The following is a 41,506-nucleotide window of genomic DNA, read 5'->3' on the forward strand; positions in this document are numbered from 1 at the left end:
ATGCCATAGTCCATTTTCACCTGGTCATGTTCGATGAGCAAAGCATCGAGTTCCGATTGCAGGTCGGAACGGATTTGTTCTTTTTCGGCAACCAGTGCATTAATTTCTGATTTCTTTCCAAAATAGAGCACGCCAACGATAATGAGTAACAACAAAAGGATGATTACAGCAATCAGATAGACGAGTTTTTGTTGGTCCCTGCTTTTTCTTTCTTCGGTCATAAAACGGTTGATTTAATCAGTGTATTTATTCTAAAATGCTTAAAAACAATAGTTTATTGTATTAAGCAGCAAAATTAGTTACTATTCGATGATTTGATGGTCGTAATGATAAAAAATTGCCGGAAACACCTTCAGGAGGGATTTCCGGCTAAATGTTTTAGTTTTAAAAGCTAATTAATGTCCCGAGCCGATCACCTTAAATTGATCACCGGTTTCCTTCACAATTCTTTCAAGCCATTCCACGGGATATCCGGGTTGTTCCACTTTAGGATTTAACTGGCCTGGAACCGGGGTTTTGATGTTCCCATCCATGTACCTCATAAACAGGTAGCGGTAAAAATGTTTCCATTCATCAGTCACCTGGTCGCCAAGACGTGTTGAGTAATCAGTCAGAAAACTTACTGCTTGTTCCGGGCTGGATTTATATAATTCGAGGGCTTTGGCATCTATTGCAGGTGTTTGCTTAACAAACTCCTGCTCGTAAGTATGAATTTTGTTGATCACTTCAGGATAAATCGTGTTCCAGCGTGTATAAGCAAAATTGGTTACCTGGTTGAAGACCCAGAATGCAGCGTCATCCGACCAGCGCATCATGGCGCCATGTCCACGCTCCATCGAATAAGGCGCATGTTTGATGCTACAATACATTGGCATGTAAACACTGCAGGTAGCGTCATCAACACCAAACCAGATGATACCACCAATTGGGTTTGGCAGCCAGCTGCGCATCTGGGCGATAAAAGAAAACCCTGTCTGCTGGGTTGCAGTAACTCTTTCGTGGCAATAAGTTACATCGCCAACCTTCCATGTCAGCGGTCGCCATCTGATTGGAACGCCATAAGGACCTGCACCGAGGTCTTTGCTCATATCAAGTTCTGTTCCCTGCAGATGGTCTCGCATGAACTCAAACATATCCTGCACGCCAACTTTTTTCTCCGGTTTAATCCAGAGAGGCATCCTGTTGGTTGCGTATTGATCCACATTGTCATCGCCATTTGGGAGGGATCTGCCATGCTCGATGTTCCCTTTTACATAATCAAAATATTGATCCATTCCGGCAGTTACCCGGTTGAACATTGTCCAAACCCTCATTTCGCAGAAACGTGCGCCGCCAAATTCAACCGGGGCATAGGTATCAGAAAAACTGAAGTTTTTATCTTGTCCTTTAAAATACCCTTTTTCACGGGCGAAAGAGATGACGTCATCAGCATAAATAGTTTCTATTTTGTTGTCTTTGAGGAATTTGTCAAAGTTCTTGCTGGTAACAGAAACTTTATTATCGGCGAGAGGGAAGGTAGTGATACGTGCCTGGTTGGCGTGTCCGGAGACGTAGCCATCAGGGATCATTCGGGCAACCCAAACGGCGCCTTTGTTTCCATTGCCTTTACCGATCATTTCGAGAATCCACACTTCATTGGGGTCGGCAATAGAAAAGGATTCGCCGGAACTGTAATAGCCATAGGTTGAAGTAAGCTCATGAAAAATCTTAATGGCTTCACGGGCAGTTCTAGCACGTTGAAGGGTGATATAAATCAGGCTGCCATAGTCAACGATGGCGCCTTCCTGGCTTCCTAGTTCTTCGCGGCCACCATAGGTAGTTTCACCAATGGCTACCTGGTGTTCATTAATATTTCCCACAACATTGTAAGTTTGGATAGCCTGAAGAATCTGTCCAAGAAATTTACCCGTATCCCATTCATAAACATCCATCATCGTGCCTTCGGGCCAGGTGCCTGCAGACCAGTGATACAACTCACCGTAAAGTACATGAGAGTCGGCTGAGTAGGAGATCATCGTGGAGCCGTCAATGGAGGCTCCTTTGGTTATCAGATAGTTGGTACATGCGCTGGCTGTATGATTGGCTGCCAACACAAAGATCACGAGTGTGAAAACCGATAAAAAAAGTTTTTTCATTGTAAAAGTTTTTGTTGTTATTAGTTGATTATCAAATGTGTTTAACCTGTTTTTCGGGTAAAATAAAACCGGGATTTCTCTCGGTTTTTGTCAAAAAACTCCTTTTTTCAAATCGTATCTTCAAGAAAACCACAAAAATACAAAAAGAATTGAAAATGAAAATACATCACACTTTGCAAAGAAGCGGATACCGCATGCAAACATAAAATTACTTTTGCGCCATGAATGCGGAAAACACCTATAAAGCACACTTTTCGCTTGCACTGGCCACGATGATCTTTGGCGCCAATTACTGGATTGCCAAAGGATTAATGCCCGATTTTGTCAGCCCTCAACAACTGGTATTGCTGAGGGTAGTCGGCGCCTGTTTTCTCTATTGGGCTCTGGGCTTAGCGGGCCCCGGGGAGCGTGTAAAGAAAAATGATCTGATCCGGATGGCTCTGGCTGCGCTTTTTGGTATCACCCTGAATCAGTTATTGTTTTTTATCGGGCTCAATCTTTCAACACCTGTGGATGTGGCTATTATCCATGTTTCCAACCCAATATTTGTCCTGATCATTGCCGCTCTGATGATCAAAGAGCGAATTTCGACATTCAAAGTTGCAGGAATACTGCTTGGTGCAGGCGGTGCAGTAGTATTGATCACTTATCGCGGAGACTTGTCATTTAATTCAGACACCTTTACCGGGAACCTTATGGCGGTACTTAACACGCTGGCATACGCTATTTACCTTGTAATTATTAAGCCTTTGATGAACAAGTACAAATCGGTGACCATAATGAAATGGGTTTTTGTTTTTGGTAGTTTGTTCACAATTCCAGTCACAATCAATTCGGCAATCGGAATAAGTTTCGACGGATTCACTTCATACACCTGGTTTTCGTTGCTTTTTGTCATCGTGGCTACCACATTTTTTGCCTATCTGTTCACGATTTATGCTTTAAAATTTGTCGAGGCCAGTGTGGTGAGTTATTATATTTACCTGCAACCGATCATCGCCACCCTGATTTCGTTTTGGCTCGGTATCCAATTGCTTACCTGGCAGCATGGGCTGGCTGCTGCGATGATTTTTACCGGAGTTTATCTGGTTTCAAAAAAAATCAGGATTAAACCCAATATTGAATCAAATTTTCACTAATGGTCAAAGTGTTTAGGATTTTTTGCACTTTTGCCTGTGCATATTAATTGGAATATGGATGATGATTTACAAAAAATGGTTGTTGCTGCTGTGTCTCGCAATGATTACCAGAGCAGGGTTTTCTCAAACTGAAGTGGATGAACGGGCGATGATCCGCTTTGATAAAGGATTGGGTTTTAATGCTCCCGATTCAGTTTTCGGGTTGAATCTTCGGTTTAGGATGCAGAACAGGGCAGGATTTCAAACAGTATCAACCGATGATCTGTCAGTTGATCTTGTCGAAGCACGCGTGCGGCGTTTGCGATTAAGGCTGGATGGTTACATTAAAAACCAAAAACTGAATTACTATATTCAGCTTTCATTCTCACGCTCTGATCAGGACTGGGATGGGTCGCATGTGCCAAATGTGATCCGTGACGCCATGGTGTATTACCATTTTACGCCGAAATTCTACATCGGATTTGGCCAGGGGAAACTACCGGGAAACCGACAAAGAATTAACTCTTCAGGGCAACTTCAATTTGCTGATCGCTCGATGGTCAATGCAGAGTTCAATATCGACCGCGATTTTGGAATGATGTTCTATTACTCTGATCTTTTCGCAGGGGTGGACTATAACCTTAAAGCCGCAATTTCAAGTGGTGAAGGACGAAATGCTCTGGCTTCTGACGACGGACTTGCCTACACCGGGCGCGTTGAACTGATGCCCTTAGGCAGATTTCTCAATGATGGCGATTTTTCAGAAGGTGACCTGGAATTTGAACCCACTCCAAAACTGTCCGTAGCGGCCGGTTACAGTTACAACGACAAAGCGATCCGGCGTGCAGGTCAGCGGGGAAGTAATCTTTATGAACAACGTGATTTGAAAAATTTCTATGGCGATATTCTCTTTAAATATTCAGGTTGGGCGTGGTATGGAGAATACATGCAGCGAACGGTTGACGACCCCTTTACCTATAGTGGCGAGGACATGATTTATGTTTATTCAGGTAATGGGGTAAACACGCAACTTAGCTTTTGTTTTCAGAATTTTTGGGAAATCGCCGGTAGATATTCAATCGTTAATCCTTCTGAAGAAATTTCCCAACACAACTCTACCATCAGCGATTACACCATTGGTGTGACAAAATATCTTTATCGACACAAAGTTAAACTACAGGCCAACTCGAGCCTTATCAAACAAAATGCTATCAGTGGTATTAGCGGTGAAAAAAAATATTTCAATGTGCTATTCCAGGTGGAGCTGGGGATTTAAAGGCGAAGGACAGAGCGTATGAGAGGTTGGACGTTGGGCGTTAGACGTTGGGACTCACATCCTGGCAGGGTTTTTTAGGCCCGGTGGTGTTTAAAACTATTAGAATATCGTCCGGGGAGCTCGAGCAAAGGAGAAAAACACAGTAAATTTAAACCTTGATAAATTTCATAAGACTTGTCAGGGCTGTAAAAATAATTCAACCTGCAAAATCATCGGTGCTGTTGCAAATGTTTCAGCGAGCACTGAACAAAGGGTAAGTTTCTTGAACAATTAATTGAAAAAGGGTGTTTTAAATTCGTCATACAAAAAAAATGGAACTGTTCATTCCTATCATCGTAATCTTTGGAGCAGCGCTTTTAGCCCCATTTCTTGAAAAATGGCTGAAAGGAACCGTTGGCTGGGTGCTGGCCATTTTCCCACTTGCTTCTTTTTTTCATTATCTCACTTTGTCGCTCATCATAGGCGGTGGCGAAACTATAACGACTCAAGCCTCCTGGATCCCGGCACTTGGCATTCACTTCACTTTTTATCTTGACGGGTTGAGCCTGTTGTTCATTTTGCTGATTACCGGGATTGGCTCTCTGGTGTTGGTCTATTCAGGTTATTACATGAAACATTACGGGCTATCCGACAGGTTTTACATGTATCTGATGGTTTTCATGGGGGCAATGATGGGGCTTGTTCTGACAGGTAACTTAGTAACGATGTTCTTGTTTTGGGAACTTACAAGTGTTAGTTCATTCATGCTTATCGGGTTTTTCCATGAAAAAGATGAGTCGCGGTTTGCATCACAGCAAGCCCTGCTGATTACTACTCTCGGGGGTCTGGCTCTCCTTTCCGGAATTGTTTTGATCAACCAGGTTACCGGAACTTTCGAGATTACAAATTTGTTGAATAATCCCGAAATCATCAGGGATAATCCTTTATATCTGGCCATTTTGCTGCTGATCGCTGCGGGAGCTTTCACCAAATCGGCTCAGTTTCCGTTTCATTTCTGGCTGCCCGGTGCAATGGCCGGTCCGTCGCCGGTGAGCGCGTTCCTGCATTCAGCAACAATGGTCAAAGCGGGTGTATATCTGCTCATGCGACTTAGTCCGGTACTTGGAGGTACACCTGAGTGGAAGTTATTGCTTACAGTTGCCGGAGTTACCACGATGTTCGTTGGCGCCTATCTTGCCCTCACCCAAACCGACCTGAAACGAATACTCGCTTACACTACCATTAGCGCTCTTGGAACTTTAATCCTTCTAACCGGGATAAACACAGTGGAATCAATTAAAGCTGCCATTATCTTTCTTGTTGTCCACTCACTTTACAAAGGGTCTCTTTTCATGGTGGCCGGTTCGATTGATAAAAAAGCTGGAACCCGGGATTTAAATCAGCTTGGCGGGTTAAGCAAAACAATGCCTTTCACCACAGCCGTTGCTTTGGTTGCCCTTTTTTCGATGGCAGGACTTCCTCCGTTTATTGGTTTCATTGGTAAAGAACTGATTTATGAAGCCAAGGATGCTATCCCGGATGCAGCCAACTTCCTGCTTATCATGGGAATTTTATCCAATGCGCTGTTAGTTGCCATTTCAGGAATTTTTGCCTGGAGAGTGTTTTTTGGTAAAGCTGGTTCAATGCCATTGCAACCTAAAGAAACGCCTGTCAATCTCTGGCTTGGTCCTGCAGTCCTGGCAGTTTTCAGTCTGGTGTTGGCTATTTTTCCAAACTTTTTTGCAAACAATATTGCCGGGCCTGCCGTACGGGCTATTATGGCCGAAGACGTTGACCTGAAACTTTCGCTTTGGCATGGATTCAATATGGTATTGCTTTACAGTTTGATTACTGTGATCGCCGGAGTTTTGTTGTTCATTTTTAGCGCCAGGATTGTTCCTGTACTCATCCGGTTAAATTCAATTATCATCCGGTTTCGGTTCACTGAAGTTTACGGGAGTTTTATCTATTCTTTTCTCAGTTTTACAAAGAAAAAAACACGAATAGTGCAGAGCGGTAAACAAAGGTTATATCTGATAGTCATTTTCCTGGCCTCCTCCTTGCTGGTTTGGTTCATGATCCTTAAGTCAGAATTCTGGCTGCTCGATTATGATTTCGAGCCACTCTCCTACTATGGGGTTGGGGTTTTTGCAATAATGGTTGCTGCAACTATTATTACAGTGTTTACCAGATCAAGGATAACAGCCATTATTTCTATGGGAGTGGTGGGTTTTGGTGTTGCCCTTGTTTTCCTGTTTTACAGCGCTCCCGACCTTGCAATCACTCAAATTCTTGTGGATACGCTGATCGTGATTCTTTTTGTGATGGTAATTTATCATCTGCCAAAATTCAAAGTTTTCAGCAATAAATCTGCCCGTATCAGGGATGGCGTTATTGCTTTAGTTTTTGGCGGGTTTATGACAGGCCTTGCGCTTATGTCAAACCAAATGAATCTTTTTCCCACCATTTCCTCCTATTTTAACGAAAATAGCCTGACAATAGCAAAAGGCCGAAATGTAGTGAATGTGATCCTTGTTGATTTTCGGGCATTTGATACCCTTGGTGAAATCACTGTGCTTGCCATTGCTGCAATTGCTGTTTATTCTTTAATTTCGATGAAGTTTAAAGATAAGAAAGGAGTCAGCCAGAAATGAGTTCACAAATTTTACAAATGGCAGCCCGCTACCTGAAGCCCATGCTTCTGATCCTGTCATTGTATGTTTTATACCGGGGGCACAATGTTCCGGGAGGAGGTTTTATTGGTGGCCTGATGGCTGCTTCGGGTTATATCCTTTACATGATGGCATTTGGTGCAAAAGCAACCGTTGAACAGATGTGGATTAAACCCTTTGCCCTGATGGCATTGGGATTAACGGTAGCATTGACAAGTGGTTTTTTTGGCCCATTGATCGGTGAATTGTTCATGGCAGGACAATGGATTTCGGTATTGGGTGTAAAACTTGGAACACCAACACTTTTTGATGTTGGAGTTTATCTCACTGTCATTGCTGTAATACTGGTAATTATGATAGCTATTTTTGAAAATCTTGAAACATGGAACTGATATTTTCGATCGTCATTGGAATAATGTATGCAGCAGGCGTTTACCTGCTGTTGCGGCGAAGTATCGTGAAACTGATACTTGGGATTATTTTCCTTGGAAACGCAACAAATCTGCTGATTCTGCTGGCTGGAGGTCTTACTTCCGGCGCCCCGGCGTTTATCGAAAAGGGATCAGGCATGGTTTCCGGCAGGGTAGCCGATCCCCTTCCGCAAGCGCTAATTCTTACTGCTATTGTGATCGGATTTGGGATCACTGCTTTTGCATTGGCGTTGATGTACCGATTTTATCAAATAAGCGGCACCGATGATATTGACCAAGTAACTGAGGATTAACATATGATTTCATTGATTCTGTTACCTGTACTTATCCCTTTTGCAACGTTCATTTTGTTGCTGTTCTTCCGTCGTGCGGTGGCGATCAATCAGTTTTTTGCCATTTTGGGCGCTTTGGTGCAACTGGTGGTCAGCCTCCTTATTCTGTTCAGGGTCTCTGATCAAGGTATCCTTGTAACACAACTGGGCAACTGGCCTGCCCCCTACGGGATCACTGTGGTGGCCGATCTTTTCAGCGCCATAATGCTGGTCATGTCAGGGTTGATTGGGCTAAGCATCAGTATTTATTCTGTTTCAGGGTTGAATAAAAATTATCATAAGGGAAGTTTTTATCCTTTGATGTCTGTGCTGTTAATGGGAGTCAATGGCGCCTTCCTCACGGGGGACGTCTTTAATCTTTATGTCTGGTTCGAGGTATTGATTATTGCTTCCTTTGCCCTGCTTACCCTCGGAGGGTCCAAGGCTCAGATGTACGGCGGATTGAAATACATGACCATCAACCTGATCTCTTCTATGATTTTCCTTGCTGCAATAGGATTGCTTTACGGAAAGACGGGAACGCTGAATATTGCAGACCTGGCTTTAAGAATGCGTGAAACCGAATCATCCGGAATGATTGCAACAACAGGCATGTTGTTTTTCATTGCTTTCGGGATCAAAGCTGCACTTTTCCCCTTCTTTTTCTGGCTTCCGGCATCCTACCACACACCTCCGGTCACCATTACAGCGCTATTTTCGGGTTTGATGACCAAAGTTGGAATTTACGCCATGATCAGATTTTTCACCATGATATTTGTGCAGGATCAGCAACTGTGGCAGCATCTTTTACTTACTATCGGCGGGTTGACTATGGTAATCGGTGTACTGACTGCTGCCTCTCAGTACGACATCAGGAGGATATTGTCATTTCACATCATCAGTCAGATTGGATACATGGTAGTTGGGCTTGGACTGTTCACAGTTTCCGGCGTGGCCGGAGCTATTTATTTCCTTGCTCATAATATCATCACAAAAACAAATACATTCCTGGTGGCCGGAATTGTGAACCACATCAAAGGGAGTTTTGATCTGAAAGCCATTGGCGGGCTGTATCGAAGCCACCCCTTCATCGCTTTATTTATGTTTATTCCCATGGCCGGATTGGCTGGTGTGCCGCCTTTATCAGGGTTTTTTGGAAAATTACTCCTCATCATTGCCGGATTTGAAGCACATCAATGGCTCATCACGGGAGTAGCTGTGTTAGTTAGTCTTTTTACGATGTTTTCGATGATTAAAATCTGGAATGAAGGCTTTTGGAAAAAACAACCGGTAACCGCTGCTGTCAACAATAAAGAAAAGGTTCCCTATACCATGCTTCTTCCGGTTATTGTGCTTGCTCTGCTGACCATCATTCTGGGTGTGGCTGCCGAACCGTTCATTAATCTAAGTACCAGGGCTGCTGATCAGTTGATCAATCCCGCCGAATATATACAGGCTGTTTTAAGGAGATCATCATGAAATACTTAATCAAAATATTGTTAAAAAGTTATCTGGTCATCAGATTTGTTGCTTACTACATTATTGAGATGATCAAAGCTAACTTGCTGATTGCTGCCGATATTCTTTCTGTGAATCCAAAAATGACACCGGGCATTGTCAGGATAAAACTTGACGTGACCTCTGACCAGGAAATTCTGAGTCTTTTCAATCTGCTGTCGATGACTCCCGGCTCGCTAAGTATTGATGTTTCAGATGACAAAAAGTGCATTTATGTTCATGGTTGGAACATTGATGATGTGGAAAAGTTCAAACAAGAAATAAAGACCAACCTTGAAAAAAGGGTATTGGAGATTTTCAGATGAAAACTATGGAATTTAGCATAATTGATTTTGCTGCATTGGTGGCATTTGGGATGCTCATCCTTTCGATGGCTATCACTTTCTGGCGATTGGTAAAAGGCCCTACATTACCCGACAGGGTTGTAGCACTTGATCTGTTTGCCAATCTTACGATCGGTATGATTTTTACCCTTGTTTTTTACACCAGACAAACAATCTATCTTGATGTGGCTGTTTTTATTGCCCTTATTGTTTTTATGGGCAATGTGGCCGTTTCACGATTTTTAAAGCGGAGGTTTCATGATAAGTGAATGGATTGCGGGAATATTGCTTGTTTCAGGCGCCTTTTTTATGCTGATCGCCTCCATTGGTATGGTTAGGCTTAATGATCTTTATATGCGCATGCATGCCTCCACCAAAGCACCGTCATTAGGGATTTTTCTGATGGTCATGTCTATCATCGTTTATTTTTTCAAATTCTGGACTTCGTTTGAAGGGTTGATAATCCTGTTTTTTGTTTTTCTTACCACACCAGTTGGTTCACATATGATCTCAAGTGTTGCACATTCGATGGGTGTGAAAAAGGATGAAAATACAATTGTTGATGAAATGGAAGAAGAATCTTCTTTAAAAAAAGAAATCGGTTCGTTTGGAAAGAAATCGGGAAAATTTTGATTCCCGGACTAAAGGTTTGAAACCAGCTTAAATCCTATTCCATGAACGTTGATGAGTTCAACGTTTTTGTCATCTTTCAGAAACTTGCGAAGCTTGGTAATATAAACATCCATACTCCTCGCATTGAAATAACTGTCGTCGCTCCAAATCTCCTTAAGGGCATAACTTCTGTCGAGCACCTGGTTTAGGTTCAGGGATAGTAATCTGAGTAATGCCGATTCCTTAGAGGTGAGTTTTTGATCTTTATCCTTATAGCTGAGCATCTGCCTGTTGAAATCGAAAATATATTCGCCGACTTTGAAAATATTATTCCCAATCTCCCCGCCCCTGCGTTCACGTGCCCGGCGCAAAATGGCCTGCATCCTGACAAGTAATTCCTCCATGCTGAATGGTTTGGTGAGATAATCATCGGCGCCCAGGGAAAAACCCTTGAGCTTGTCTTCCTGCATTGATTTGGCAGTTAAAAAGAGTACAGGAATGGTTTTGTCTTTTTCTCTGATCTCTTTCACCAGAGTAAAGCCATCTTTGATGGGCATCATCACATCCACAATACAAAAACTGAAATAGCCTTTATCAAATGCATTGATTGCTTCCTGACCATTAACTGAAAGTGTTGTTTCATAACCTTTTACATCCAGATAGGATTTCAATACACTTCCGAGATTCTTGTCATCTTCGGCAAGTAGTACTTTAACTTTTTGAATTCCTTTATCCATGGAGATGATCTTTTTAATTAATTTTCAGAGCGTAAAATTAACAGATTTTTAGACAAAGAAAATAAATTTTTAAATTTCAGTCTTTTTTGTCTTCCCCGTAAACGGTAAAAACAGGCTGAATGTGGATCCTGATTTCAACTCGCTCACAACTGTTACTTTTCCTCCGTGGCGCTCAACAATATTTTTCACATAACTAAGCCCAAGGCCAAAACCTTTAACGTCATGGATATTGCCGGTAGGAACCCGGTAAAGTTTATCAAATATTTTTTTCTGGTTTTCCTTGCTGATTCCGATCCCGTTATCACTTATAGATACTATAACCCCTTCTGGATAGTTGCTTGTTGAAACCTTGATGAGCGGCTTACGGGGAGTGTATTTCGCGGCATTGTCAATAAGGTTTGAAAGGACATTTGAAAGATGCCATTTATCAACAAAAACGAACGGACGCTCGGCCTTGAAGTTTTTGGTAATTTTCCCGTCTTTCACTTCTACCTGAATGCCAATGATATGAATCACGTGATCAATGATATCATGAATATTAACCTTTTCGCGCTTCAATCTGAAATCCTCTTTTTCGATGATGGCATTTTGTAAAATTTTTTCGGCAATCCCCCCAAGTCGCTGATTTTCATCACTGATCACTTTGATGTAACTATCGGCGAGCGGTTCATTTTTCTTCACGTCCACATCATTTAATGCTTCACATGCCAGCGAAATGGTGGAGATTGGGGTTTTGATTTCGTGCGTCATGTTGTTGATGAAGTCGGTTTTCATCTCCGACAGGCGGTTTTGCCAGACAATGATTTTGATTACATAAACAAAGAGCATCATGATGATGATAATAAGGATAAGTGAAATCAGTATCATACTGGCTGTTTGTTTAATTAAAAAACGAGTTTTGTAAGGAAAGTAAATCATCAGGTAATCGGGATTCTCGTGCAATTCGCCCGGGTAAAGGGTGTAAACAAGTGCATTATCCATCAACTGTTCTTTGAATTGTCCGGTGCGTTCAAATATTAACTTTTGCCTGGAGGCACTGAATACCCCAAACTCATACAATGTTTCAATCCCCTTATTCAACAATTCTTTTTGTAAAAGCGAGTCAAGGATAGATTTATTCAACGCAAGCTCAATGTCAAATTTCATCTTATCATCAAGCATTTCGCCAAGAACTTCTCTTGCCAGGTAAGTCTTGCGAATGATCTTTTTGATCTCCTCAGCATCTGAAGCTAAAAAAAGGCTATCAGTGAGCAGCATGTTAATGGTATCAATCGAACTGATAAACCGGTTCACATTGGCTTTTTGAATGAGTGTAGTCTGCAACTGATCGTAAGTTTCAATTTTTTCAAGTTTGGTAATAACGTTTGACACCGCTTCATTCACTTTGTTTTCAAAATCCATTCGTTCGACTGTAATGGTATTTTTTACCCAATAGACCTGAACTGCTATTAAGCTTAGCAGCACAAATGAGATGATAAGAATGATAAGATTGATCAGGTTCTTGTTCATAACGCTTTATTGGGCTAAAAATTCAGGGAGCTATCGATGTCCCAATTTCCAGACAAAAGTAATCGATCAAAAATCCTCAAAGTCAATGATTAACGTAATTTAACGTTAATTAAAGTCCTTTAACTTTCGCGGTTTTTGGCTGATGAGCAACACCTTCTCTTTTTACATCTCCGGGAAAACTTTCGCCCTATTATGGAGGGGGTGCTTTTGGGCACATATTTACTGGATCAAAAATATGGAATTGAAAGCGCTTTCTTTATGGGTCAGTTCAATTATGGTGTTTGCTTTTAAGGCTGGCGTTTTGTTCGAAGTCCGGAGATATGAATAAACTTGCGCATAAATCATCCCGGCAAACTGATTTGGGCAATGAGACAGGAAAGGTTAGTAAATTATTTGCCTGGCAGCAGAGATTTAAATAGCAGGCTCTTCTTCAACCGGAAGTAATGCAAAAGCTTTTTCGGAAGCAATCTTTTCGGCGCCTTTTATCGAAAAATCACACCCGGTTGCATAAACCTTTTCATCTATTACAATTTCGACCACGTATTGCTTTTTGCTACCTGTTCCAACTTCCGACACCACATTGAATTTTACCTCTTTGCGCTCTTTTTGCGACCATTCGATCAGCTTGCTTTTAAAATTGTTCTCAAACTTTTCCAGCTCGTCAATGTCAAAATGAACATTGATTATCCGGTTGACAACAACTTTTCTGGTGAAATTATATCCTTTATCCAGATAAATAGCTCCGATCAAAGCCTCAAATGCATCGCCGGTCATCGATCGGAAAAAAGACTTTGAATCCTGGCTGGATTGAATAAACTGATGAATCCCCATCTTATTGGACAGCTTGTTCAGTTGTTCGCGACTGACCAGTTTTGAGCGCATTTCGGTGAGAAAACCTTCTTCTTTATAGGGGAATTTTTTGAATAAGTAGTCAGCAACGATGGAACTTAACACCGCATCGCCTAAATATTCGAGTCGTTCGTTGGAAAGTTTGTGGCCATTTTGCTCCGTTGCGGCCGAGCGATGAAGTAAGGCCAACTTATAAATCATGACATTTCCCGGGTAAAATCCAAAAATGTTCTTCAGGGAAATGATCAGGTTTTTATCGGACGATAAACAAGCTTTTATTCTACTGAGCAAGATCAACGGAAAACCAGATTAGGCCTTAAATTTTTTAATAGCGATACAGGTGTTGTGACCTCCGAAACCAAAAGCATTAGAGAGTGCAAAATCAACCTGGCGTTTCACCGCTTGATGAAAAGTGAAGTTGAGATTATTATCAATTTCCGGATCATCGGTAAAGTGATTGATCGTCGGGGGAATGATATTGTTTTTCACAGTGAGAATTGTTGCAATCACTTCAACCACTGCAGCAGCACCCAGCAAATGACCATGCATTGATTTGGTAGCGTTCAGGTTGATTTTATAGGCATGTTCTCCGAAAAGACTTACAACTGCTTTGGGTTCGGCAATATCCCCAACCGGTGTGGAAGTTCCGTGGGTATTGATGTGGTCAACATCGGTGAGTTTCATTCCGGCATCCCGGATAGCAAGCCTCATTGCCATCATTGCCCCAAGTCCGTCGGGATGAGGTGAGGTGATATGATAAGCGTCAGCAGAGCTGCCTTCACCAGCAATTTCGGCATAGATCGTGGCGCCTCTTTTTAAAGCATGTTCGTACTCTTCAAGGATCAAAGCGCCACCGCCTTCACCCAGAACAAATCCGTCCCTGTCCTTATCAAACGGGCGGGATGCGGTTTTTGGATCATCATTTCGTGTTGATATGGCGTGCATTGCGTTGAAGCCTCCGATGCCTGCCGGATTAACACCAGCTTCGGCGCCACCTGTTACAAAAACGTCGGCTTTGCCAAGCCTGATATGGTTGAAAGCATCCAAAATGGCATGTCCTGCCGATGCACAAGCAGAAGTAGTTGCATAATTCGGGCCCCTGAATCCATATTTGATCGAAATATGGCCGGGAGCAATATCGCCAATAATTTTTGGAATAAAAAAAGGATTGAACCGCGGCGTACCATCTCCTTTGGCAAATTCGACCACCTCATTCAAAAATGAGGTGAACCCGCCGATGCCTGTTCCAAAGATCACTCCAACCCTGTCTTTATCCAGTTTGTCGAGATCAAACTTTGCGTCTTCGATGGCCTGATCGGCAGCTATCATTGCAAATTGTGCATACGGGTCTATCTTCCTGACCTCTTTTCGGTCGAAATAGTCGGTAGGCTCGTAGTTTTTTATTTCACATGCAAATTGTGTTTTGTACCTGGAAGCATCAAAGCGCGTAATAGCGGCAGCGCCGCTTACCCCATTGAGCAAGCTGTTCCATAATTCGTCAACAGTATTGCCTAATGGGGTAATTGCACCTAATCCTGTAACAACGACCCGTTTTAGATTCATTGCAGCTGGATTGTTTTATTTTACATTAGTCTCGATATAGGAGATGGCATCGCCTACAGTCGAGATCTTTTCTGCCTGATCGTCCGGAATAGCAATATTGAATTCTTTTTCGAACTCCATAATAAGTTCTACGGTGTCAAGCGAATCAGCGCCAAGATCATTTGTGAAACTTGCTTGTGGTGTAACTTCGTTTTCGTCAACGCCAAGCTTGTCAACGATGATCGTTTTAACTCTAGTTGAAATGTCAGACATATTCTTTATTTTTTTAGTTAAACTGGCGGCAAAGGAAATACTTTTACCCCTTATGACCAAAATATTTTTGCTAATAATTCAAAAAACTTTTGTTTAATCAAAAGAGAAACAAATATTTAAGCGTAATTCGCTCATTACCAAAATTGGTTGTTTATTGAAAAAAACCAAAATTTCCAATACTTTTAGCGATGAATAAATTAAAGTTGCTTTACTTTGATCGCTGAAATAAAGTTTGAACACCAATGAAACGAATTGCCATTTTTGCTTCGGGAAACGGGTCAAATGCCCAGCGAATTGCTGAATATTTCACCGGAAACAATGCTGTTGAGGTGGCAATGATATTATCGAACCGGCAGGATGCTTTTGTGTTGAAACGGGCGAATAGACTCGGAATTCCGGCAAGGGTGTTTGATCGAAGTTCTTTTTATAAGACTGATGAGGTGTTGGAGTGGTTGGTGGAAGCAAAAATTGACCTGATCGTCCTGGCAGGTTTTCTTTGGCTGGTTCCATCAAACCTGGTTGCTGCGTATCCGAATCGAATCCTCAATATTCATCCTGCTTTACTTCCGGGTTATGGAGGTAAAGGCATGTATGGAGATATTGTACACAAAGCTGTGATTGATGCAGGTGAAACTGAAAGTGGGATTACAATCCATTTTGTTGATGAAAAATACGATCATGGAAACATTATCTTTCAAGCCACCTGCAAAATTGAAGCCGGAGATACACCGGAAAAGCTGGCACACAAGGTGCATCAGCTTGAGCATAAGCATTATCCCAAAGTAATTGAGCATGTATTATATGACAGGATAAGTTTCTTAAAGCATCACCATGATTAGTATTTCATTCACCTGCAGTAATAATATTTCTTCTTGTTTTTCGTCATTTAATGAAATCTGAGTTGATCAATTGAGTGGTTTGCTTAATTTTGTCAATAAATTTACTGAACAATTCTTAAAACTCTTCTATTGTAAAATAATGGGTAAAAAACCAAAAGACCCTCTGGAAATCAAAGTCAACTGGCGTTACAGGACGATCCTGATCGTTGACAACGTTCAGGACAATTTCGAGATATTGAAAGCGGCACTCGCGCCAACTCACGCAAAGATTGAATATGCACGCTCAGGACTTGAGGGTATGCGAAAATGCATCGAAAGCAAAAGGATAGACGTTGTGCTTCTGGACGTTGACCTGCCCGACATCAAAGCGCTTGATGCAGCACGTAATTTGAAACTAATCAGGGAAGATGTAGTAATCATCGGACAGTCAGTGTTTTTAGCAACTGCTTCACGAAGTGAATGCCTGGCATCGGGAATGGATGAATTTTTTATTAAACCAATAAATCCAAACGAGTTAATCGCCCTGATCAGAGCTGCCCTAATTAAAAGAGATAAAAGAGTTTAATCAGGTGAATATAAACTAAAATTGTAATGGATGGTCTGAAGAAATTTCCAAGTTTTTATGGGTTTCGGATCTATTTTACATCAACCCTGCTCTATTTGCTGTTGGTTTTGCCATTTGCAGGCTTCCTGCTCCTGCAGAGCCTGCCAACACTGATAGAAAAAAGCGGCGTGCTGATGAATCAGGCCAAAGCGTCCACTGGCATTTCTCCACTTGATTCCATTCCCGTGGCTAAGTCTGATCGTGGTGATGATGGATTATTTAAAGTAAAATATGAAGGAGAGCAAATTACCGACGCCCAAAACCAATTGCTTAACAAATCTTTCAGCTTTCTTTTTAATGCATTATTGGTCAGCTTTCTTGCCGGTTTCATTTTTAATTATCCATTCAAAAGATATTTCCGGCGGAAACGCCGAAACAAGAAAATTTCTGACCGGTTGTTTTCATTCTGTAAAAAGTACATTTTGGTCTCGCCATGGTTTAACGCAGGAATTCTTGGGAGTGCACTGGCTGCGACTTTAATTTATATGATCATAATAACACCATCCATACAGGATGGTTCCGAAAGCGGATATCCGCTGTTTAACCGTTTTTTCCTTATCTCATTCTTTGCGGCACTGCTTACTGTTCTTTTCGTTTATTTCTGGGAAAAACACCGTGTTCATATCAAGTACCTCGATTATCTCTTTTCAAAAGAAGAGCTAAGGCGAAGGGTATTCAAATTTGCAAAAGGAAGAATCAAAAGTCGTTTCTGGATTTCAAGCGCCATGACTACCCTGCTCCCGCTTTCTATCGTGATTGTTTACCTGATCATGAGCCTGACCAAAATCAGTGAATTGAATCTGAAATCGTTCACTGAAGATCAAATCGCGATTCTGTTTGGCCGTTACAGCGGAATGATGAAAATGATTATTGAAAACCCGGACCCGGCAGGAAATATGGGAGGATTGGTTTTTGTTAACGTGCTGGACGGCCTCATCATGTTCTTTGGTATCGGACTGGGTATTTTAGTTTCGTTCATTTACCTGACCCTGTTTGTAAAGTGGACAACCATGGATATTGTTTACCCGGTGAAAGAGCTGATTTACAATATGCAAAGGACCGGTGAACGTAAAAATGTAAATTACACCGTTGTCCGCAACAATGATGAGATAGGCGAGCTTGCGGAGGGATATAACGATATGGCAGGGCGGATTGAGAATTATATCGCCAACATTTCGAAGATGAACGAGGCTTACTTTCGCTTTGTGCCAAAACAGTTCCTTGATATTCTGGGAAAAGAAAGCATCACCGAAATACAACTCGGCGACCAGGTGCAAAAGGAAATGTCGGTATTATTTACAGACATCCGCGATTTTACAGCATTATCGGAAGAGATGACCCCAAAAGAGACCTTCGATTTTCTGAATGACTACCTCAGCCAGATGGAACCGGTGATTTCGCGGAATCACGGATTCATTGACAAGTACATCGGCGACTCCATCATGGCGCTTTTCATGGGAAATGTGGAAAACGCCGTTGATGCTGCCATCGAAATGCGCGCAGCCTTGTCGGATTTCAACCTGAAGCGTAAGCTTGAAGGGAAAACAACAACCAACAGCGGAATTGGTATTCATACCGGTAACCTGATGCTCGGGATTGTTGGCGGGCACGGCAGAATGGACGGCACAGTGGTGTCGGATGCAGTGAATCTCGCTTCACGGATTGAAGGCCTTACAAAAATGTACGGAACCTCCATCATCATTAGCCAGGACACACTCATCAAACTGGAAGATCCTTCAAGGTACAACTATCGCTTTCTGGATGTGGTAAAGGTGAAAGGAAAAAAAGAGGCCGTTTATATTTTTGAAATACTTGATGGCGAACCATCTGAGATTAAAAATCTGAAAATAAAAACAAAACAGGAGTTTGGGCGGGGTTTGCAATTGTACAAAACCAAAGCGTTCGATGCTGCTTTAGAGATTTTTAAAAGAATTCATGAAATGAATCCAACGGATAAAGCAACGCAGCTTTATATAGCCCGATGTAAAAATATCATTGATTTTGGACTTCCGGAAGACTGGGATGGCGTGGCCACCCTCAAAGACAAATACTGATCCTCATGCCTTACCCACAAATCGAAAATCTTAAATCTTTCTTACTAAAAGCCAGTCTTTCTGGTCTTCTATCCGGAGCATTCATTTACCTGCTTTTCAATGGCGATTGGAAAGTTTATCTTCTTGGAATCATGATCGGTTTTCAGGTTTATTCCTGGATCTTTTTGTATGAATATTTCCTGGAAAGAAAATTAAAACAATTCAATTTTTTCCTCTCTTTACTCACCAGTACCATTTTTTATGTTTTAATCATCATCTTTTCAGTCATCACTTCGATGATTATCTTCAATGGGTTTAATTTCAGGATTTTGCAACAGGAAGTGTTACAACAGATTTTTTTTAGTGATGCCATGCTCTATGGAGTTGTTTTTGGCCTTTTCATGAGCTTTCTGTTCAGCTCTTACTCAATGTTCGATACTTTGCTTGGGAAAAACTTCCTCATAAAACTTTTTACCGGCAAATACCACAAGCCCTTTGAAGAGGAAAGGATCTTTATGTTTCTCGACATGAAGTCCTCCACCTCGATTGCCGAGCAGATCGGCCATAAAAAGTTTCTTTCACTGCTTAACGATTTTTTTTACGATCTGTCAATCCCTGTTCTGGAAACTGGTGGTGAAATTTACAAATACGTTGGTGATGAAGCGATAATAAGTTGGAAAATGAAGCGTGCCATCAAAAACGCCAACCCCTTAAAGTGCTTTTTTATGCTACAGGAGCTCATCGCTCAAAATAGTGATAAGTATCTGAAATTGTATAACATAGTTCCACAGTTTAAAGCCGGCATTCATGGTGGTATTGTTGTAACTGGTGAAATGGGTTTTATCAAGAAGGAAATTACTTTCCTGGGTGATGTGATGAATACTACAGCCCGCATTGAGGAAGCTTGCAATGAGTTTAACAGGCAGTTGATCATCTCTGATGTTATGCTCAGAAAAATGTTACCTGCTGATGAATACCTGTTTCAAACCCTGGGAGAAATTAAATTCAGGGGAAAAGCGGTTCCGGTTGCGATTTCGTCGGTTGATAAAAAAATAAATCTTTTAAAGTAATTGCTTGTTTAACAATCTATTAATACATGTAACTCAAATGAAAATGCGCAGTAATCTTTTAATCACTTTTTTGCTGATAACCAACTGTTTTTTATTAGCTGCCCAAAACCCGCTCTGGATGCGATATCCCGCCCTTTCTCCCGATGGGCAAACTATCGTTTTTTCCTACCAGGGTGATTTGTACAAGGCGCCTGCATCGGGCGGACCAGCAGTTTCGTTGACCGTGCATAGTGCGTATGATTTTAATCCGGTCTGGTCGCCAGATGGAACAAAAATCGCTTTTGCCTCAACCCGTTATGGAAACTTTGATCTTTTCGTCATTCCGGCCGAAGGAGGAAAAGCTATCCGGGTTACTGATTTTTCAGGAAATGAATTTCCAAATACCTTCACTCCCAACAGCAAAGAGATCATTTATTCAGCATCCATTCAGGATGTGCCGGAAAATGTCATGTTTCCCTCAGGATTACTGAGTGAGTTATATGCTGTTACGGTTGAAGGAGGGCGTCCCCGGCAAATTTTATCTGTCCCTGCCGAAAAGTCAAGGATCAGCAGCGATGGCAACCGGATCATTTTCCAGGACAGGAAAGGTTATGAAAACACCTGGCGAAAGCACCACACTTCATCCGTTGCAAGAGATATCTGGGTTTATGACCAGCAGGCAAAATCCTATCAGATGCTCACAACATTTGAAGGCGAAGACCAAAATCCGGTATTCAGTGTTGATGAGCGGGAGGTTTATTTCCTGAGTGAAAAATCCGGTTCTCTCAATGTTTGGAAAATGCCGGTTGACAATCCTGCAAACCTTACTCAGCTTACAACTTTTGAACATCACCCGGTTAGGTTTTTATCCATCGGCGCCAACGACAGAATTTGTTTCGGATATGATGGCGAAATTTACATCAAAGATAAAAACAGCGCTCCACGTAAAGTTCAGATCACCCTCAGCTCAGATGATAAGCAAAACCCGGTAGCGTATAAAAAAGAAAAAAACGGCGCCGGTGAAATGGCTGTATCGCCCGACGGGAAAGAGATTGCTTTCGTCTTAAGGGGCGAGATATTTGTAACATCCACTGATTTTGCCACTACCAGACGTATTACCAAGACACCGGAACAGGAACGCTCGGTGAGTTTCAGCCCTGATGGCCGAAAGTTACTCTATGCCGGTGAGCGCGACGGAAGTTGGAACGTATATCAAACCTCTATAGCCCGTGAAGAAGACCCGTCATTTTCACGCGCAACCATCCTGAAAGAAGAAGTCATCATTGCCACTGATGCCGAAGAGTTTCAACCGCTCTACTCACCCGACGGCAAAGAGGTGGCTTACCTGCACGACCGTGAAACGCTGAACGTCATAAACCTTGAAAGCAAAGTTGTTCGAACGGTTCTTGACGGCAAGTACAATTATTCCTATGCCGATGGCGACCAATGGTTTCAATGGTCGCCCGACGGAAAATGGTTTCTGGTTAATTTTTCTCCAAACTCAGCATTTATGGATGATGTCGGACTGGTATCCGCAGATGGAACGGGGGAGGTAAACAACCTCACCATGAGTGGCTACAGCGACAACCGGGCAAAGTGGATGATGAAAGGCGAAATGATGATTTGGTTTTCTGACCGCCAGGGGTTGCGCAGCCACGGAAGCTGGGGGGCACAATATGATGTCTACGCCATGTTTTTCGATCCGGTAGCCTGGGATAAATTTAATCTGAGCGAAGAAGAAAAAAAAATACTGAAGGATAAAGAAGAAGAAGAAAAGAAAAAAGAAGGGGAAAACAAGACAGGAAAACCCGATAAGAAAAAAGAGGATGCCGATAAAAAAGAGGAAATTAAACCGGTAAACATTATACTTGATGGTCTCGAAGATCGCAGGACAAAACTGACCATTAACTCGTCGTCACTTGCCGACGCCGTTTTAACTCCTGATGGTGAGAAACTTTACTATCTCAGCCGCTTCGAAAAAGGATTCGACCTATGGGTGAACGACCTGGTAAAAAAGGAGACCAAATTGCTGCTTAAACTTGAGGGTGGCGGTGGAGCAATGCAACTGGATAAAAAGGGTGAAAACCTGTACATGATTTCCGGCAGGGATTTTATCAAGGTCAACACAAAGGACAACAAAAAGGATGTGATCAACTACGATGCTGAGATGGTGCTTGATTTGCCCGGCGAGCGTGCCTACATGTTTGAACATGCCTGGCGACAGGTACGGGAGAAGTTTTATGACCCCACGTTGCATGGTATTGACTGGAATTTTTACAAAAAAGAGTACGAAAAGTTCCTGCCACACATCAACAACAACTTCGACTATGCCGAGATGCTCAGCGAGTTGCTTGGCGAGCTGAATGCTTCACACACAGGTTCAGGATACAGGCATTCGGATGAAAGCGGAGATATGACAGCCAGCCTTGGTGTTTTGTTGGATTGGAGTTACCGGGGAGATGGATTGAAAATAGCTGAAGTGTTGGAAAAAGGACCGCTGGACAATGCAGAATCAAAAGCGAAACCAGGCACAATCATCGAACAAATCAACGGCGATACAATATCCGCCGGTGAGAGTTTCTTCGGTATGGTCAATCGGCTTGAAGGAAAACCGACACGACTTTCATTTTACAATCTTGAATCGGGTGAACGCTGGGAAGAGTTGATGAAACCCATCAGCTTCGGGCAGCAAAATGCGCTTCTTTACGACCGTTGGGTAAAAACCATGCGCCAGAAAACCGAGGTACTTTCAGGTGGAAGACTTGGCTACGTGCATGTGCGTGGGATGGACAGCGAAAGTTTCAGGGTGGCCTACTCCGAAATTTTAGGTCGCAATCACACCAAAGAAGCCGTAATCATCGACACAAGATTCAATGGTGGCGGCTGGCTGCACAATGATTTGGCAGTGCTGCTCAGCGGGCAAAAATATGTGGAATTATGGCCAAACGGCAGATATTACGGCCTTGAGCCAATGAACCAGTGGACAAAGCCTTCGGTAGTGATTATGGGTGAGAGTAATTATTCCGATGCACACTTCTTTCCATTCACTTACTCTGCATTAAATATCGGGAAAACAGTCGGAATGCCGGTCCCGGGCACGGCTACCGCAGTGTGGTGGGAAACATTACTCGATCCAACACTATATTTTGGAATTCCGCAAGTGGGTGTTAAAGACCTTAATGGCAATTACCTCGAAAATCAGCAACTCGAGCCGGACATCAAACAGCAAAACGACTACGATAAAGTCGTAACGGGCATTGACCAGCAACTCGAAAAAGCAGTGGAGTATTTACTTGAACTGGTTGATGAAAAATAGAATTATGGTATTTTTTCCAATGTTTGCTTTCAAAATATAAAATTCTCAACACCGTTAAATTGCCGTGTAATCATCATCTTATGTTTAAACCGATAATATCATTACTCGTCCTGATTTGCATTTTGTTTTTCATCCCGGCCGTTTACGGACAAAATCCGATTGACCCGAACGGGTACAATATTTTTTACTACCCCAATGGTGTGAAATCGAGTGAAGGGAACATGCGCAACGGACAACCTGATGGTTATTGGAAAACTTACCATGAGAACGGTATCCTAAAATCTGAAGGCAACCGTGAGGAATTCCTTCTCGACAGTACCTGGAAATTTTATGATGAATCAGGAAAAATCGTTTTACTGATCAACTATAAAGCCGGCCAGAAGGAGGGCAAACGAATTACCTACCGCGAAGGGGAGACCATCGAAGAGGTTTTCGCAAAAGATATCAAGCAGGGAATGACTACCTATTATTACCCAGATGGTTCTGTTTTCCGAACAATCAATTTTGTTGACGGGCTGGAAGATGGCCTGGCAAAAGAGTTTGGGGAAGATGGCCGCGTAGCGTTACTGACAACTTACCGGAAAGGATTCCTGGTTAGCCGTGAGCGGATTAACCGGCTGGATGGTGAAAACCGTAAACAGGGAAACTGGAAGTTTTTTCATGGCAATGGCCTTGTCCAACTCGAAGGTCGTTACCTCAACGATCAAAAGAATGGTTACTTCAAGGAATATGATCAAAATGGTAAACTGATCACAGCCTCCAAATGGCTGGATGGCGAAAAGCAGGAAGATGTGGAAGAACTGGCCAAGTTAGAGGTAATCCGTGATTATTATCCCGACGGAAAAGTGATGATCTTCCAGACCTTTAAAAACGGTGTGCCGCATGGGATCAGACGAGAGTTTTCGCAGGATGGTGAGATCACGGCAGGATCTATTTATGAAAACGGGAAGCGCGTAGCTGAGGGGATTACCGGCCAGGATGGAGTGAGAAACGGACCATGGAAAGACTTTTATACTACAGGACAACTTCGTGCTGAAGGAGTTTACCTGGATGGTCAAAGAGTGGGTAAATGGACTTTCTATCATTTAAACGGCGCCAAAGAACAAACCGGTGAGTTTGACCCCCAGGGCAGGCCGGTGGGTAAATGGGTTTGGTATTATCCTTCAGGAAATCTGCTGCGCGAGGAAAACTACATTAAAGGCAAAGCAGACGGCATGATGTCCGAATATACCGAGGAGGGGGACATCCTTGCCGAAGGGGATTTTATTGATGGTGAAGAGGAAGGTCCATGGATTTACGATCTGGGGAATTTCAGAGAAGAGGGAGGCTACTCCTACGGGTTACGCCATGGTGTTTGGAGGCACTATTATGATGATGGAAAACTGAAGTTCGAAGGGGAATTTATTGACGGGAAACCTGTAGGAAAGCATGTTTATTACTGGGATAACGGAAACATTAAAGACGAAGTCACCTATGAAATGGGTATCCGGCAGGGTGATGCACGCAGTTACAATTACGACGGTACTTTGTTGATCATTATTACTTATGAAAACGGTGTCGAAGTAAAATATGACGGCCTTAAAATTGAACCGATCGTAATGGACGAGAATGAATAATCCCTCTCAAAGCGCTTTTTAATCTTTCAAATATCAAGCTTATAGATTTTTCCGGGTAGTGCCCTCACAACACCCTGGAATTCGAGATTTAGCAACACGGAGGCTACTTTGCTGGTCGGTAAGTCACTTTTTATGGTGATTTCATCGATTCCCATATTTCCGTTTACCCGCATAATTCCAACGATTTTCTCTTCATCCGGCGATAACTCAGTGAACAACGCTGGCTGCCTCCCCTGCTTTTTATCTTTATTGTTTTCCCATCCCATCAGCATAGCCAGGTCGCTGGCGTCCTGAATTAGCGCAGCTTTGTTGTCCCTGATCAGCAGGTTACATCCCTCCGACCAGGTGTCGCCAATGCGCCCGGGAATGGCAAAAACATCACGGCTGTAAGAGTTGGCAATTGCAGCAGTGATCAATGCTCCTCCGGATTTGGCAGCCTCCACCACTACGGTGGCGTCGGCCATACCAGCGATGATGCGATTGCGTTGGGGGAAGTTTTCGCGATCGGGAAGCGTTTTACTCATAAACTCAGTAAGTAAACCGCCGTGTTCGAGCATTTTGGTTGCAAGTCCCCGGTTCATGAAGGGATAAATCCTGTCGAGACCGTGGCCCAGCACGGCCACTGTATTCAACTTGTTTTCGAGGGCGCTGCGGTGCGCACAGGTATCGATGCCGTATGCAAGTCCGCTTAGTACCAACACATTGTATTCTGCCAGTCCTCTGATCAGCTTTTCGCAAACCTCTTTCCCGTAATCGGTCGCTTTTCGGGTGCCAACAATGCTGATGATCTTTGTGACATTAAGCGAGGCGTTGCCTTTGTAATAAAGCATTACAGGGCTGTCAGCACAGTGTTTGAGTAAGTCTGGATAATTCTTGTCAAGATAAAAAAGCGGAGTAATGTTGTGCTTTTCGATAAATGCGATTTCCTCTTCAGCACGCTGTAGCACGTTTTGACTAAGGATGCTGCTGACTAACTTCTCGCCTATGCCGGGTATTTTTTCCAGCGCTTCTCTTTTTTGCTTAAATACGGCATCAACCCCGCCGCAGTAGGCAACCAGTTTTTTACCGAGCACATCACCAACCCCCGGAAGCAGCGTTAATCCTATTTGATAGAGAAGCATGGACATTTAATTACATTTAAAAACAGGGGTTAAAAGTAGAAAAATATTCTCTCATTAATGTCCGCAAAAAACTCCTGCTGTAGAAAATCAGATTTAATGAGTTTCCTTGCGGACGCTCATTAAAAATGAAGTAACTTTTCAGTTTAAAAAGTGCTTTTTACTTTGTCAAAATGATTGCCCCCGAAAAACATCCATCCATTTTCCCTGTTTCCCGTATCTTCGCCCCATGCAAATCCGTGAGATTGAAGACCTGATTTTCAAGTATTTTCCCTACGAACCGACCGAGGGTCAACGGATACTTATCCTGGCGCTGGCCGAATTTATTGCAAACGGCGCTCCGGACGAGGTTTTTCTTTTTAAAGGCTATGCAGGAACAGGAAAAACAACCTTGCTCAGTGCCCTGGTAAAAGCGGCGCCCATCATCAGGAAGGAGACCGTGCTGCTCGCCCCAACAGGCCGGGCTGCCAAAGTGCTCGCTTCTTATTCAGGAAAACAGGCATTTACCATCCATAAAAAAATTTACCAACCCCGGAGCCAACGTGATGGCACGATCAGTTTTGTTCGAATGATCAACTATCACAAGCATACACTTTTCATTGTGGACGAAGCTTCGATGATCCAGGGAGGTGCTTCCGGAAGCGGTGGATATTTGTTTTCGGATGCTGACCTGCTCACCGACCTGATTGAATATGTTCAAACAGGCTACAACTGCCGGCTGATCCTGATTGGCGATACTGCGCAATTGCCTCCCGTGGGGCTTTCTGTTTCACCTGCGATGGATGCTGCTTTTCTTAAAAATACGTACCGGCTCAGAACACGGGTGCTCGAATTGAAAGAAGTGATGCGGCAATCGCTCGATTCGGGAATTTTGGCCAATGCCACGTTGATTAGGGAAAAACTCATGGCCAACGATTTTCAATTTCCCCTCTTTCGCCTTTCTGCGTTTAAAGATGTCAGAAAAATTGACGCTGCTATGCTTGAAGATGCCCTGAACGACACCTTTGGCTCGCGCAACGACCTCAATGCCGTCGTGATTACCTCCTCAAACAAGCGGGCAAACATATACAACCGCGAAATCCGCAGGCGTGTTCTTTACCGCGAGGAAGAAATTTCAGCCGGCGATCTGCTGATGGTGGTAAAAAATAACTACTTCTGGCTTCCTGCTGAATCGCCTGCAGGGTTCATTGCCAACGGCGATATCATTGAGGTGATGAAAGTCAGGAAGATCAGTGAATTGTATGGATTCCGGTTTGCGACTGCTATCATCAGGATGGTGGATTATCCTGAACAACCGGAGATGGAGATGAACCTGCTGATTGACACGCTAACATCGGAAAGTCCGTCGCTAACCATGACGCAGAATCAGCAGCTTTTTGATGAAGTGATGAAGGATTATGAGGATATTTCCAGTCGCCGGGGAAGAGTGGAAAAGGTGAAAAACAATCCGTGGTTCAATGCCCTTCAGGTGAAGTTTGCCTATGCCCTCACCTGTCATAAAACGCAGGGTGGCCAATGGGAAACCATCTTCATCGACCAGCCCTGGCTGAAAGATAATAGGTTGGATGTGGAGTTCCTGCGATGGCTGTACACTGCGGTTACACGCGCCACCAGCAGGGTTTACCTGATCAATTTCAGGGATGAGTTTTTTGGACAATGATCAAAAATGAATATCTGGATACAAATTCGGCTTCTTGATGAATTTGAATGATTTACATGTTGTGTATGGTTAAAAAGATTGGGTAGGATGTAACTTTGCGGCTCTCTGCGCAAAAACTCTGCGGTGCTCTGCGGTTAAAGCGATTCTTTTTTACCGCAGAGTAACGCAAAGAAGTCGCAATGTAAGAATACGTTTGGAATGCAGTCGGAAAGTCTTATTTTCAAACACACTCTATTGTTTAACTCTAAACAATTTCTACAGATGGATCACCTCATCATAAGCTGCTGCTGCAGCCTCCATAATGGCTTCCGACATCGTCGGGTGCGGATGGATGGATTTAATGATCTCCTCACCGGTTGTTTCGAGTTTGCGTGCAACGACTACTTCGGCTATCATCTCAGTTACATTGTCGCCGATCAGGTGCGCACCAAGCCACTCGCCGTATTTGGCGTCAAAGATCACTTTTACAAAACCATCCTTACTCCCTGCTGCACTTGCCTTTCCTGATGCAGAAAAGGGGAACTTCCCTACTTTGATTTCATAACCGGCCTCTTTGGCCTGCTTCTCGGTCATTCCAACTGAAGCCACTTCAGGGTTTGTATAGGTACATGCGGGAACATTGCCGTAATCAATCGGATGAACATCCTTTCCCGCAATCTTTTCAACACAGGTGATCGCTTCATGCGAAGCTAAATGTGCAAGTGCCGGTCCGCTGACAATATCGCCAATGGCATAATACCCTTCAACATTGGTTTTATAAAAACCATCCACCAAAACTTTTCCTTTATCGGTTTTGATACCGACTTCCTCAAGACCAATACCTTCGAGATTGGTGGAAATTCCCACTGCAGAGAGCACGACATCAACCTCCACAATCTCTTCCCCTTTTTTGGTTTTTATGGTCACTTTGCATTTTTTACCTGATGTATCTACCGCTTCAACCGTAGAGTCGGTCATCACCTTAATACCAGCTTTCTTAAACGAACGGGCAAGCTGTTTTGAAACTTCTTCATCTTCGAGCGGGATGATATTTGGCATAAATTCAACCAGGGTCACATCTGTACCTATAGAATTGTAGAAATAGGCAAACTCCGATCCGATTGCGCCGGAGCCTACAACGACCATACTTCCGGGTTGCTTCTCAAGCGTCATGGCCTGGCGGTACCCGATCACCCTTTTGCCATCCTGTTTCAGATTGGGCAATTCCCTCGAACGGGCGCCAGTAGCAATGATGATTTGATTGGCGCTGTATTCCTGCGTTTTTCCTTTCTCGTCTGTCACTTCCACTTTCTTTCCGGGTTTCACTTTCCCGGTGCCGGCAATGACTTCAATTTTATTTTTCTTAAACAAATACGTTACACCGGCGCTCATCCCTGCAGCCACATCGCGGCTGCGTTTGATCATGGCTTCAAAATCGGGTTTGGGTTCCTGTTCCAGCTTGATACCATAGTCGCCTGCATGTTTCATATAGTTGAACACCTGGGCGCTTTTCAGAAGTGCTTTTGTGGGGATGCAACCCCAGTTGAGGCAAACTCCGCCAAGCGATTCCTTTTCAACCACAGCCACCTTCATCCCAAGCTGTGAAGCCCTGATGGCAGCTACATATCCTCCGGGGCCACTCCCGATAACGATTAAGTCGTAATTCATGCTATACTGTTATTTAATGTTTTTTGCAAAAGTACGTATTAATAACCAAGCTACTTTCCTGCAGTTTTCATTGGGCTGTTAAAAGTTGTTAAGTGATATAAAATCAGCCACATAAAATACCTTTCGAAAAGTTGGATTTTGGTAGTTGGTTGTGTCAGAATACAAAAACCCCGGACTTGTTTATAAATCCGGGGCAATTCAACCTTGTAAGGCTGAAAAAAATCTTGTACGGCTTTTATGATAAATGCGATAATTTTCGAGCGCTGTGTTTTAGTTAGTCTCAGCAAGAAAACACCCTGAATTTGATTTTCAACGATTTCTTTTCCCCACCCTTCCCAAGGGGATCCCTACGGGAAAAGGGAGTAAATCGTTGAAAATCAATGCTCCCTTTAGGGTTGGGGTAATCATTGATTTTCAACATTAGGAGTTTTCTTGCAGAGACTAGTTATCGAAACAGGCTGAGGAATTTCAGGAAATCAATTCTCCTCCCCACAACTTCTGGAGAAAAATATTCCAGGGTAACACCAAAACATCTTCCAGCTGCCTGGGGTAGGTATCGTTGGTAACCAGGATTTTATGCTTTACCGTGTATTCTTCAGCAAAGCTTTTCAACCCGGAAATGTGTCGTTTGTGAGCCATTGTGGTTGCTTTAACCTCCACAGCCACTTCATGGTCGCCAAGCACAAGATCAACTTCGATCCCCGAAGCAGTTCTCCAGTAATGAATCGGGTAACGAATATCGCTGTAGCTGCTGTGGGCAAAAATTTCCTGGTAAATCAGATGTTCAAACGCTTTACCGAAAGCTTCACTACCCATCTCTATTTTCCCTCTTTTGCTAAGGAAATTAGCAATACCCACATCAAAAAAATAAAACTTTGGCGACAATACGATCCGTCGTTTTGGCTTCTTTTGAAACGAAGGTAAAAATCGCCCGGTTAGCGTGTCCTCTAAAATCTGAAAATATGATTTTACAGTGGGAGAACTTACTCCGCAATCTGATGCAATATTAGTAAAAACAACAATTTCACCGTTTGAAAATGCTGCTGCGTCCAAAAACCTTGAAAACGATTCAATGTCTCTGACTCTGGCCTCATTGAGAATTTCATCTTTCAGGTAACTCCCGATGTAAGCTTCATGCAGTTTTTTTGGATTTGATGAATTATAATGACGCGGGAGTAAACCATTGTTAATTGCTTTCAGAAGGTCAAAATCGGGAATTTCTTTAAAAATCAAAGGGTACAATTCGTATCTCAATGCACGGCCTCCAAGAAGATTGCCTCCGGATTGAAGAATTTTCCTCGGACTTGAACCACTCAAAATGAACTGCAAGTTCCGGTTTACCATAAGCCAATGAATATCATTCAATAAGATCGGTATTCGCTGAATTTCATCAATAATCACCGGCTGAGTTGGCCGCGACGCTTCCAAAATGTTCCTCAATAGCGAAGGATCACGTTGAAACCGACTGAACTCTTCATTCAACAGCAGATCAAAATAAGCTGAGTCAGGATAAAGCATTTTGAGCAGTGTGCTCTTTCCGGTTTGACGAGCCCCCCATAAAAAAGCGCTTTCGTTACCTAATCCTTCAAATATCTGTTTACGATTATACATGCCAGAATAAATTTGAATTTTAATATTACATGCATTTTTAAAATTGTGTTTTAATATTACATGCAAAACTAAACTACAAACATTTTATTTCATTCAATGTAAGATATTTAAGAAATAATAATTATTAATGTAAATTCATCGATATCATAACTAAATTTTATTTGAAAAGCTCTTCAGCGTCTCCATCATTCCCTCACTTGATGAAACAGGCATGTTTTCAATTTTCAAAACCGATTTGATCTTTTCATTCGAAACCACGTACGACTCCGTAAGTTTTTTCAGCCGTTCCGAATTCAATGGCAGCCTCAAAACATCACCTAATCTGGCCAGAGTGCTGATGAATCCTTTCGGCAGGTTCCAGATTCCTGCCTTTCTGTCCAGCGATTTAGCAGTAAGCCTGATCAGCTCATTGGTTGACAGCGGTTCATCATCGGCAATTTGGTAAATTCCTGACGGGATAGGTTCTTCAATCAGTCGGCGGACAATATAACCAACATTGCTGATCGAAGCAAACGATCGTTGATTATCAAAAGCTCCAAGCGGCCAGGGAATCCCTTTTTGAACCACTTTGTACAGTAAATTCAGGTTCCCCTTATTTCCCGGACCATGAATCATACACGGACGCAGGATGTAAACGGACTTCCCATTCTTCTCCATCCTTCCATCCTTCCATTCCTCCATATTTTCCCGCAGATACTCCTCAGCCGCCAGTTTCGATTTTCCATAAGCAGTTTTTGGCTCGGATGCGGCCTCTTCCGTAAGCACACCTTCAACGCTGTCAGCCACAGCTTTTACTGAACTGAAAAAGATGATTTTTTCTGCTTTTGATCGAAGGAAATGATCAACTATTTTTTGTGTCAGTCCCAGGTTCACTTCAAAGTATTCCGCTTCTTCAGTAGTATCCGAAGTGTCATGTGCTTTGCCGGCCAGATGAATGATGGCATCCACTTCCGGAAGCCGGTCAAGGTTTTCCCAACTGAAGATCCGCTCTTGAGGAAATCTGCCATTTGTTGAAATGTCCAGCCCATACAATTCGAAATCCTGATGAAATAAATCATATACGTTCGAACCAACGAAGCCGGAAGAGCCGGTGATGAGGAGTTTTGTCATTGCCTGGGGTTCTGTCTGGTTTTAGTCATTTGTTGCTTTTCCCCTTTTTGGAGCACGTTTTTTCACCAGTAATCCTGCATCCTGGAGCTTTTTCCCCAGCACGTCATCTTTGGCCACCGATAATAAGTCTTTTTCCAATCCCAAAATATGCAGCACCCGGGCATAAATTCCCAACGAAACACCAGGCTGCCCTTTTTCCACCGCATTGAGCGTTGAGCGCGAAATACCGGCGCGCTCACTCACCTGCATGGTTGAGAGCCTCCGGCGTAATCTTGCCAGTTTTATGTTCTCGCCAAGTGTTGCAAGGATTCGTTCAGTTTTAGGCAACAAAACCATTTGATCTAAAATTATAATGTCTGCTATTCCGGACAAAAGTAGATTATTTGTACGAGATAACAGACATTGTGTTTTTTTAAAACTGGTAGGGAAACTTACCTCGATTTATTTGTTATTTCCAAAAAATAAAACCTGTATATGCTCAATGGTTTTCAAAGCTTCTTCTCCTCCCCCTTTTCCTCGTTTTTGCAGCCTTTGCCTTTACCACCTCTTCGATACTGTTGAAATGCCGGTTTGCGAATAATTCGGCAAATTCGGCTGTGCATTCCAGCGCTACTGCCAGCAGTAACAAGTTCTTCAGCGAAATCTCATAATGCTGTTCAAAGCGCTTTAAACTTCCCAGGCTCACACCCGACCTGTCGGCCAGAGCAGCCTGCGTCAGGTTGTGTTCGAGCCGCCGCTGCTTCAACCGCGAAGCGACACCCTGTGCAATGGCAAAAGGATTAAAAGCATCAAGTTGGTAATCGTTATCTGATAAAATATTAGTCATTAACAAAATAACTAAGGATAAAAGATAATATTTTATCTTTTATATTTTTGAATTACTTCAAACACAATGTCTTCAAGTTTCGATGTGACATCCTTCCATTTAAGATCAGGAGTTCCAAAGTGGCCGGGTCAACTGTGCCTTTGTGTAGCATTTGAATTGTTCTAATGGGGTTTTAAACAGTTTTGAGACAAAATTCATTGTTTTTGGGTCGAGGTAATTCACCTTGCAAAGGGTGTCAACAATTTGTTTTTCACCATAAAAATCAATCAACATCCAAATCTCTTCAAGATTTCCAAGACTGAACACCCGTTCGATGATCAGCCTTTTTGATTTTTGTGCGTCCAGGTTGCCGGCATTCACATCCCAGAAATAATTGGGATTGAGGGATTTAACTATGTCGGGTTGGGTTTTCATTTTGTGCCGGAATAGAGAAATCTGTTTTCAGCATATTTTTTAAGGCTCAGCCAAATTCCTGATAAAACCAGACTTTGCAGGCAAAGCTCATTAAGTCCATTAACAAGTTCTTCGGTGTTATATGGATACTCATGTGAAATTTGATTTCGTAATTCCCTCAGATTAAGCCACTGATCCTTACTTTTAATCAATTGCAGTTTTTCCAATTTATTCAGCAAATCAATGAAAGGAACATTTGCCACTTCTTCGCCTAATCCAATCAAAATGAGCCTGAACAACTTACTTCCTAATAAATCCTGCAATTTTGAAAAACGATAGATCAACTGGTCGGTGAAGCTAATTTCTTCCTGGGTGAGCTCGCCAAAACTTTGTAAAGTGATTGGTAACAAATGTTGCATTTTTTCATGTGCAAAGTTCATACGTTGATAATGAATATCACCGGAAGAAATAGTCTCAATTATTCGGAGTTGTAAATCTTTTTCTCTCATAGAGGTATGCTTTGGTCGGTTATCTGTTGGAGAAAATATTCCTGATTTTCATTCCTTTTATCGAAAACCACATCAATTTTTTGATCTCCTATTTCAAGTTTTAAATCAACCAGGAACAACAGTCTGGCTTTGTAAGTCATTACCGCCTCATCTGCTTTGATCAAAAGATCAATATCTCCTCCTTTTCGCCGATCATCGGTTCTGGAACCAAATAGAGACACCTGAACCTTTTCGCCGAAATGTTTCTTTGCTGCACGGAGTATTGCATTATGTTCTGTTTCTGTGAGGCGCATGATGATAATTAACTTGGGTTATCTAATTTTAAATCACAAAGATAAGTCTTTTGGTTGATACTTATTATCACATGCTTTAAAGCCATCAGTATAAATATTCACTGGTATGATTTGACGTACAAACATCAATTCTCCCTCAGTTCAGCTATTTTTTTCCCAAACAACAATTCTTGTGCTTTTTGCCGCTGCCGCAAGGACATGGATCATTGCGGCGGACATATCTGCTGGGATCTGGGGGTATTTCTTCACCGGCGATCTGATAAACATAATCACCATTTTTTTTACTCTTCTTTCTACTCTCTGTTCTTATTTCGCTTACAATCCGATCTTTCCCTTCAACATTCGGCAGCAAGCTTTTAATCTGCATCATCGCTTTTTGTGCGTCTTCTCTGTCAATACTTTCAAAAAAGTTTTCAGGTAGTTTTACCAGGTTGGAATCCGTATCCGGCCAGTTAAGAACAAACTTCAGTTTCCAGGCCTCCCGGCCGGCAACGGTGAGGAAATCCAATTTCTGCCATGCAAGATTTTCCAGCATCATTTTGTAATAAACGGTTGAGATGAGCTGATGTTCATGAAGAAACTCATACACATAATGTAACCCCCACAACTTCCCGCCTACCGCGATGAGATTGCTTCCTAAAAAAGTATCAAAGCTGTTCGTAATATGCTGGTCAAGTTTGGGATATGGAATATAAAACCAGGCATCCTCCTCTTTGATTGATCCGAACAATGATTTATCCATCATCAAATAGAACAACAAATTGGAATGCATAAACGGAATACCATATCTGTGTTTCATAAATTTAAAGAAGTGATAAAGCAGTCCGATGAAGCCATAACCTGGATTTTCCTTAATTTGGTGCAAAATCTTTTCTTTTTCCAAATCAGAACTGAGCGCTTGAAAAATCCTGCTAATTCGTTCTTCCTCATTGTCAAATCCATATGCCTCCATTCGCAAATTAAAATCCTTCCATCCGGAGGTGTTGCCCTGGCAAAAAAGTTCATACTGCTCTTCAGCGCCATTCAGATAAAGAACCATCAGAAAATGCATTTCCGGATTTCCCCAAATCTCCTCGCTGTTGCTGATCGGTTCCCACACCTTTTCACAGTAATCAACCGCCTCCCGGTACATTCCAAAATAGATGAGCCGGTACAATGTTCGCATGGTCACCGTATCTATTCCTTTTGCAGGATTTTGCTCAATCACTTCAATACAGCGGCTCACTAATGCTTTATCCATGGTATCAAAAGCATGATCGGTGAGTTCTAGCTCCAAAAATTCATACTCCTGCCTGTATTTGTCAGGATGAATTTTCCGGTAATGATCGGCAAACTCAAGGATGGCTTTGTAGTCATTTTGATCGAACACCGCAGTGCTCTCAAACAACTCAACCACATTAATGGATGTATCGGGCAGCTCTTCGATCAGATGATAAATAAACGCAAGACAGTCTGTCTCGGCTATTTTCTCATATAACTGATAAATCTCATCATCAGTCATGTTTTTCAGACTGGGGAAAGATGGGGGTTTCATTGAATTTTATTTTTGATTACAATTCCAACTCTATCTTGTCCAGGGGATACCAAAACGCCTTTTTGATCACCTCAGCTTCATCTTCCTCAAAAAGGTTCATGAAATCAATGATTCTGGCTTTCCGGGTAGAAACAAGCTCTGATTGTGCATATTTAAGGAATATCATTGTGCATTAATCAGGTTTTTTGCTGTGCATAAATTAAACTGTTACGGGTTCTGGGTTACTGCTGACTGCCAACTTTTTCCTTGTTCGGCGTTCATGACTGCTTTCTATGGACTGTTTTCAAACACTGCCTCCAAAAAATCTGCTGCCAGCTTCTTGTAATCCCTGTTTTTGATGATCCACTCCCGGCCTTTGGCGCCCATTTGTGCTCTTTCTTCCGGAGTTAATGCTTTCATTTTCATGATTGCTCCGGATAATTCTCCGGGTGATTCAGCAGCGCAACTGATGCCGGCGCCGCTCTCTTCAACTATGTTGCCGGGCGCTTCGATGGCATAAATAATGGGCTTGCCGGCCAGCATAAAGTCGTTGAGCTTGATTAAATTATTCCTTTTTTGATAGCGGACATTTTTAAGCGCCCGGGCTTACGCAAGATCAATGTGATCAAAAGTAGCGGTTTGTAATAAGCCCTATAAAGCAAGCCTTTCTTTGAAATCCCTGCATAATTTCAGGTGTTTGTCTGGGTTTTGGGATTTGAGGTTTTGTATGTTTAACAATTTCCATTGTACAGCTGGAAAAATGCTGAAATCATAAAGGCGCCAGTCGGGGGTTCCTTGCTCAAACATTAATAAGAAATGTTGTCTTCAGATGTGAGCGACGCATGTATTTTTTCAATCAAAAGAAGTCTGGTGCTTTCGTAGTCTTCATAAGTAAAGGATTGCCGGGTCATGCCTGAAAAATGATTCGTAAAGGCCTGTTTCTGATCTGCCAGGTTTGGAAACAGCATTTCGGCAAGTGGCCTTCCAGAACTTACCAGATAAAAAATGAATCCCTTTTTTAAGACGCTGTCAAAGGTTTGCGTTTTATACATTTGCTGGATATCGAATAAATCTCTGGGATGCTGCCTGTCGAGTGCAGCACACATCTTGCCACCAAACAAGTGGGGTTTGTCAACTACCTGTATTTCACAAAAGGCATCAAATTCTTTTTGCGCTTTATCGCATAATACCTTAATTTCCGGCGGACTATAACATCCCCGCTTTATGGTATTCACCTCAACTTTAATGCTGGCTTCCCTGTTTGAAATGATGAGCCTGGCATCCGCTTGCCTGAGTTCAACAGAGGTTTCGGGCAAAGTAGCCTCAACTTGATAAGCAATTCGCTGCAAAGCATCTTTAATGCCAGCCAATGAATTAACCCTGGTGTCAACCGGAAGATACGTAAGGTCAATCTCAACCGAAAGGCGGGGCATGTTGCTGTGGAACATGTTGATGGCAGTACCACCGTGCAGGGCAAAGTTACTTTCCCTGGCTACCAGGGGCAGTACTGAAAGCAATAGGTTTGCCTGCTTGTTATAATCCGGGGTTTTCATCAGCTTCCAACTCTTTTGGGACTGTAATCTTGTAACCTGCAACGTAAACACCATTGGAAACCACTCTGCGGTTGCCTTTTCCCAGGTCTATGTTACTTTTGATAAGATGTTTAAACCACGCGTGCCCAGCCTTTTCTGCCATGTAAAGAAACAGCCTTTTTACCTTAACCGAAGTACAATGCTCTAATAGTTTCTGTAAATTTGCCGGGTTCAGGTTGTTTAGCCCCTGCATTATTTCAAAGCACTCGGTTAGCTCTTGTTTTTGAGGCGCCAGGTACAAACACTCCATTAAAGCCCTTGCAGGCGATGAAATTTTTACCGCGAAGTTTTTATGCTCTATTTCAACAAGACCCATACCGGCAGGCAGGATACCAGATGTAGAATATTGTATTTCAACGCCCCAATGATGGTTTTTAAACCATGATGGCAGACGCTCCCCGGTGCTGCCAAACAAATAAACCACATTGCTGCCCATGCCCAGATAATGGCTTTTGCCCAAAAGAGTCAATGCTGTTTTGGCAGCAGGATGTACGCTCAGATTCAATTGCTGTTGCAAGGCATATATAGCCCCTGAATAATCAACCGAATCGCCAGCCCTTACCATTGCCCCGTTGCCTATTGCCTCCAACCAATGGCTGTTACGGTAGGTTCGCAAAAGCCCGGGGCTATACCCCTGCCTGCTCAACCAGTTGCTTGTAAGCACAACACCAGGCGGCTGAATATGCATCAACTTGTTTATTTTAGAACCGTTTTCTGTAGCCATAATACATTTATTGGTACAAAAATAAACAAAAACTTCTTTTTAGTTTAAAATGACCATGAAAAATGTAGGGGAACAACATTTTTTCGAACAAAAATAAACCTGGCGGTAGAAGGTGTTCGGGTTTCGGCGTTTGAGGTTCAGGCTTGCTTGCTATGGGCTGTTATCAAACACTGCCTCCAAAAAATCCGCTGCTAACTTCTTGTAATCCTTGTTTTTGATGATCCGCTCAAGGCCTCGTTTTTCATGGCTTCGTGTTCAGCCGGGCTCATTTTTTTCATGGTTTGTATAGCCTGGCTGAGGGCTTCGGGGTCTTCGGCTGCTTATCCAGATGTTGAATAATTTGAATTTGGAGCTTGGAAAAGATTACTTGACTTTATTAAAACGCAAGGCTGCTGAGGTTATATTTTGAAAGAATATGAAACGTTTACGCCTCTAACTGTTTATCCTTTCCGATAGAGTGGTATGTATTTCTTCAAGCCATAAAATGCATACACGATTAGGTACCACAAACTTCTGGCAAACGGAATTTTTTCAACATCCCGGTAAACTTTCCAGATGTAATACATCGTCTTCATTTTGTTTTTTGAAATGGAATGAGGGCGAAGCCTGTAATAACCAAGCGGTTCGGGATAGCTGTAAGCATATTGAATTTTGCGGAGGATTTCGAGCCAGAGGGTGTAATCATGCCTTTTCTTGATGTTGGCCATGTACATATTGCCCAGATGGTGGCGGTCGTAAACGGCTGTAAGGCAGCCAATATCGCATGTGCGCAGGATGTCGCGGTAGTTTACTTTTGAGCGGGTGGTGCTCAGACCAAGTTCTTTTCCATCTTCATCAATGATATGATAGGGTGCAAAAGTAAACACATAGTTGTTGACAAGCATAAAGCCGATTTGTTTTTCCAGTTTATCGGGTGTCCATAGGTCATCGCTATCGCAGAAGGCAATAAAGCGGCCGGTGGCCTGATCAATGGAATGTCTCCTGGCCGTTGCAGCCCCCATGTTTTCATTCAATTGAAATAATTTAATTCTTTGATCAATACCAGCAAATTTCTTTACAATGTTTACAGTGTGATCCGCCGATGCATCATCAGTGATCAACAACTCCCAGTCATGATAGGTCTGCACAAGAATTGACCTGATGGTCTCCTCAATAAACCTCTCTGAATTGAAAGTGGGGGTGATGATGGAAACTTTCATGGATATTTATATCCTTAAACTAAGATGGAAATCAAAGATTTTTTAATCTTCGTTTACAAGGAATTGAAGCGTTTTGTTTCTATTAGAATGCTGTTAGCAGCATCAAATCTTATCTTCAATAAATTAATTGGATTGATTTTTCGCTTTATGATTTCAGGAAAATAAATTACTGTTTCTAATAATGAAATTACAAATGATTTCCTGCCAAACATTCTCGCATGCACCGCCGCGCGAGTTTTAATGCGTTGTTTATCAAATTTATCAGTTTTTCTTACTGTACTCTCGTATGGGTGGTTGACAATATAAAATGGAAAGAATTCAACATTCAGTCCTGATTTTATGCAATCATTTATAAAGATAGCTTCCTCGCCAAAATGAAACTCTTTACTCCCAATCCCAAATCGCTCATCGAATTGGATTCCCCTATTCTTTATTGATTTTATCCTTATTGCAATTTCAATAGAAGAAATCGGGTGGTGCCAAAAATTCTTTAAGCCCTTTTGTTTAGCTGGATAATTTTTGTATTCAGGCTCACCCTCATTTGTTCTAATTTTAAAACAAGCAACATCCAAATGCGGATTAGCTTTAAACGCTTCACTGATCAAATTAAAAGTATTTGAAAAGTATTTAATGTCATCATCAGCAAGAAGGGCAATATCTCCATCAGCAAATTGTAATGCATTGTTCCTTGACTTCGCAAGACCTGCACCCAAAACCTGTGAAACAAATACATCTTCCCTATGGAGATTTTCCGGTACATACTTAAATTCTAAAGATCTATACTGATGTGAAATAATGTATTTGACCAACATATTTGCAGGTTGCAAAATGTCTTTTACCTTATCGATACCCTGATCAATAGTAGAAATGAGTATGTTGATGGTCATCAGTCAACTAATCGCAAGTGTGGTTGTTAAATGTTAGCTATTTTGAATAAAGAAAAAAAAACACGCCTGTAAGCCTGTTAGTCAAATATCTAAATGGATTACTCCCATTGGTTAAAAGTTTTCGGGTAAGGAAAATAGTCGATACGAAAACTTTTAAAACTGCTATAAAACCAAATTTTTTTGCATCTATTGCTCCTTGAATAGCAACCTTAGATTTATCAAACTCATTTGTGGTTTTTGTTGAACTTTCGTAAGGATGACTCACAATGTAAAAGGGGAAATACTGAATACTTAAACCAGCCTTCTGACAATCAATTATAAACATCTCTTCCTCTCCTCTTTTGTATTTTTCTGCCCCTAATCCAAACCTTTCATCAAAAAAAATTCCTTTTTCTTTAATGGCTTGTATACGAAAAGAAACTTCAATAGATGAAACATAGTGACGTTTTTTCTTCTTAAAGGTGTAGGCTTCAGTTGAATAGTTTTTGTATTCAGGTTCGCCATCATATGTTTTAATTTTAAAACAGGCCACATTCAGCGAGGGATCATCTGAATAAACTTTTTTAATGATTCGGAATGTATCTGGCAAATAGGTGATATCGTCATCTGCAATTATAGCAATATCACCATCTGCAATCATCAAAGCATTGTTACGACTTTTTGAAAGACCTTTCCCGGGTATTTGTGATATCTGAACATCTTCTCTTCTCAGTGCATCAGGAATTTCTAAAAATTTTTCATCTGTATATTGATGAGAAATAATGTATTTGATATCAGGCATTTTGTCCTGAAGTACCAATCCAACTTTATTAATACCATTATCAATAGTTGAAATTAAAACGTTTATGATCATATTAGGAATCAATTTAGTACCTCAAACTTTTTCAAAACCTCTATTGATTTCGACGAGAAAAGTATTTCATGAACAATTTTGGTAAATAACTCAAACTTTGCAAATTAAAAAACCACAATGATTTTAGTAATAATCCTAATCCATTAAGAAAATAACAAGTCGGTAACAAGGACAATCCAACAATTATCATCCCCCCGTTTAATTGAGCTTTGGAATGAGGCATTATTTTTAAGGTCAATTTTCTTTCTTTTGCCCGAAGTACGATCATTGCTTTAATTGTAAGATGAAATTGATAAGCTAAAGAAGCGTTTTTATTTAATGAAATACTATGTGAATGATGACGATAATAATACAATGGTTCATTAATAAATAAAACAGGGCCTGTTTCCTCTAACTTATAATAAAGATCCTTATCCACAGCTTTTTGCAGCCAGGCTGTTATCCCGCTGGTTTGTAAATACTTTGCTCTCTTAAACGTCGCAAAATGAGAAATCATTGGGTGTTGGTTCATCCATGAATATTTTGTGGGTTCAATCTGACCAACTTGATCCGAAACTGTAATTGGTTTAAGTAATTGATCACAATTATAGTAAGTAGAATAAATAATACTGTGGTCTAGATTGATATTATGTTGAAATATCATTTTCTCTAATGCTGACGAGCTAATTATATCATCAGCATCAACAAAACCACAAATGTCTCCCTTCGCGTTTTCTACACACTTTCTTTTTGTGTAACCACAGCCTCTGTTCTTATCATTCTTCAGAATTCTGATTCTGGAGTCGCTTTTGTGTTTTTCATAAACTGCATGGCTACTGTCAGTAGAAGC

The 41,506-nt window shown here is 42.0% G+C and carries 40 protein-coding genes and 1 pseudogene; 16 read left to right on the top strand and 25 right to left on the bottom strand.

All coding sequences use genetic code 11. The features are described 5' to 3' along the window. Both IH598_05570 and IH598_05575 read right to left on the bottom strand, forming a co-directional pair. Nucleotides 1–221: hypothetical protein (locus tag IH598_05570; GenBank protein ID MBE0637967.1), on the bottom strand; the 221-nt coding region annotated here is incomplete at its 3' end. Between the two features lie 174 nt (nucleotides 222–395). After that, nucleotides 396–2,135, bottom strand: a complete 1,740-nt coding sequence (locus tag IH598_05575; GenBank protein MBE0637968.1) for a C69 family dipeptidase — start codon at nucleotides 2,133–2,135, stop codon at nucleotides 396–398. A gap of 221 nt (nucleotides 2,136–2,356) precedes the next feature. Between IH598_05575 and IH598_05580 the strand changes: the two genes are divergently transcribed. From IH598_05580 to IH598_05620, 9 genes are all read left to right on the top strand, one after another. Continuing rightward, nucleotides 2,357–3,274: an EamA family transporter gene (locus IH598_05580; protein MBE0637969.1), complete on the top strand. Its 918-nt coding sequence runs from the start codon at nucleotides 2,357–2,359 to the stop codon at nucleotides 3,272–3,274. A 58-nt stretch (nucleotides 3,275–3,332) separates the two neighbouring features. Then, a complete protein-coding gene (locus tag IH598_05585) occupies nucleotides 3,333–4,529 on the top strand; it encodes a porin (GenBank protein ID MBE0637970.1) in 1,197 nt (398 codons plus the stop codon). A 311-nt stretch (nucleotides 4,530–4,840) separates the two neighbouring features. Further along, on the top strand, nucleotides 4,841–7,162 hold the full coding sequence (locus IH598_05590) for a putative monovalent cation/H+ antiporter subunit A (protein MBE0637971.1): 2,322 nt from the start codon (nucleotides 4,841–4,843) through the stop codon (nucleotides 7,160–7,162). A gap of 17 nt (nucleotides 7,163–7,179) precedes the next feature. Further along, on the top strand, nucleotides 7,180–7,572 hold the full coding sequence (locus tag IH598_05595) for a Na(+)/H(+) antiporter subunit B (protein ID MBE0637972.1): 393 nt from the start codon (nucleotides 7,180–7,182) through the stop codon (nucleotides 7,570–7,572). Then, entirely contained in the window at nucleotides 7,563–7,904 is a 342-nt protein-coding gene (locus IH598_05600; GenBank protein MBE0637973.1) for a Na+/H+ antiporter subunit C, read from the top strand. The genes IH598_05595 and IH598_05600 overlap by 10 nt, the downstream gene beginning before the upstream one ends. A 3-nt stretch (nucleotides 7,905–7,907) precedes the next feature. After that, nucleotides 7,908–9,401, top strand: a complete 1,494-nt coding sequence (locus tag IH598_05605) for a Na+/H+ antiporter subunit D (GenBank protein ID MBE0637974.1) — start codon at nucleotides 7,908–7,910, stop codon at nucleotides 9,399–9,401. Further along, nucleotides 9,398–9,745 carry a Na+/H+ antiporter subunit E gene (locus IH598_05610; protein ID MBE0637975.1) on the top strand — a complete coding sequence of 116 codons (348 nt, stop codon included), beginning with the start codon at nucleotides 9,398–9,400 and terminating at the stop codon, nucleotides 9,743–9,745. Before IH598_05605 ends, IH598_05610 begins: the two co-directional genes overlap by 4 nt. Nucleotides 9,746–9,750: 5 nt before the next feature. Next, nucleotides 9,751–10,032 (top strand): pH regulation protein F, encoded by a 282-nt coding sequence (locus tag IH598_05615; GenBank protein ID MBE0637976.1) that lies wholly within the window; start codon nucleotides 9,751–9,753, stop codon nucleotides 10,030–10,032. Further along, the gene (locus tag IH598_05620) at nucleotides 10,022–10,396 is read left to right on the top strand and encodes a monovalent cation/H(+) antiporter subunit G (protein ID MBE0637977.1); all 375 of its coding nucleotides are present in this window, start codon (nucleotides 10,022–10,024) and stop codon (nucleotides 10,394–10,396) included. The genes IH598_05615 and IH598_05620 overlap by 11 nt, the downstream gene beginning before the upstream one ends. A gap of 8 nt (nucleotides 10,397–10,404) precedes the next feature. On the opposite strand, the gene IH598_05625 is transcribed toward IH598_05620, so the two are convergent. The 5 genes from IH598_05625 to IH598_05645 form a co-directional block, all read right to left on the bottom strand. Then, nucleotides 10,405–11,112 (bottom strand): response regulator transcription factor, encoded by a 708-nt coding sequence (locus IH598_05625; protein MBE0637978.1) that lies wholly within the window; start codon nucleotides 11,110–11,112, stop codon nucleotides 10,405–10,407. Nucleotides 11,113–11,181: 69 nt separating this feature from the next. After that, on the bottom strand, nucleotides 11,182–12,621 hold the full coding sequence (locus IH598_05630; GenBank protein MBE0637979.1) for a HAMP domain-containing histidine kinase: 1,440 nt from the start codon (nucleotides 12,619–12,621) through the stop codon (nucleotides 11,182–11,184). Between the two features lie 411 nt (nucleotides 12,622–13,032). After that, a complete protein-coding gene (rnc, locus tag IH598_05635) occupies nucleotides 13,033–13,716 on the bottom strand; it encodes a ribonuclease III (protein MBE0637980.1) in 684 nt (227 codons plus the stop codon). Nucleotides 13,717–13,779: 63 nt separating this feature from the next. Beyond that, on the bottom strand, nucleotides 13,780–15,033 hold the full coding sequence (fabF, locus tag IH598_05640; GenBank protein MBE0637981.1) for a beta-ketoacyl-ACP synthase II: 1,254 nt from the start codon (nucleotides 15,031–15,033) through the stop codon (nucleotides 13,780–13,782). A gap of 15 nt (nucleotides 15,034–15,048) precedes the next feature. Further along, complete coding sequence (locus tag IH598_05645; GenBank protein ID MBE0637982.1) at nucleotides 15,049–15,285, bottom strand: acyl carrier protein; 237 nt, start codon at nucleotides 15,283–15,285, stop codon at nucleotides 15,049–15,051. Between the two features lie 242 nt (nucleotides 15,286–15,527). Between IH598_05645 and purN the strand changes: the two genes are divergently transcribed. From purN to IH598_05675, 6 genes are all read left to right on the top strand, one after another. Continuing rightward, nucleotides 15,528–16,124, top strand: coding sequence for a phosphoribosylglycinamide formyltransferase (gene purN / locus IH598_05650; GenBank protein ID MBE0637983.1), 597 nt, complete (start codon nucleotides 15,528–15,530; stop codon nucleotides 16,122–16,124). A gap of 139 nt (nucleotides 16,125–16,263) precedes the next feature. Continuing rightward, a complete protein-coding gene (locus tag IH598_05655) occupies nucleotides 16,264–16,689 on the top strand; it encodes a response regulator (GenBank protein ID MBE0637984.1) in 426 nt (141 codons plus the stop codon). 26 nt (nucleotides 16,690–16,715) lie between these two features. Continuing rightward, a complete protein-coding gene (locus IH598_05660) occupies nucleotides 16,716–18,782 on the top strand; it encodes an adenylate/guanylate cyclase domain-containing protein (protein MBE0637985.1) in 2,067 nt (688 codons plus the stop codon). A gap of 5 nt (nucleotides 18,783–18,787) precedes the next feature. Then, complete coding sequence (locus tag IH598_05665) at nucleotides 18,788–19,831, top strand: adenylate/guanylate cyclase domain-containing protein (protein MBE0637986.1); 1,044 nt, start codon at nucleotides 18,788–18,790, stop codon at nucleotides 19,829–19,831. Between the two features lie 43 nt (nucleotides 19,832–19,874). Next, entirely contained in the window at nucleotides 19,875–23,126 is a 3,252-nt protein-coding gene (locus tag IH598_05670; GenBank protein ID MBE0637987.1) for a PD40 domain-containing protein, read from the top strand. An 80-nt stretch (nucleotides 23,127–23,206) separates the two neighbouring features. After that, a complete protein-coding gene (locus IH598_05675) occupies nucleotides 23,207–24,742 on the top strand; it encodes a toxin-antitoxin system YwqK family antitoxin (protein ID MBE0637988.1) in 1,536 nt (511 codons plus the stop codon). A gap of 26 nt (nucleotides 24,743–24,768) precedes the next feature. On the opposite strand, the gene dprA is transcribed toward IH598_05675, so the two are convergent. Beyond that, nucleotides 24,769–25,869 (bottom strand): DNA-protecting protein DprA, encoded by a 1,101-nt coding sequence (gene dprA / locus IH598_05680; GenBank protein MBE0637989.1) that lies wholly within the window; start codon nucleotides 25,867–25,869, stop codon nucleotides 24,769–24,771. Between the two features lie 220 nt (nucleotides 25,870–26,089). Here dprA and IH598_05685 point away from each other — a divergent pair, with 220 nt between their 5' ends. Then, nucleotides 26,090–27,520, top strand: coding sequence for an AAA family ATPase (locus IH598_05685; GenBank protein ID MBE0637990.1), 1,431 nt, complete (start codon nucleotides 26,090–26,092; stop codon nucleotides 27,518–27,520). A gap of 255 nt (nucleotides 27,521–27,775) precedes the next feature. Here the strand turns inward: IH598_05685 and lpdA are convergent, their stop codons facing one another. The 17 genes and pseudogenes from lpdA to IH598_05770 all read right to left on the bottom strand — a co-directional run. Further along, the gene (gene lpdA / locus IH598_05690) at nucleotides 27,776–29,167 is read right to left on the bottom strand and encodes a dihydrolipoyl dehydrogenase (GenBank protein ID MBE0637991.1); all 1,392 of its coding nucleotides are present in this window, start codon (nucleotides 29,165–29,167) and stop codon (nucleotides 27,776–27,778) included. A gap of 468 nt (nucleotides 29,168–29,635) precedes the next feature. Next, nucleotides 29,636–30,778, bottom strand: coding sequence for an ATP-binding protein (locus IH598_05695; protein MBE0637992.1), 1,143 nt, complete (start codon nucleotides 30,776–30,778; stop codon nucleotides 29,636–29,638). Nucleotides 30,779–30,928: 150 nt separating this feature from the next. Continuing rightward, nucleotides 30,929–31,888 (bottom strand): NAD-dependent epimerase/dehydratase family protein, encoded by a 960-nt coding sequence (locus tag IH598_05700; protein ID MBE0637993.1) that lies wholly within the window; start codon nucleotides 31,886–31,888, stop codon nucleotides 30,929–30,931. A gap of 21 nt (nucleotides 31,889–31,909) precedes the next feature. Next, complete coding sequence (locus IH598_05705; protein MBE0637994.1) at nucleotides 31,910–32,224, bottom strand: helix-turn-helix transcriptional regulator; 315 nt, start codon at nucleotides 32,222–32,224, stop codon at nucleotides 31,910–31,912. 142 nt (nucleotides 32,225–32,366) lie between these two features. Beyond that, entirely contained in the window at nucleotides 32,367–32,714 is a 348-nt protein-coding gene (locus IH598_05710; GenBank protein ID MBE0637995.1) for a helix-turn-helix transcriptional regulator, read from the bottom strand. A 105-nt stretch (nucleotides 32,715–32,819) separates the two neighbouring features. Continuing rightward, the gene (locus tag IH598_05715) at nucleotides 32,820–33,128 is read right to left on the bottom strand and encodes a hypothetical protein (protein MBE0637996.1); all 309 of its coding nucleotides are present in this window, start codon (nucleotides 33,126–33,128) and stop codon (nucleotides 32,820–32,822) included. Next, on the bottom strand, nucleotides 33,125–33,616 hold the full coding sequence (locus tag IH598_05720) for a hypothetical protein (protein ID MBE0637997.1): 492 nt from the start codon (nucleotides 33,614–33,616) through the stop codon (nucleotides 33,125–33,127). The genes IH598_05715 and IH598_05720 overlap by 4 nt, the downstream gene beginning before the upstream one ends. Then, nucleotides 33,613–33,909 carry a nucleotidyltransferase domain-containing protein gene (locus tag IH598_05725; protein MBE0637998.1) on the bottom strand — a complete coding sequence of 99 codons (297 nt, stop codon included), beginning with the start codon at nucleotides 33,907–33,909 and terminating at the stop codon, nucleotides 33,613–33,615. Before IH598_05725 ends, IH598_05720 begins: the two co-directional genes overlap by 4 nt. A 145-nt stretch (nucleotides 33,910–34,054) precedes the next feature. After that, nucleotides 34,055–34,861 carry an SEC-C domain-containing protein gene (locus tag IH598_05730; GenBank protein MBE0637999.1) on the bottom strand — a complete coding sequence of 269 codons (807 nt, stop codon included), beginning with the start codon at nucleotides 34,859–34,861 and terminating at the stop codon, nucleotides 34,055–34,057. Nucleotides 34,862–35,459: 598 nt separating this feature from the next. Beyond that, nucleotides 35,460–35,609 (bottom strand): hypothetical protein, encoded by a 150-nt coding sequence (locus tag IH598_05735; GenBank protein MBE0638000.1) that lies wholly within the window; start codon nucleotides 35,607–35,609, stop codon nucleotides 35,460–35,462. Between the two features lie 104 nt (nucleotides 35,610–35,713). Further along, nucleotides 35,714–35,965: a glycosyltransferase gene (locus IH598_05740; GenBank protein ID MBE0638001.1), complete on the bottom strand. Its 252-nt coding sequence runs from the start codon at nucleotides 35,963–35,965 to the stop codon at nucleotides 35,714–35,716. A gap of 108 nt (nucleotides 35,966–36,073) precedes the next feature. Beyond that, a pseudogene (locus tag IH598_05745) lies at nucleotides 36,074–36,975 on the bottom strand (nucleotidyl transferase AbiEii/AbiGii toxin family protein). Further along, complete coding sequence (locus tag IH598_05750) at nucleotides 36,956–37,738, bottom strand: type IV toxin-antitoxin system AbiEi family antitoxin (protein ID MBE0638002.1); 783 nt, start codon at nucleotides 37,736–37,738, stop codon at nucleotides 36,956–36,958. The pseudogene IH598_05745 and the gene IH598_05750 overlap by 20 nt, the downstream one beginning before the upstream one ends. A gap of 440 nt (nucleotides 37,739–38,178) precedes the next feature. Next, nucleotides 38,179–38,937 (bottom strand): glycosyltransferase family 2 protein, encoded by a 759-nt coding sequence (locus IH598_05755; protein MBE0638003.1) that lies wholly within the window; start codon nucleotides 38,935–38,937, stop codon nucleotides 38,179–38,181. A gap of 53 nt (nucleotides 38,938–38,990) precedes the next feature. Next, nucleotides 38,991–39,824, bottom strand: coding sequence for a glycosyltransferase family 2 protein (locus IH598_05760; protein ID MBE0638004.1), 834 nt, complete (start codon nucleotides 39,822–39,824; stop codon nucleotides 38,991–38,993). 37 nt (nucleotides 39,825–39,861) lie between these two features. Further along, nucleotides 39,862–40,677 carry a glycosyltransferase gene (locus IH598_05765; protein MBE0638005.1) on the bottom strand — a complete coding sequence of 272 codons (816 nt, stop codon included), beginning with the start codon at nucleotides 40,675–40,677 and terminating at the stop codon, nucleotides 39,862–39,864. 40 nt (nucleotides 40,678–40,717) lie between these two features. After that, nucleotides 40,718–41,506 (bottom strand): glycosyltransferase (locus IH598_05770; protein MBE0638006.1); only part of this gene is annotated, 789 nt, incomplete at its 5' end.

This window comes from Bacteroidales bacterium (assembly GCA_014860585.1).
Classification (GTDB): Bacteria; Bacteroidota; Bacteroidia; order Bacteroidales; family 4484-276; genus RZYY01.

Bases quoted from the DNA above. Each gene is read 5' to 3' on its own strand.
- IH598_05605 (MBE0637974.1), top strand. From the start codon at position 7,908: ATGATTTCATTGATTCTGTTACCTGTACTTATCCCTTTTGCAACGTTC.
- IH598_05750 (MBE0638002.1), bottom strand. From the start codon at position 37,738: ATGGCTACAGAAAACGGTTCTAAAATAAACAAGTTGATGCATATTCAG.
- IH598_05575 (MBE0637968.1), bottom strand. From the start codon at position 2,135: ATGAAAAAACTTTTTTTATCGGTTTTCACACTCGTGATCTTTGTGTTG.
- IH598_05585 (MBE0637970.1), top strand. From the start codon at position 3,333: ATGATGATTTACAAAAAATGGTTGTTGCTGCTGTGTCTCGCAATGATT.
- IH598_05665 (MBE0637986.1), top strand. From the start codon at position 18,788: ATGCCTTACCCACAAATCGAAAATCTTAAATCTTTCTTACTAAAAGCC.
- IH598_05755 (MBE0638003.1), bottom strand. From the start codon at position 38,937: ATGAAAGTTTCCATCATCACCCCCACTTTCAATTCAGAGAGGTTTATT.
- IH598_05715 (MBE0637996.1), bottom strand. From the start codon at position 33,128: ATGAAAACCCAACCCGACATAGTTAAATCCCTCAATCCCAATTATTTC.
- IH598_05615 (MBE0637976.1), top strand. From the start codon at position 9,751: ATGGAATTTAGCATAATTGATTTTGCTGCATTGGTGGCATTTGGGATG.
- IH598_05580 (MBE0637969.1), top strand. From the start codon at position 2,357: ATGAATGCGGAAAACACCTATAAAGCACACTTTTCGCTTGCACTGGCC.
- IH598_05700 (MBE0637993.1), bottom strand. From the start codon at position 31,888: ATGACAAAACTCCTCATCACCGGCTCTTCCGGCTTCGTTGGTTCGAAC.
- IH598_05620 (MBE0637977.1), top strand. From the start codon at position 10,022: ATGATAAGTGAATGGATTGCGGGAATATTGCTTGTTTCAGGCGCCTTT.
- IH598_05630 (MBE0637979.1), bottom strand. From the start codon at position 12,621: ATGAACAAGAACCTGATCAATCTTATCATTCTTATCATCTCATTTGTG.
- IH598_05685 (MBE0637990.1), top strand. From the start codon at position 26,090: ATGCAAATCCGTGAGATTGAAGACCTGATTTTCAAGTATTTTCCCTAC.
- IH598_05760 (MBE0638004.1), bottom strand. From the start codon at position 39,824: ATGACCATCAACATACTCATTTCTACTATTGATCAGGGTATCGATAAG.
- IH598_05765 (MBE0638005.1), bottom strand. From the start codon at position 40,677: ATGATCATAAACGTTTTAATTTCAACTATTGATAATGGTATTAATAAA.
- IH598_05590 (MBE0637971.1), top strand. From the start codon at position 4,841: ATGGAACTGTTCATTCCTATCATCGTAATCTTTGGAGCAGCGCTTTTA.
- IH598_05695 (MBE0637992.1), bottom strand. From the start codon at position 30,778: ATGTATAATCGTAAACAGATATTTGAAGGATTAGGTAACGAAAGCGCT.
- IH598_05645 (MBE0637982.1), bottom strand. From the start codon at position 15,285: ATGTCTGACATTTCAACTAGAGTTAAAACGATCATCGTTGACAAGCTT.
- IH598_05675 (MBE0637988.1), top strand. From the start codon at position 23,207: ATGTTTAAACCGATAATATCATTACTCGTCCTGATTTGCATTTTGTTT.
- IH598_05740 (MBE0638001.1), bottom strand. From the start codon at position 35,965: ATGCTGGCCGGCAAGCCCATTATTTATGCCATCGAAGCGCCCGGCAAC.
- IH598_05735 (MBE0638000.1), bottom strand. From the start codon at position 35,609: ATGATATTCCTTAAATATGCACAATCAGAGCTTGTTTCTACCCGGAAA.
- IH598_05670 (MBE0637987.1), top strand. From the start codon at position 19,875: ATGCGCAGTAATCTTTTAATCACTTTTTTGCTGATAACCAACTGTTTT.
- fabF (MBE0637981.1), bottom strand. From the start codon at position 15,033: ATGAATCTAAAACGGGTCGTTGTTACAGGATTAGGTGCAATTACCCCA.
- purN (MBE0637983.1), top strand. From the start codon at position 15,528: ATGAAACGAATTGCCATTTTTGCTTCGGGAAACGGGTCAAATGCCCAG.
- lpdA (MBE0637991.1), bottom strand. From the start codon at position 29,167: ATGAATTACGACTTAATCGTTATCGGGAGTGGCCCCGGAGGATATGTA.
- IH598_05610 (MBE0637975.1), top strand. From the start codon at position 9,398: ATGAAATACTTAATCAAAATATTGTTAAAAAGTTATCTGGTCATCAGA.
- IH598_05655 (MBE0637984.1), top strand. From the start codon at position 16,264: ATGGGTAAAAAACCAAAAGACCCTCTGGAAATCAAAGTCAACTGGCGT.
- IH598_05660 (MBE0637985.1), top strand. From the start codon at position 16,716: ATGGATGGTCTGAAGAAATTTCCAAGTTTTTATGGGTTTCGGATCTAT.
- IH598_05705 (MBE0637994.1), bottom strand. From the start codon at position 32,224: ATGGTTTTGTTGCCTAAAACTGAACGAATCCTTGCAACACTTGGCGAG.
- IH598_05725 (MBE0637998.1), bottom strand. From the start codon at position 33,909: ATGCGCCTCACAGAAACAGAACATAATGCAATACTCCGTGCAGCAAAG.
- IH598_05710 (MBE0637995.1), bottom strand. From the start codon at position 32,714: ATGACTAATATTTTATCAGATAACGATTACCAACTTGATGCTTTTAAT.
- dprA (MBE0637989.1), bottom strand. From the start codon at position 25,869: ATGTCCATGCTTCTCTATCAAATAGGATTAACGCTGCTTCCGGGGGTT.
- IH598_05600 (MBE0637973.1), top strand. From the start codon at position 7,563: ATGGAACTGATATTTTCGATCGTCATTGGAATAATGTATGCAGCAGGC.
- IH598_05730 (MBE0637999.1), bottom strand. From the start codon at position 34,861: ATGGAGGCATATGGATTTGACAATGAGGAAGAACGAATTAGCAGGATT.
- IH598_05720 (MBE0637997.1), bottom strand. From the start codon at position 33,616: ATGAGAGAAAAAGATTTACAACTCCGAATAATTGAGACTATTTCTTCC.
- IH598_05595 (MBE0637972.1), top strand. From the start codon at position 7,180: ATGGCAGCCCGCTACCTGAAGCCCATGCTTCTGATCCTGTCATTGTAT.
- IH598_05625 (MBE0637978.1), bottom strand. From the start codon at position 11,112: ATGGATAAAGGAATTCAAAAAGTTAAAGTACTACTTGCCGAAGATGAC.